50 protein-coding genes, 1 tRNA gene and 1 pseudogene (2 of these 52 cut by a window edge) are annotated in these 57671 nt (G+C 63.1%); 33 read left to right on the top strand and 19 right to left on the bottom strand.

Features of this window, described 5'->3' with window-relative positions:
- Nucleotides 1-449, bottom strand: partial view of an aminoglycoside phosphotransferase family protein gene (locus APH44_RS08350; protein WP_054892225.1) — the 5' portion only. Its footprint begins 571 nt before the window's first position; only the first 449 of its 1020 coding nucleotides appear in the window; the start codon lies at nt 447-449; its stop codon lies off the left edge, out of view.
- A 131-nt stretch (nt 450-580) separates the two neighbouring features.
- Here APH44_RS08350 and APH44_RS08345 point away from each other — a divergent pair, with 131 nt between their 5' ends.
- From APH44_RS08345 to APH44_RS08295, 11 genes are all read left to right on the top strand, one after another.
- Nucleotides 581-3418: an LPS-assembly protein LptD gene (locus APH44_RS08345; RefSeq protein ID WP_054892224.1), complete on the top strand. Its 2838-nt coding sequence runs from the start codon at nt 581-583 to the stop codon at nt 3416-3418.
- Entirely contained in the window at nt 3399-4718 is a 1320-nt protein-coding gene (surA, locus tag APH44_RS08340; protein WP_054892223.1) for a peptidylprolyl isomerase SurA, read from the top strand. Before APH44_RS08345 ends, surA begins: the two co-directional genes overlap by 20 nt.
- Complete coding sequence (gene pdxA, locus APH44_RS08335) at nt 4715-5704, top strand: 4-hydroxythreonine-4-phosphate dehydrogenase PdxA (protein WP_054892222.1); 990 nt, start codon at nt 4715-4717, stop codon at nt 5702-5704. Before surA ends, pdxA begins: the two co-directional genes overlap by 4 nt.
- Nucleotides 5701-6501 (top strand): 16S rRNA (adenine(1518)-N(6)/adenine(1519)-N(6))-dimethyltransferase RsmA, encoded by an 801-nt coding sequence (rsmA, locus tag APH44_RS08330; protein ID WP_054892221.1) that lies wholly within the window; start codon nt 5701-5703, stop codon nt 6499-6501. Before pdxA ends, rsmA begins: the two co-directional genes overlap by 4 nt.
- Nucleotides 6502-6667: 166 nt before the next feature.
- Nucleotides 6668-7048: a Co2+/Mg2+ efflux protein ApaG gene (gene apaG / locus APH44_RS08325; RefSeq protein ID WP_054892220.1), complete on the top strand. Its 381-nt coding sequence runs from the start codon at nt 6668-6670 to the stop codon at nt 7046-7048.
- Entirely contained in the window at nt 7048-7914 is an 867-nt protein-coding gene (locus APH44_RS08320; RefSeq protein ID WP_054892219.1) for a symmetrical bis(5'-nucleosyl)-tetraphosphatase, read from the top strand. Before apaG ends, APH44_RS08320 begins: the two co-directional genes overlap by 1 nt.
- 14 nt (nt 7915-7928) lie before the next feature.
- Entirely contained in the window at nt 7929-8258 is a 330-nt protein-coding gene (gene glpE / locus APH44_RS08315; RefSeq protein WP_054892218.1) for a thiosulfate sulfurtransferase GlpE, read from the top strand.
- A gap of 283 nt (nt 8259-8541) precedes the next feature.
- Entirely contained in the window at nt 8542-10464 is a 1923-nt protein-coding gene (locus tag APH44_RS08310; protein WP_054892217.1) for a PrkA family serine protein kinase, read from the top strand.
- A 129-nt stretch (nt 10465-10593) separates the two neighbouring features.
- Complete coding sequence (locus tag APH44_RS08305; RefSeq protein ID WP_054892216.1) at nt 10594-11865, top strand: YeaH/YhbH family protein; 1272 nt, start codon at nt 10594-10596, stop codon at nt 11863-11865.
- Nucleotides 11862-13430, top strand: a complete 1569-nt coding sequence (locus tag APH44_RS08300) for a SpoVR family protein (protein WP_054892215.1) — start codon at nt 11862-11864, stop codon at nt 13428-13430. Before APH44_RS08305 ends, APH44_RS08300 begins: the two co-directional genes overlap by 4 nt.
- Nucleotides 13431-13481: 51 nt before the next feature.
- Nucleotides 13482-14588, top strand: a complete 1107-nt coding sequence (locus APH44_RS08295; protein WP_054892214.1) for a multifunctional CCA addition/repair protein — start codon at nt 13482-13484, stop codon at nt 14586-14588.
- 159 nt (nt 14589-14747) lie between these two features.
- Here APH44_RS08295 and folK read toward each other — a convergent pair whose 3' ends face one another.
- Nucleotides 14748-15260: a 2-amino-4-hydroxy-6-hydroxymethyldihydropteridine diphosphokinase gene (gene folK / locus APH44_RS08290; RefSeq protein WP_054892213.1), complete on the bottom strand. Its 513-nt coding sequence runs from the start codon at nt 15258-15260 to the stop codon at nt 14748-14750.
- Entirely contained in the window at nt 15251-15607 is a 357-nt protein-coding gene (folB, locus tag APH44_RS08285; protein WP_054892212.1) for a dihydroneopterin aldolase, read from the bottom strand. Before folB ends, folK begins: the two co-directional genes overlap by 10 nt.
- A gap of 73 nt (nt 15608-15680) precedes the next feature.
- On the opposite strand from folB, the gene plsY reads away from it, so the two are divergent.
- Nucleotides 15681-16250, top strand: coding sequence for a glycerol-3-phosphate 1-O-acyltransferase PlsY (gene plsY / locus APH44_RS08280; RefSeq protein ID WP_054892211.1), 570 nt, complete (start codon nt 15681-15683; stop codon nt 16248-16250).
- Nucleotides 16251-16274: 24 nt separating this feature from the next.
- Here plsY and tsaD read toward each other — a convergent pair whose 3' ends face one another.
- Complete coding sequence (gene tsaD / locus APH44_RS08275; protein ID WP_054892210.1) at nt 16275-17300, bottom strand: tRNA (adenosine(37)-N6)-threonylcarbamoyltransferase complex transferase subunit TsaD; 1026 nt, start codon at nt 17298-17300, stop codon at nt 16275-16277.
- Between the two features lie 204 nt (nt 17301-17504).
- Between tsaD and rpsU the strand changes: the two genes are divergently transcribed.
- From rpsU to APH44_RS08250, 5 genes and pseudogenes are all read left to right on the top strand, one after another.
- Nucleotides 17505-17720 carry a 30S ribosomal protein S21 gene (gene rpsU / locus APH44_RS08270; protein ID WP_003255575.1) on the top strand — a complete coding sequence of 72 codons (216 nt, stop codon included), beginning with the start codon at nt 17505-17507 and terminating at the stop codon, nt 17718-17720.
- 230 nt (nt 17721-17950) lie between these two features.
- Nucleotides 17951-19933: a DNA primase gene (gene dnaG, locus APH44_RS08265; RefSeq protein WP_054892209.1), complete on the top strand. Its 1983-nt coding sequence runs from the start codon at nt 17951-17953 to the stop codon at nt 19931-19933.
- A gap of 67 nt (nt 19934-20000) precedes the next feature.
- Entirely contained in the window at nt 20001-21854 is a 1854-nt protein-coding gene (gene rpoD / locus APH44_RS08260; protein WP_054892208.1) for an RNA polymerase sigma factor RpoD, read from the top strand.
- Between the two features lie 131 nt (nt 21855-21985).
- Nucleotides 21986-25729, top strand: a pseudogene (locus tag APH44_RS08255) (EAL domain-containing protein).
- A gap of 15 nt (nt 25730-25744) precedes the next feature.
- Nucleotides 25745-25821: transfer RNA gene (locus tag APH44_RS08250), tRNA-Ile, on the top strand.
- 55 nt (nt 25822-25876) lie between these two features.
- Here the strand turns inward: APH44_RS08250 and APH44_RS08245 are convergent.
- Nucleotides 25877-26437 carry a TetR/AcrR family transcriptional regulator gene (locus tag APH44_RS08245; protein WP_054892207.1) on the bottom strand — a complete coding sequence of 187 codons (561 nt, stop codon included), beginning with the start codon at nt 26435-26437 and terminating at the stop codon, nt 25877-25879.
- An 87-nt stretch (nt 26438-26524) separates the two neighbouring features.
- Here APH44_RS08245 and APH44_RS08240 point away from each other — a divergent pair, with 87 nt between their 5' ends.
- A complete protein-coding gene (locus APH44_RS08240; RefSeq protein ID WP_256216347.1) occupies nt 26525-27745 on the top strand; it encodes an MFS transporter in 1221 nt (406 codons plus the stop codon).
- 15 nt (nt 27746-27760) lie between these two features.
- Here APH44_RS08240 and APH44_RS08235 read toward each other — a convergent pair whose 3' ends face one another.
- The gene (locus tag APH44_RS08235) at nt 27761-28309 is read right to left on the bottom strand and encodes a serine acetyltransferase (RefSeq protein ID WP_054892205.1); all 549 of its coding nucleotides are present in this window, start codon (nt 28307-28309) and stop codon (nt 27761-27763) included.
- A gap of 20 nt (nt 28310-28329) precedes the next feature.
- Nucleotides 28330-28980 (bottom strand): hypothetical protein, encoded by a 651-nt coding sequence (locus APH44_RS08230; RefSeq protein WP_256216346.1) that lies wholly within the window; start codon nt 28978-28980, stop codon nt 28330-28332.
- 210 nt (nt 28981-29190) lie between these two features.
- Here APH44_RS08230 and APH44_RS08225 point away from each other — a divergent pair, with 210 nt between their 5' ends.
- From APH44_RS08225 to APH44_RS08185, 10 genes are all read left to right on the top strand, one after another.
- Nucleotides 29191-29652: an Lrp/AsnC family transcriptional regulator gene (locus APH44_RS08225; protein ID WP_054892204.1), complete on the top strand. Its 462-nt coding sequence runs from the start codon at nt 29191-29193 to the stop codon at nt 29650-29652.
- Nucleotides 29653-29817: 165 nt separating this feature from the next.
- Nucleotides 29818-31500 (top strand): NAD(P)/FAD-dependent oxidoreductase, encoded by a 1683-nt coding sequence (locus APH44_RS08220; protein WP_054892203.1) that lies wholly within the window; start codon nt 29818-29820, stop codon nt 31498-31500.
- Nucleotides 31501-31515: 15 nt separating this feature from the next.
- Nucleotides 31516-32310: a carbon-nitrogen hydrolase family protein gene (locus APH44_RS08215; RefSeq protein ID WP_054892202.1), complete on the top strand. Its 795-nt coding sequence runs from the start codon at nt 31516-31518 to the stop codon at nt 32308-32310.
- 91 nt (nt 32311-32401) lie between these two features.
- Nucleotides 32402-34735, top strand: a complete 2334-nt coding sequence (pqqF, locus tag APH44_RS08210; protein ID WP_054892201.1) for a pyrroloquinoline quinone biosynthesis protein PqqF — start codon at nt 32402-32404, stop codon at nt 34733-34735.
- A 167-nt stretch (nt 34736-34902) separates the two neighbouring features.
- The gene (gene pqqA, locus APH44_RS29020; RefSeq protein WP_081255326.1) at nt 34903-34980 is read left to right on the top strand and encodes a pyrroloquinoline quinone precursor peptide PqqA; all 78 of its coding nucleotides are present in this window, start codon (nt 34903-34905) and stop codon (nt 34978-34980) included.
- Nucleotides 34981-35052: 72 nt separating this feature from the next.
- On the top strand, nt 35053-35964 hold the full coding sequence (gene pqqB / locus APH44_RS08205; RefSeq protein ID WP_054892200.1) for a pyrroloquinoline quinone biosynthesis protein PqqB: 912 nt from the start codon (nt 35053-35055) through the stop codon (nt 35962-35964).
- A gap of 9 nt (nt 35965-35973) precedes the next feature.
- Nucleotides 35974-36729 (top strand): pyrroloquinoline-quinone synthase PqqC, encoded by a 756-nt coding sequence (gene pqqC / locus APH44_RS08200; protein WP_054892199.1) that lies wholly within the window; start codon nt 35974-35976, stop codon nt 36727-36729.
- Nucleotides 36726-37001 (top strand): pyrroloquinoline quinone biosynthesis peptide chaperone PqqD, encoded by a 276-nt coding sequence (pqqD, locus tag APH44_RS08195; RefSeq protein ID WP_054892198.1) that lies wholly within the window; start codon nt 36726-36728, stop codon nt 36999-37001. The genes pqqC and pqqD overlap by 4 nt, the downstream gene beginning before the upstream one ends.
- The gene (gene pqqE, locus APH44_RS08190) at nt 36973-38121 is read left to right on the top strand and encodes a pyrroloquinoline quinone biosynthesis protein PqqE (protein WP_054892197.1); all 1149 of its coding nucleotides are present in this window, start codon (nt 36973-36975) and stop codon (nt 38119-38121) included. The genes pqqD and pqqE overlap by 29 nt, the downstream gene beginning before the upstream one ends.
- On the top strand, nt 38087-39910 hold the full coding sequence (locus tag APH44_RS08185; RefSeq protein WP_054892196.1) for a S9 family peptidase: 1824 nt from the start codon (nt 38087-38089) through the stop codon (nt 39908-39910). The genes pqqE and APH44_RS08185 overlap by 35 nt, the downstream gene beginning before the upstream one ends.
- Nucleotides 39911-39937: 27 nt before the next feature.
- Here the strand turns inward: APH44_RS08185 and APH44_RS29015 are convergent, their stop codons facing one another.
- Nucleotides 39938-40096 (bottom strand): YqaE/Pmp3 family membrane protein, encoded by a 159-nt coding sequence (locus tag APH44_RS29015; RefSeq protein WP_003177654.1) that lies wholly within the window; start codon nt 40094-40096, stop codon nt 39938-39940.
- Between the two features lie 155 nt (nt 40097-40251).
- Nucleotides 40252-41529 (bottom strand): aspartate aminotransferase family protein, encoded by a 1278-nt coding sequence (locus APH44_RS08180; protein WP_054892195.1) that lies wholly within the window; start codon nt 41527-41529, stop codon nt 40252-40254.
- Between the two features lie 209 nt (nt 41530-41738).
- Here APH44_RS08180 and APH44_RS08175 point away from each other — a divergent pair, with 209 nt between their 5' ends.
- Nucleotides 41739-42665, top strand: a complete 927-nt coding sequence (locus APH44_RS08175; protein ID WP_054892194.1) for a LysR family transcriptional regulator — start codon at nt 41739-41741, stop codon at nt 42663-42665.
- Nucleotides 42666-42930: 265 nt separating this feature from the next.
- Here the strand turns inward: APH44_RS08175 and APH44_RS08170 are convergent, their stop codons facing one another.
- From APH44_RS08170 to bioB, 9 genes are all read right to left on the bottom strand, one after another.
- Entirely contained in the window at nt 42931-44700 is a 1770-nt protein-coding gene (locus APH44_RS08170; protein ID WP_054892193.1) for an acyl-CoA dehydrogenase C-terminal domain-containing protein, read from the bottom strand.
- A gap of 123 nt (nt 44701-44823) precedes the next feature.
- A complete protein-coding gene (locus tag APH44_RS08165; protein WP_054892192.1) occupies nt 44824-46107 on the bottom strand; it encodes a diguanylate cyclase in 1284 nt (427 codons plus the stop codon).
- A 203-nt stretch (nt 46108-46310) separates the two neighbouring features.
- Nucleotides 46311-48116 (bottom strand): phenylacyl-CoA dehydrogenase, encoded by a 1806-nt coding sequence (locus tag APH44_RS08160; protein WP_054892191.1) that lies wholly within the window; start codon nt 48114-48116, stop codon nt 46311-46313.
- 292 nt (nt 48117-48408) lie between these two features.
- Complete coding sequence (locus APH44_RS08155; RefSeq protein ID WP_054892190.1) at nt 48409-48705, bottom strand: hypothetical protein; 297 nt, start codon at nt 48703-48705, stop codon at nt 48409-48411.
- 142 nt (nt 48706-48847) lie between these two features.
- On the bottom strand, nt 48848-49528 hold the full coding sequence (bioD, locus tag APH44_RS08150) for a dethiobiotin synthase (RefSeq protein WP_054892189.1): 681 nt from the start codon (nt 49526-49528) through the stop codon (nt 48848-48850).
- Between the two features lies 1 nt (nt 49529).
- Nucleotides 49530-50348: a malonyl-ACP O-methyltransferase BioC gene (gene bioC, locus APH44_RS08145; RefSeq protein WP_054892188.1), complete on the bottom strand. Its 819-nt coding sequence runs from the start codon at nt 50346-50348 to the stop codon at nt 49530-49532.
- A complete protein-coding gene (locus tag APH44_RS08140; RefSeq protein ID WP_054892187.1) occupies nt 50341-51072 on the bottom strand; it encodes an alpha/beta fold hydrolase in 732 nt (243 codons plus the stop codon). The genes bioC and APH44_RS08140 overlap by 8 nt, the downstream gene beginning before the upstream one ends.
- Entirely contained in the window at nt 51065-52237 is a 1173-nt protein-coding gene (bioF, locus tag APH44_RS08135; protein WP_054892186.1) for an 8-amino-7-oxononanoate synthase, read from the bottom strand. Before bioF ends, APH44_RS08140 begins: the two co-directional genes overlap by 8 nt.
- Before the next feature lie 2 nt (nt 52238-52239).
- The gene (bioB, locus tag APH44_RS08130; RefSeq protein WP_054892185.1) at nt 52240-53298 is read right to left on the bottom strand and encodes a biotin synthase BioB; all 1059 of its coding nucleotides are present in this window, start codon (nt 53296-53298) and stop codon (nt 52240-52242) included.
- A gap of 89 nt (nt 53299-53387) precedes the next feature.
- On the opposite strand from bioB, the gene APH44_RS08125 reads away from it, so the two are divergent.
- The 4 genes from APH44_RS08125 (at nt 53388) to rarD (ending at nt 57090) form a co-directional block, all read left to right on the top strand.
- Nucleotides 53388-54125 carry a ComF family protein gene (locus APH44_RS08125; protein WP_054892184.1) on the top strand — a complete coding sequence of 246 codons (738 nt, stop codon included), beginning with the start codon at nt 53388-53390 and terminating at the stop codon, nt 54123-54125.
- A 55-nt stretch (nt 54126-54180) separates the two neighbouring features.
- Nucleotides 54181-54945, top strand: a complete 765-nt coding sequence (locus APH44_RS08120) for a TOBE domain-containing protein (protein WP_054892183.1) — start codon at nt 54181-54183, stop codon at nt 54943-54945.
- 219 nt (nt 54946-55164) lie between these two features.
- Complete coding sequence (locus APH44_RS08115) at nt 55165-56139, top strand: serine/threonine protein kinase (protein WP_054892182.1); 975 nt, start codon at nt 55165-55167, stop codon at nt 56137-56139.
- 63 nt (nt 56140-56202) lie between these two features.
- Nucleotides 56203-57090 (top strand): EamA family transporter RarD, encoded by an 888-nt coding sequence (gene rarD / locus APH44_RS08110; RefSeq protein ID WP_054892181.1) that lies wholly within the window; start codon nt 56203-56205, stop codon nt 57088-57090.
- A 215-nt stretch (nt 57091-57305) separates the two neighbouring features.
- Here rarD and APH44_RS08105 read toward each other — a convergent pair whose 3' ends face one another.
- Nucleotides 57306-57671 carry the 3' portion of a glycine cleavage system protein R gene (locus APH44_RS08105; RefSeq protein WP_054892180.1) on the bottom strand. 153 nt of this gene lie beyond the right edge of the window, so 366 of the gene's 519 nt are visible here — the last part of the coding sequence; the start codon falls outside the window, past its right edge; its stop codon occupies nt 57306-57308.

The following is a 57671-nucleotide window of genomic DNA, read 5'->3' as shown; positions in this document are numbered from 1 at the left end:
AGCAAGGCGGTGTCGTAGCTCGGCAGCGGCGCTTGCATCGGCAGTTGTTGCTGGGCCAGCAGCGCGTCAATGGCATCGGCGAACAGGGCATCGGCATTGTCGTCGCCGATGATTTCCAGATATGTCTTGCGCCCCAGGTCGCTCAACAGCAGGAAGCCACGCTCCAGGTCCTGGGCATGGATCACCGGCACGTTGATACCAGCGCTGGCCAGCAAGTGGTCGATGGCGACGAAAGGTGCGCAATTTTCCTGCGGCGGTGGCGCATCCATGATCACGAAACTGTGTCCGCCGCCCTCCCAGCGGAAGTAGCGACGAAAGCTCGCGTCGCTGCTGGCGGCGGTCAGGCTGCCCGCAGGCACGTCGCCCCAGGCGTTTTCTTGGAAAAGATTCTGAAGCTGTTGTTCGAGCCACACAGTCAGCTGTTGCAGGCGTACATCATGATCAGGCATTACAAGGGTCTCCGACGGCCCCTAGCCGTCAAGCGGGTCATGCTTTATTATCCAGCATCTTTTTCAGACCATCGAGAGGCGTGCGGCCCCACACGCGGGCAGATGGCACGCAGGAAGCCCGGACTAATAAGATGGCATTGAAATCCCCCGCGTTTCGTAGAAAGTTTCCATTGCTGGTGACTGGCGGTCTGCTGGCCCTGCAACCTCTGGCCACATCGTACGTGGTGGCTGCCGAGCAGTTCGACTGCCAAGTGTCCGCCGCCGGTGGTTGGGACTGCAAGCCCAAGACCGCTGCCAGCACTCTGCCGCCGCGCCCTGTGCACGATGGCGCAGCGCTCAGTGGCGGCACCGAGGCCCAGACCGCCGAGGCGGCTGGCAGTGCCGAGCCCAAGCCGGTGCTGGTCACCGAGAGCAAGGGCCGTGCGCTGAAATCGCGCAGCGAAGACTACAGCCATCTGGACTGGGTACCCCGCGAGAAGCTCACCGCTGCGCAACTGGCCGAGACCGGCCCGTATTGCGGCGGCGCGTACATCGAGCCGACCCGTCCGGGCATGAACGACTCCACGCCCAAGGACGAGTCGCCGACCTACCTCAACGCCAAGGTATCCAAGTACCAGCAGGAGCAGCAGATCGCTACCCTGGCCGGTGACGTGGTCATGCGCCAGGGCAGCATGCAGGCCGAAGCCGACGAAGCCAACCTCTACCAGACCGAGAACCGCGGCGAGCTCAAGGGCAACGTCAAGATTCGCGACAACGGTACGCTGGTGGTGGGCGACCAGGCCGAAGTCCAGCTCGATACTGGCGAAGCCAAGGTCGACAACGCCGAATACGTGATGCACAAGTCGCACATCCGCGGCTCGGCCCTGTACGCCAAGCGTGCCGAAAACGCCATCATCCGCCTCAAGGACGGTACCTATACCACCTGTGAGCCGGGCAGCAACGCATGGCAGCTCAAGGGCAACAACATCACCCTGAACCCGGCCACCGGCTTCGGTACCGGCACCAACGTCACCCTTCGGGTCAAGGATATTCCGGTGTTCTACACACCGTACATCTACTTCCCGATCGACGACCGTCGCCAGTCCGGTTTCCTGCCGCCGTCGTTCAGCACCAGCAGCGACACCGGCTTCATGCTGGTCACGCCGTACTACTTCAACCTGGCGCCGAACTACGACGCCACCCTGTATCCGCGCTACATGGCCAAGCGCGGCTTGTTGATGGAAGGCGAATTCCGCTACCTGACCAAGTCGAGCGAAGGTCAGTTCGGCGGCGCGTACCTCAACGACGAGGACGACGACCGCAAGCTGCAGACGGACTACAAGAAAGAACGCTGGATGGTCAACTGGCAGCACAAGGGCGGCCTGGATGACCGGATCATGACCGAGGTGGACTACACCGACATCAGCGACCCGTTCTACTTCCAGGACCTCGAGACCGACCAGATCGGCGTGCAGAAGCGCGACTTCGTCAACCAGCGCGGCACGCTCACCTATCGCGGTGACTCCTACTCTGCAACGCTGAACGCCCATGCCTTCGAAATGGCGACGATCTCCCAGATCACGCCATACGACAAGCTTCCGCAGATCACGCTCAATGGCATGCTGCCCTATCATCCGGCGGGCTTGGACTTCGGTTACGAGACCGAGGCCGTTCGCTTTGATCGCAACCTGAAAAACGATCTGGTCTTCAACAAGGATGGTGAGGCGGATGGCTCGCTGGGGTATGTATTCGACCCGGCGGGCAATATTATTGGTGGTCGCCGTATAGACGAGAGCGTTTCAGGTATTGCCCGCGCCAACGGCAACCGGCTGAACATCGCACCATCCATCAGCTTGCCGATGGCCGCCAGCTACGGATATATCACTCCGAAGCTCAAGTACGTCTATACGAATTATGATCTGGACCTCGATGGCCAGGGCAAGACGCAGGCCCAAGCGCAGTCGTCCATCGACGGGTACGGCAGTTACCATAGCTCGATCAGTCGCAACGTTCCGATCTACAGCGTCGACAGCGGCCTGTACTTCGACCGCAATACCTCGCTGTTCGGCACCAATTATCGCCAGACGCTCGAACCACGCCTGTTCTATCTCTATGTTCCCAACCAGGACCAGAAAGACATCCCTCTGTTCGATTCTGGTGAAACGCTCTTCAGTTATGACTCGCTGTTCCGCGACAACCGCTTCAGCGGCCTGGACCGCATCGGCGACGAGAACAAGCTGTCGCTGGGCGTGACCACCCGCTGGATCGAGGAGAATGGGTTCGAGCGCCAACGTTTCAGCATTGGCCAGGCCTACTACTTCGAAGACCGCAAGGTACAGCTGCCCGGTATCGATTACCGTACTCGCGACGACGCCAAGTCGAACGTTTCGCCGTACGCCCTGGTCTATCAGTACGCCTTCAACCGCGACTGGCGCTTCAACTCGGACTTCAACTGGGATCCGGACAGCCGCAGCACCCGCTCGGGCAGTGCGATGTTCCACTACCAGCCGGAAGACAACCCGAACAAGGTGGTCAACCTCGGTTATCGCTACCGCAACGACACCATCACCTACGACTCCCTCAGCGGAGTATGGAAAGTGGGTGGCGGCGACTATGGCTCTCCGGGTGACCCCAACTACATCAAGGACTATTACAAGATCCAGCAGCACGACTTCTCGGTCATCTGGCCGATCGTGCCGCAATGGAGTGTGATCGCCCGTTGGCAGCACGACTACAACCGCAACCGCACCCTCGAAGCGATGGGTGGTTTCGAATACGACAGCTGCTGTTGGAAGGTGCGTCTGATCAATCGCTACTGGCTCGATGCAGACGACTTCAGCCAGGCGTTGCCGCAGAACGAGAAAGGCGACCACGGCGTATTCCTGCAGATCGTCCTCAAAGGCCTCGGCGGCGTCGTGGGCAACAAGGTCGAATCGTTCCTGGACCAAGGCATTCAAGGTTACCGTACACGTGAAGAGCAAGCTTATTGATCGTCTGCGCCCGCTGATGCTGGGCGCCGTAATGCTGAGCGGTGCGGTGCATGCCGCGCCGCAACCCCTGGACCGCGTGGTGGCCATCGTCGATAACGACGTGGTCATGCAGAGCCAGCTGGACCAGCGCGTACACGAAGTGCAGCAGACCATCGCCAAGCGCGGCGGTGGCGTGCCGCCTGCCGGCGCCCTGGAACAGCAGGTGCTGGAACGCCTGATCGTCGAGAACCTGCAACTGCAGATCGGCGAGCGCTCGGGCATTCGTATCACCGACGAAGAACTCAACCAGGCCATCGGCACCATCGCCCAGCGCAACGGCATGTCGCTGGATCAGTTCCGTGCTGCCCTCGCTCACGATGGTCTGTCGTTCGATGACGCCCGTGATCAGGTCAAGCGCGAGATGATCATCAGCCGCGTTCGCCAGCGTCGCGTGGCCGAGCGCATCCAGGTGTCCGAGCAGGAAGTGAAGAACTTCCTCAACTCCGACCTGGGCAAGATGCAGATGTCGGAAGAATACCGCCTGGCCAACATCCTGATTCCGACCCCGGAAAGCGCCAATTCGGACGCTATCCAGGCCGCGGCACGCCAGGCTGGCGAGGTCTACCAGCAACTGCGCCAGGGCGCCGACTTCGGCCAGTTGGCCATCGCCCGCTCGGCCAGCGAAAACGCCCTGGAAGGCGGCGAGATGGGCTGGCGCAAGGCCGGCCAACTGCCACCTGACTTCGCCAAGATGCTCAGCAGCATGTCCATCGGTGACATCACCCAGCCGATTCGCATCCCCAACGGCTTCATCATCCTCAAGCTCGAGGAGAAGCGCGGTGGCAGCGAAAGCGTACTGCGCGACGAAGTCCATGTACGTCATATCCTGATCAAGCCCAGCGAGATCCGCAGCGATGCGGCGACCGAGCAACTGGCTGAACGCCTGTACGATCGCATCAAGAATGGCGAAGACTTCGCCCAACTGGCGAAAAGCTTCTCGGAAGATCCAGGTTCCGCACTCAACGGCGGCGACCTGAACTGGGTCGACCCGAACAGCCTGGTTCCGGAATTCCGCGAGCAGATGGCCAACGCCGAGCAAGGCGTCGTGACCAAGCCGTTCCGCACCCAGTACGGCTGGCATGTTCTGGAAGTACTCGGTCGTCGCGCTACCGACAGCACCGAACAGGCCCGCGAACAGCAGGCCCTGAACGTACTGCGCAACCGTAAATACGACGAAGAGCTGCAGACCTGGCTGCGCCAGATCCGCGACGAAGCCTACGTTGAGATCAAGCTGCCTGGCGCCGACCAGGCGACCCAGTGAAGCCCCTGCGCTTCGCCGTCACCCCCGGCGAGCCGGCCGGCATAGGTCCAGACCTGTGCCTGCTGCTCGCCGCAGAGCCTCAGCCGCACCCCCTGATCGCCATCACCAGCCGTGACCTGCTCGCCGAGCGGGCCGCGCAGCTGGGGCTGGCGGTTGTGCTGCTGCCGGTCTCGCCGGATGCCTGGCCAGACCAACCGGCCCCCGCAGGCAGTCTCTATGTGTGGGACACGCCACCCGCAACGCCTGTGACTGCCGGCCAACTGGACTCACGCAACGCGGCTTTCGTCCTGCAGACCCTGACCCGCGCGGGCCAAGGCTGCCTGGAGGGTGACTTCGCGGGGATGATCACCGCCCCGGTGCACAAGGGCGTGATCAACGAGAGCGGTATCGCCTTCTCCGGGCATACCGAGTTCCTCGCCGACCTCACCCAGACGGCCCAGGTGGTGATGATGCTCGCCACCCACGGTCTGCGTGTGGCATTGGTAACCACGCACCTGCCGCTGCGCGACATCGCCGACGCCATCACCGCCGAACGCCTGGAACGCGTCACGCGTATCCTGCATGCCGACCTGCGCGACAAGTTCGGCATCACCCAACCACGCATCCTGGTCTGCGGCCTCAACCCGCATGCCGGCGAAGGCGGCCACCTTGGCCGTGAAGAAATCGACATCATCGAGCCCGCGCTCGAGCGCCTGCGCGCCGAGGGCATGGACCTGTGCGGTCCATTGCCGGCCGATACCCTGTTTACCCCCAAATATCTGGAGCACTGCGACGCAGTGCTGGCGATGTACCACGACCAAGGCCTGCCCGTACTCAAGTACAAGGGCTTCGGCGCCGCAGTCAACGTGACGCTGGGCCTGCCGATCATCCGTACCTCGGTCGATCATGGCACTGCCCTGGACCTGGCCGGTAGCGGCAAGGTCGACACCGGCAGCCTGCGCGTCGCCCTGGAAACCGCCTACCAGATGGCCGAGAACCGACCATGAACGAGCACTACCAACACCGGGCGCGCAAGCGCTTCGGCCAGAACTTCCTGCACGACGCCGGCATCATCGACCGCATCCTGCGGGCGATCAACGCCAAGGTGGGCGAGCACCTGCTGGAAATCGGCCCGGGCCAGGGCGCCCTGACCGAGGGACTGCTGGGCAGCGGCGCACAACTCGACGTGGTCGAGCTGGACAAGGACCTGGTGCCCATCCTCCAGCACAAGTTCGCCGACCGTGACAATTTCCGCCTGCACCAGGGCGATGCCCTCAAGTTCGATTTCAATACCCTGGGCGTGCCGCCGCGCAGCCTGAAAGTCGTCGGCAACCTGCCCTACAACATCTCCACGCCACTGATCTTCCACCTGCTGGCTCACGCCGGACTGATCCGCGACATGCATTTCATGCTGCAGAAAGAAGTGGTCGAGCGCATGGCCGCAGGTCCGGGCGGCGGGGACTGGGGACGCCTGTCGATCATGGTGCAGTACCACTGCCGCGTGGAACACCTGTTCAACGTCGGCCCTGGCGCGTTCAATCCGCCACCGAAAGTGGATTCGGCCATCGTCCGCCTGGTGCCGCACGAAGTGCTGCCGCACCCGGCCAAGGACCCGGCACTGCTCGAGCGCGTGGTGCGCGAAGCGTTCAACCAGCGCCGCAAGACACTGCGCAACACACTCAAGGGGCTGCTCGACAGCCAGGCCATCGAGGCGGCTGGCGTCGATGGCAGCCTGCGCCCTGAACAGCTGGACCTGGCGGCCTTCGTGCGCCTGGCTGATAAACTGGCACTGCAGCAAGGCTGACTCGGCCCTTGCTGCCCCTTCGCGGGCAACCCGCCCCTCTCCTGGGGGCGGGTTTACCCGCGAAGTACCCCACACCGATGACAGCGCCCACCGCTGGCCCTCCCCCCTCTCAATGGCCTAGACTGCGACAATCGCGTTAATGCTCCCGTTCGCCCAAGGCCTTTGCATGTCCGACCCCCGCTATCAGATCGACGTCAGCGTCGTGACCCGCTTCCTCAAAGAGCAATCCGACCCCGAGAACAACCGTTTCGCCTTCGCCTACACCATCACGGTGTCGAACAACGGCACGCTCAAGGCCAAGCTGAGGGCGCGCCACTGGCTGATCACCAACGGTGACGGTGCCGTCGAAGAAGTGCGCGGCGATGGCGTCATTGGCCAACAACCGACCATCGACCCTGGGCAGAGCTATACCTACAGCAGTGGCGCAGTCATCAGCACTCGCGTCGGTACCATGCAAGGCAGCTATCAGATGTTCGCCGAAGACGGTACCCGCTTCGACGCCGAGATCGCGCCGTTCCGCCTGGCTGTGCCTGGAGCTCTGCACTGATGGCCACCTACGCCGTCGGTGACCTGCAAGGCTGCCTGCAACCGCTCAAGTGCTTGCTCGAACGCGTCAACTTCGATCCCAAGGTCGATCGCCTGTGGCTGGTGGGCGACCTGGTCAACCGTGGCCCGGAATCGCTCGAAACCCTGCGCTACCTGTATGCGATGCGCGAGTCGCTGGTCTGCGTGCTCGGCAACCATGACCTGCACCTGCTCGCAGCCTGGCATAACATCGAGCGCCTGAAGAAAAGTGACACCCTGCGCGAGATCATCGAGGCACCAGACGCCGATCAGTTGCTCGACTGGCTGCGCCGCCAGAAGCTGCTGCACTATGACGAGGCCCGGGGTATCGCCATGGCTCACGCCGGCATCCCGCCCCAGTGGACGCTGGGCAAGGCCCTGGAGCTGGCAGCAGAGGTGGAGGAGGTGCTGCGCGACGACAACCGCCTCAAGCTCTACCTCGACGGCATGTATGGCAATGAACCGAACAAGTGGAGCAAGAACCTCAGCGGCGTCGAGCGCCTGCGGGTCATCACCAACTATTTCACCCGCATGCGTTTCTGCACCACCGACGGCAAGCTCGACCTCAAGAGCAAGGAAGGCCTGGACAGCGCCCCCAAGGGCTACAAGCCCTGGTACGCCCACAAGGACCGTCGCTCGCGCCACGTGAAGATCATTTTCGGCCATTGGGCCGCCCTCGAAGGCAACGTCGAAGAGCCGAGCGTCATCGCCCTGGACACCGGTTGCGTATGGGGCGGCGCCATGACCCTGTACAACCTGGACAGCGGCCAATACCACCGCTGCGACTGCACCGACGAAGGCACCGTACGTACGGCACCGGAACCCACTAGAATCAACGACCGAACCTGAAGGAAAACGTACCCATGAGCGAATTCAAGCGCATCCCTCCGGAACAGGCCCTGGCCTTGCGTGCACAAGGTGCGGTGGTGGTCGACATTCGCGATCCCCAGGCCTTCGCTGCCGGCCATATCACCGGCGCCCGCCATCTGGATAACCATTCGGTGGCCGACTTCATCCGCAACGCCGACCTCGACGCGCCGACGCTGGTGGTCTGCTATCACGGTAACTCCAGCCAGAGTGCCGCCGCCTACCTGGTGGGCCAGGGCTTCTCTGAGGTCTACAGCGTCGACGGCGGCTTCGAGCTGTGGCGCGCTACCTATCCGGCCGAAACCGCCCAGAGCGACGCCGAATAATTTTTTTCATTTCCCCTCAAGCCCGCGTCACCTGCGGGCTTGCGCCTTACCTGACGAACGGTCGGAAGCAACTTCTCGGCCCCTTGCCCTTGACCTTGCGTATTACCAACTATCCTTAAGCGCAGGCCATCCAAAAAGGGGAGAGCCGGTACACCGGCGTGCGGGTCATCGGTAGCGTTCCAAGGTGTTCTGGGGGGTAAACAGCAATCGGTGAAAGCCGCTTGCATGCCAGCATCAGCTGACTGATCCGGCGTCGTCTCCACGTATCGAGCGAGGTGACGTCATGAGCATTTTTAGCCACTTCCAACAACGTTTCGAGTCAACGCGCCAGGAAGAACTCTCGCTGCAGGAGTACCTCGAGCTGTGCAAAGAGGATCGCAGTGCCTACGCATCGGCCGCTGAACGGCTGTTGCTGGCCATCGGTGAGCCGGAACTGATCGACACCTCGAGCAACTCCAGACTGTCGCGGATCTTCTCCAACAAGGTGATCCGCCGGTATCCGGCCTTTGCCGACTTCCACGGCATGGAAGAATGCATCGACCAGATCGTTTCATACTTCCGCCACGCCGCCCAAGGTCTGGAAGAGAAGAAACAGATCCTCTATCTGCTGGGCCCGGTAGGCGGCGGCAAATCGTCCCTGGCCGAGAAACTCAAGCAGCTGATGGAGAAAGTGCCGTTCTACGCCATCAAGGATTCGCCCGTATTCGAGTCGCCACTGGGCCTGTTCAATGCCACCGAAGACGGCGCCATTCTCGAGGAGGAGTACGGCATCTCGCGGCGCTACCTGAACACCATCATGTCGCCCTGGGCGACCAAGCGGCTTCAGGAATATGGCGGCGATATCAGCAAGTTCCGCGTGGTCAAGCTGTACCCTTCGATCCTCAACCAGATCGCTATCGCCAAGACCGAACCCGGCGACGAGAACAACCAGGACATTTCCGCACTGGTCGGCAAGGTGGATATCCGCAAGCTCGAGGAATTCCCGCAGAACGACGCCGACGCCTACAGCTACTCGGGCGCCCTGTGCCGGGCCAACCAGGGCCTGATGGAGTTCGTGGAGATGTTCAAGGCACCGATCAAGGTCCTGCACCCCTTGCTCACCGCCACCCAGGAAGGCAACTACAACAGCACCGAGGGGCTGGGGGCGATTCCCTATTCGGGCATCCTGCTGGCCCACTCCAACGAGTCTGAGTGGCACACCTTCCGCAACAACAAGAACAACGAGGCGTTCATCGACCGGATCTATATCGTCAAGGTGCCCTACTGCCTGCGGGTCAGCGACGAAATCAAGATCTACGACAAGCTGTTGGTCAACAGCTCGCTGTCCAAGGCCCATTGCGCGCCCGACACCCTCAAGATGCTCGCCCAGTTCACCGTGCTCTCACGCCTGAAAGAGCCGGAAAACTCGAACATCTACTCGAAAATGCGGGTATATGACGGCGAAAACCTCAAGGATACCGATCCAAAGGCCAAGTCGATCCAGGAGTATCGTGATGCCGCTGGCGTCGACGAAGGCATGAACGGCCTGTCGACCCGCTTCGCCTTCAAGATCCTCTCCAAAGTGTTCAACTTCGACCCGCACGAAGTCGCGGCCAACCCGGTGCACCTGCTTTACGTGCTCGAGCAGCAGATCGAACAGGAGCAATTCCCGGCCGAGGTGCGCGAACGCTACCTGCGCTACCTCAAGGAATACCTGGCACCGCGCTACATCGAGTTCATCGGCAAGGAAATCCAGACCGCCTACCTGGAGTCCTACAGCGAATACGGCCAGAACATCTTCGACCGTTATGTGCTGTACGCAGACTTCTGGATTCAGGACCAGGAATACCGCGACCCGGAAACCGGCGAAATCCTCAACCGGATCGCCCTCAACGAAGAACTGGAGAAAATCGAGAAACCGGCCGGCATCAGCAATCCGAAGGACTTCCGCAACGAAATCGTCAACTTCGTGCTGCGTGCCCGCGCCAACAACAACGGCAAGAACCCAAGCTGGCTGAGCTACGAGAAGCTGCGGGTGGTGATCGAGAAGAAAATGTTCTCCAACACCGAAGACCTGCTGCCAGTCATCAGTTTCAACGCCAAGGCAAGCAAGGAAGACCAACAGAAACACAACGACTTCGTCACGCGGATGGTGGAACGTGGCTACACCGACAAACAGGTGCGCCTGCTGTCGGAATGGTACCTGCGGGTCAGGAAATCGCAATAAAGCGACAAGCTGTCAGCCACAGGCTGCAAGCTGTACGGCGCGACCGTCAGGTCTGCGCCTCGGCTTGCAGTGCTGGTGGCTGCTGTGTCTCGCAGCTTGACGCTTGCAGCTGCTCTTAGCGGAGGCCCCATGAGCTACGTAATCGACCGACGCCTGAACGGCAAGAACAAGAGCACGGTCAACCGCCAGCGCTTTCTGCGCCGGTACCGTGAGCACATCAAGAAGGCCGTCGAAGAGGCGGTCAGCCGCCGCTCCATCATGGACATGGAGCATGGTGAGCAGATCAGCATCCCCGGGCGCGATATCGACGAACCGGTGCTGCATCACGGCCGTGGCGGCAAGCAGACCATCGTTCATCCGGGCAACAAGGAATTCACCGCAGGCGAACATATCGCCCGTCCGCAAGGCGGTGGTGGCGGTGGCGGACGCGGCAAGGCCGGTAATTCCGGCGAGGGCATGGACGAATTCGTCTTCCAGATCACTCAGGAAGAATTCCTCGAGTTCATGTTCGAGGACCTGGAGCTGCCCAACCTGGTCAAGCGTCACCTGACCGGTGCCGACACCTTCAAGACCGTACGCGCTGGTATCGCCAACGAGGGCAATCCGTCGCGCATCAACATCGTGCGTACACTGCGCTCGGCCCATGCCCGGCGCATCGCCCTGACCGGCAGCAGCCGCGGCCTGCTGCGCGCAGCGCAAAAGGAACTGGAGCGGCTGAAAGTCGAGGAACCCGATAACTTCACCGACATCCAGGAGGTAGAAGCCGAAATCGTACGCCTCAAGGCACGCATCAACCGCCTGCCCTTCCTCGACACCTTCGACCTGAAGTACAACCTGCTGGTCAAGCAGCCCAACCCCAGTTCCAAGGCGGTGATGTTCTGCCTGATGGACGTCTCCGGCTCCATGACCCAGGCCACCAAGGATATCGCCAAGCGCTTCTTCATCCTGCTGTACCTGTTCCTCAAGCGGAACTACGAACGCATCGAGGTGGTATTCATCCGCCATCACACCAGCGCCCGCGAAGTGGATGAAGAAGAGTTCTTCTACTCGCGCGAGACCGGCGGCACCATCGTCTCCAGCGCCCTGAAAATGATGCAGGAGATCATGGCCGAGCGTTATCCGGCCAGCGACTGGAACATCTATGCGGCCCAGGCGTCGGATGGCGACAACTGGAACGACGACTCCCCTATCTGCCGCGATATCCTGACCAAGCAGATCATGCCGCACGTGCAGTACTACACTTACGTCGAGATCACCCCCCGCGAGCATCAAGCACTGTGGTACGAGTACGAACGTATCGGCGAGGCGTTTCCCGACACCTTCGCCCAGCAACAGTTGGTCTCGGCCGGTGACATCTACCCGGTCTTCCGTGAACTCTTCCAGCGCAGGTTAGCCACATGACCGCCAGAGCACAGAGACGCCAACCCATTTCCACCGGCTCGGAATGGACCTTCGAGCTGATCCAGACCTACGACCGGGAAATCAGCCGCCTGGCAGCGCGCTATGCGCTGGATACCTACCCCAACCAGATCGAGGTGATCACTGCCGAGCAGATGATGGATGCCTACGCCTCCGTGGGCATGCCGCTGGGCTATCACCACTGGTCCTACGGCAAACAATTCCTCAGCACCGAGAAGTCCTACAGCCGCGGGCAGATGGGCCTGGCCTACGAGATCGTCATCAACTCCGACCCCTGCATCGCCTACCTGATGGAAGAAAACACCATCTGCATGCAGGCGCTGGTGATCGCCCACGCCTGCTACGGGCACAACAGCTTCTTCAAGGGCAACTACCTGTTCCGAACCTGGACCGACGCCAGCTCGATCATCGATTACCTGGTGTTCGCCAAGCAGTACATCGCCCAGTGCGAGGAACGCCATGGCATCGATGCGGTGGAAGACCTCATCGACTCCTGCCATGCCCTGATGAACTACGGCGTCGACCGCTACAAGCGGCCCTACCCCATCTCCGCCGAGGAAGAGCGCCGGCGCCAGAAGGAGCGCGAGGAACACCTGCAGCGGCAGATCAACGACCTGTGGCGCACCATCCCGAAGGGCGCCGACAAGGGCAGCGACAAGGACGACGCGCGCTTCCCTGCCGAACCCCAGGAAAACATCCTGTACTTCATCGAAAAACACGCGCCGCTGCTCGAACCCTGGCAGCGTGAGGTGGTAAGGATAGTGCGCAAGATCGCGCAGTACTTCTATCCGCAACGCCAGACCCAGGTGATGAACGAAGGCTGGGCAACCTTCTGGCACTACACCCTGATGAACGACCTGTACGACGAAGGCCTGGTCACCGACGGCTTCATGATGGAGTTCCTGCAATCGCACACCAGCGTGGTGTTCCAGCCCGGCTTCGACAGCCCCTACTACAGTGGCATCAACCCCTATGCCCTGGGCTTTGCCATGTACACGGATATCCGCCGGATGTGCGAGCACCCAACGGAAGAGGATCGCCGCTGGTTCCCGGAAATCGCCGGCAGCGACTGGCTGTCGACCATCAAGTTCGCCATGAGCAGCTTCAAGGACGAGAGCTTCATCCTTCAGTACCTTTCCCCCAAGGTGATCCGCGACCTCAAACTGTTCAGCATCCTCGACGACGACCAACGCGACGACCTGCTGGTACCGGCCATCCACGACGAGGCGGGTTATCGCGTCATCCGCGAACAACTGGCGGCGCAGTACAACCTGGGCAACCGCGAGCCCAACGTGCAGATCTGGAGCATCGACCGCCGCGGCGACCGTTCGCTCACCCTGCGCCACCAGCAGCACAACCGCAAACCCCTGGGCGACTCCACCGAGGAAGTGCTCAAGCATCTGCACCGCCTGTGGGGCTTCGACATACACCTGGAGACCGTACAGGGTGACCAGGTGATGAAAACCCACCATATGCCGCCCCGTGGCGAGCATGGGGAACCAGGCGACTACGGCCGCATGGACCTCGCCGTCATCCACCACCTCTGAGACCTCGTGACTGCCGACAAGGTATGCTGTCGGCAGTCACGGAGGTTGTACATGCACATCTATAAAGTTGGCGGCGCGGTTCGCGACCGCCTGCTCGGGCGCCCGGTCAGCGATATCGACTGGTTGGTAGTCGGCGCCACGGTCGAAGAAATGCAGGCCCAGGGCTTTCGCCCGGTAGGCGCGGATTTCCCCGTCTTCATCCACCCGAAAACCGGCGAGGAATACGCCCTGGCGCGCACCGAGCGCAAGAGCGGTCGCGGCTATGGCGGATTCACCTTTCACGCCAGCCCCGAAGTCACACTCGAGGAAGATCTGATACGCCGCGATCTGACCATCAATGCGATGGCCGAGGATGACCAAGGCAATCTGCACGACCCCTACCGTGGCAAAGTTGATCTGGATAAACGCATTCTTCGCCATGTTTCCCCGGCATTCGCCGAAGATCCTTTGCGAGTGCTGCGAGTTGCCCGCTTTGCCGCGCGCTATGCGCCGCTGGGCTTTCACGTCGCCGATGAAACCCTTGAACTCATGCGCCAGATCAGCACCAGCGGCGAACTGCAGGCACTGACTGCCGAACGGAGCTGGAAAGAGATCGAACGTGCGCTGATGGAAGCGCAGCCACAGGTGTTCATCGAAGTGCTGCGCGACTGCGGCGCGCTGCAACAACTGATGCCGGAGCTCGACCCCAGCCCGCAGGCACTCGCCCCGCTGCAACAGGCGGCAGAGCATCGGCAGCCACTGCACGTGCGCTGGGCCTGCCTGCTGCAAGGCGTTCGGGACACCTCACAACTGAAAGCCGTAAACCAGCGCTTCAAGGCGCCACGTGAATGCCAGGAACTGGCACTGCTGGTGGGTGAGTGCCTGCCTCTGGCGCATCGCGCAATGGAGCTGGAAGCAGCGGCATTGCTGGAGCTTCTGCAGAAGTTCGACGTGTATCGCAGGCCGCAGCGTTTCGAAGACTTCATCGCCGCGTGCGAGATGGGGGCACTTGCGCGGCAAGCAGAGCGTTATCCACAGGCCGCCTACCTGCGGGGCGCGGCGTCGGCGGCACGAGACGTCGATGTGAAACCCTTGGTTGCACAGGGTTTGACCGGACAGGCATTGGGAGAGGCACTGAAGGCAGAGCGCTTGCAGGCGTTGACACGCTACAAAGGCTGACCTTGCGCAGCGAGCCCGATCCTTGTGGAGGAGCTGCGGTGGATGGCACCGGCTTTGCCGGCGATCGCGGCGCAAGTCGCAGCGGAAAACCGCCACCGCCAGGTGAGAAAAGGCCGCGACATTGAAACGGCCTTCAGATTCTGGACAACGCAGTCGTGGCTAAAATGGCTGCGTCAGTTGCAACCCACGCCACTCGAACGGCACTGGCGTCAGCTCCTGCTGGATATTCGCCTGCTGCCACAACTCGGCCATGGATTGACCTGCTCCAGGATGCACCAGCTCGGGCGCGAGCAATGACAACGGCCAGAGCACGAACGCGTTTTTCAGGATTTCGGCGCGCGGCAGTACAAGCCCGTCGAAAGTACCGTGCAGCTCATCGAACATCAGCACATCGATATCCAGCGGCAAACCCTTGCGATCCGGGGCATAGCGGCCGTTTTCCGCCTCGATGAACTTGAGCCGGCGATCCAGTTCCAGTAGCGGCAGCGCGGTCTGCCCGCTCACCACCAGGTTGAAGAAAGGCCCGCTCTTGATCCCTACCGCCTGGCTCTCGAACACCGCCGAACAGCGCATGTCCTGGAGGATGCCGGCCAGCGCATCAAGCCCGGCGCACAGGTGGCGCTCGCGGTCGATATTGCTGCCCAGTCCCAGGTAAACCGTGCTCAGAGACATCCGCGCTCGATCTCCACGCCCACGCCACCCCGGGCCGCAGGAACGGCACCGGGCTTGGTCAGCTTCAACCGCATCCACACGATGCCGAACTCTTCCATCAAGGTCGCCGCGAGACGCTCGGCGAAGGTTTCCACCAGCTCGAAGCGCGACTGCTCGGCAAAGGCCTGGATACGGGCCGAGACACTGGCGTAGTCCAACGCCAGGTTTAGGTCGTCACCGGCCGCCGCCGGGCGGTTGTCCCAGGCGAAACTCAGGTCCAGGCGCAGGCACTGGCGAATATCCCGCTCCCAGTCATAGGCACCGATGACGGTATCGACTTCCAGTCCCTCGATGAACACTCTGTCCAAGCACTTCTCTCCACAGACGACAAGGGCGACCGGCGCCGTTAGAATCAGGGCGTCCCCGCCCGGAATAGTTAGCATGTTTTGGTTATTGGCGCTGCTCGCCTACCTGCTCGGCTCGCTGTCCTTCGCCATTGTCCTGAGCCGCCTCAGTGGCAACCCCGACCCTCGCTCCAGTGGTTCGGGCAACGCCGGCGCGACCAACATGCTGCGCCTGGCAGGCCGCAAGCTGGCCATCCTCACCCTGCTCGGCGACCTGTGCAAGGGTTTGCTGCCAGTGCTGCTGGCCGGACTTGCAGGCCTGAGCCTGCAGGCCCAAGCCTGGATAGGCCTGTGCGCGGTGATCGGCCACCTGTTTCCGCTGTACTTCCGTTTCCAGGGCGGCAAGGGCGTAGCCACTGCGGCGGGCATGCTCATGGGGCTGTACTTTCCCGCCGCGCTGCTGGCGATCGGCGCCTGGTTGCTCACCTTCTACCTCACCCGTACCAGCTCGCTGGCGGCCTTGATCGCCACGCCTCTGACCCTGCCGCTGCTGGCCTGGCGCGAGCCGGCCGCGCTACTGCCAATGACGGTGCTGACAGTACTTATAGTCTGGCGACACCGCAGCAATCTGCGCGACCTGTTTGCCGGCCGCGAACGACATTTCTGAATCACTCGCGGGGAAAACGCCGCCTCACAGCGGCGGCAATTGCTCCATCGGCCAACGCGCCTGCACGCTGATCGCCAGATCCTGCTGCTGTCCGGCCAACAGGCGCTGGCAGCCGGCGTAGGCGATCATCGCGCCGTTGTCGGTGCAGAACTTCGGACGTGCGTAGTACACATTGCCCTTGATGCTCGCGAGCATGTCCTCGAGCGATGCCCGCAGCGCCTTGTTGGCGCTCACGCCTCCGGCGATGACCAGGCGCTTGAGACCGGTCTGCTTGAGGGCACGCTTGCACTTGATGGTCAGAGTCTCCACCACCGCCTGCTGGAATGCCAGCGACAGGTCGCAACGGGTTTGCTCGCTGTCGTCACCCGCATTGCGGCACTGCTGCCAGGTATTCAGGGCGAAGGTCTTGAGACCGCTGAAGCTGAACTCGAGCCCCGGACGGTCGGTCATCGGCCGCGGGAACACGAAGCGCCCAGGCGTACCCTGTTCGGCCAGACGCGCGATCTCGGGACCGCCGGGATAATTCAGACCAATCAGCTTGGCGGTCTTGTCGAAGGCCTCGCCCGCCGCGTCATCCAGGCTCTCGCCCAGAAGCGCGTATTGGCCGATGCCATCGACCTGCACCAATTGAGTGTGACCACCGGATACCAGCAAGGCGACGAACGGGAACTGCGGCGGCTGCTCCTCGAGCATCGGCGCCAGCAGGTGGCCCTCCATGTGGTGAACGCCGATCGCCGGAATATCCCAGGCGAACGCCAGCGCCTGTGCACAGGAAGCGCCAACCAGCAGCGCACCGACCAGGCCGGGGCCGGCGGTGTAGGCGATGGCATCGATGTCGGCAGCGACGCAGCCGGCTTCATCCAGCACTTCGCGGATCAACGGCAGCATGCGCTTGACGTGATCGCGCGAGGCGAGCTCGGGCACGACGCCGCCGTAGACGCGGTGCAGGTCGATCTGGCTGAACAGCGCATCGGCCAGCAGGCCGCGCTCACTGTCGTATAATGCGACGCCGGTTTCGTCGCAGGATGTTTCCAATCCCAGTACTAGCATGGGTCCGTGCCTTGTGGAGGCTGAATTCGAAGCCGCGCATTCTAGTCCCCGTACAGAGTGCCGACCAGCGGTTTTCGATCAGAGGCTTTGCATTCCTCCCCGCTAAGGGTTAACATCCGCAACCCTTGAAAACCGACGTTCTCCAGCACACCTTTGTTTTGCCAGGAGCACGTCTACCCCGGTAATGAATTAAGGTAGCCCTGGATGCCAGCCGTCAAAGTTAAAGAGAACGAACCCTTCGACGTAGCTCTGCGTCGTTTCAAGCGCTCCTGCGAAAAAGCCGGTGTACTGGCTGAAGTTCGTAGCCGCGAGTTTTACGAGAAGCCGACCGCTGAGCGTAAGCGCAAAGCTGCTGCCGCTGTTAAGCGTCACGCCAAGAAAGTTCAGCGCGAACAGCGCCGCGCCGTTCGTCTGTACTAATACAGACGTTCTACGCAAAGCTTCTGCCCAGCCCGGCCTCGTGCCGGGCTAATGGCAGTTGTCGCTTCACACCCTCGGCCATGTGCCTTGGGCGCCCCGGCACTCGCCCATGGGCAGAATTCATACGCCTCACCAGAATGCCCGATGCGGCAGGTGATAGGCCGACACGCATCTCCCTTGTTGCTCTCTCCAGCGATTAGACTTGCCAGTAGCCAGATAACGAGACTGCCATGGCCGGGCTGATTCCCCAGAGTTTCATCGACGACCTCCTCAACCGCACCGACATTGTCGACGTGGTGAGTTCGCGCATCCAGCTGAAGAAGACCGGCAAAAACCATTCGGCCTGCTGCCCGTTCCACAAGGAAAAGACGCCGTCCTTCACTGTCAGCCCCGACAAGCAGTTCTACTACTGCTTCGGCTGTGGGGCCGGGGGCAACGCCCTGGGCTTCATCATGGACCACGACAACCTGGATTTCCCCCAGGCAGTCGAGGAACTGGCCCGCGCCGCAGGCATGGAAGTGCCGCGCGAAGAGGGACGACGCGGACAAAAGCCGCGCCAGCCCACCGACTCTCCGCTGTACCCGCTGCTCGAAGCAGCTGCCGAGTTCTATCGCCAGGCGCTGCGCAACCATCCGACACGCAAGGCAGCGGTCGAATACCTCAAGGGCCGCGGCCTGTCCGGCGAAATCGCCCGTGATTTCGGCCTGGGTTTCGCCCCGCCGGGCTGGGACAACCTGTTCAAGCACCTTGGCGCCGACACCCTGCAACAGAAGGTGATGATCGACGCCGGCCTGCTGATCGAGAACGCCGAGACCGGCAAGCGCTACGATCGCTTCCGCGACCGGGTCATGTTCCCGATCCGCGACAGCCGTGGCCGGGTGATCGCCTTCGGCGGACGCGTGCTGGGCGATGACAAGCCCAAATACCTGAACTCCCCGGAAACCCCGGTATTCCACAAGGGCCAGGAGCTGTACGGGCTGTTCGAGGCACGCAAGCACCACCGCAACCTCGACGAAATCATCGTGGTCGAGGGCTACATGGACGTGATCGCCCTCGCCCAGCAAGGCCTGCGCAACGCCGTAGCCACACTTGGCACCGCGACCAGCGAAGAGCACCTCAAGCGCCTGTTCCGCGTGGTGCCCCACGTACTGTTCTGCTTCGACGGCGACCAGGCCGGGCGCAAGGCGGCCTGGCGTGCACTGGAGGCCACGCTGCCGAACCTGCAGGATGGCAGACGTGCGCGCTTCCTGTTCCTGCCCGAGGGGGAAGATCCGGATACGTTGGTCCGCGCCGAAGGCACCGACGCCTTCCAGGCCCGCATCCATCAGCACGCCCAACCGCTCGCCGACTATTTCTTCGAGCAACTGGGCAGCGAAGCCGACCCACGCTCGTTGGAAGGCAAGGCCCACATGGCGACCTTGGCTGCACCGTTGATCGAAAAGATTCCGGGCGCCAATCTGCGTCAGTTAATGCGCAATCGCTTGAAGGAAATTACTGGTCTTGATGTCCAGCAAATGGAGCAGTTGGCACAGAAAACGCCCGCGCCCAGCGTACCGGACTACGATCCAGGCTATGACTACGATGCCATGGCCAGCTACACGCCGGACTTCAGCGAACAGCACCACGACTACGTCCCCGCCCAGCAGGAGCAACGCCCCTGGACGCCCAACAAAGGGGGTGGCAAGAAGCCCTGGGATGGCAATGGCAAGCCCTGGGACAAGAACCGCAAGGGCGCCAAGGGCTGGCAGCGCGACGAAGCGCCTCCACGCACGCCGGCACCCGTCGAACCCCCGGCGCTCGCGGCCTTGCGCACATTGCTGCACCATCCGCTGCTGGCCGGAAAGGTAGAGGACGCGAGCCATTTCGCCGACGAAGAACATCTTTACAGCCAGTTGCTGGTGGCCCTGATCGAAGCCGTGCAGAAGAATCCTGGGCTAAGCTCCATGCAGCTGATCGCACGCTGGCACGGCACCGAACAGGGGCGTCTGCTGCGGGCGCTGGCGGAGAAGGAATGGCTGATCGATGCCGATAACCTTGAACAACAGTTTTTCGACACTATAACTAGCTTGTCAGCCCGCCAGCGCGAGCGAAGCTTGGAACATCTGCTCAGGAAAGCACGTCAAAGTGAGTTGAGCACCGAGGAAAAATCCCAGTTGCTCGCCCTGCTCAGCAGGAATGTTCCCGCACAAACCCCGACCTCATCTGGCGCGTGAGGTCCATGCTCGGGTATAATCCTCGGCTTGTTTTTTGCCCGCCAAGACCTTCAGTGGATAGGGTGTTATGTCCGGAAAAGCGCAACAGCAATCTCGTATCAAAGAGTTGATCACCCGCGGTCGTGAGCAGGGCTACCTGACTTACGCGGAGGTCAACGACCACCTGCCTGAGGATATTTCAGATCCGGAACAGGTGGAAGACATCATCCGCATGATCAACGACATGGGGATCAACGTATTCGAGAGTGCTCCGGATGCGGATGCCCTGTTGTTGGCGGAAGCCGACACCGACGAAGCCGCAGCCGAAGAAGCCGCCGCAGCGTTGGCGGCCGTTGAAACCGATATCGGCCGCACGACCGACCCGGTACGCATGTACATGCGTGAAATGGGTACCGTCGAGCTTCTGACCCGCGAAGGCGAGATCGAAATCGCCAAGCGTATCGAGGAAGGTATCCGCGAAGTCATGGGCGCCATCGCTCACTTCCCGGGCACCGTCGATCACATTCTCGGCGAGTACGACCGTGTGACGACCGAAGGCGGCCGCCTGTCGGATGTCCTCAGCGGTTACATCGACCCTGACGACAACATCGCCGCGCCTACCGAAGAAGTACCGATCCCAGGCGCCAAGACTGCAGCGGCGAAGGAAGAGTCGGAAGACGAAGAAGAAGGTGACGAAAACAGCGACGACAGCGAGGAAGAGGGCGAAAGCGGCCCCGATCCGGAAGTTGCGCGTCAGCGTTTCGGTGCTGTCTCCGACCAGCTCCAGGCCACCAACAAGGTCCTGAAGAAACATGGTCGCAGTGGCAAGGAAAGCGTTGCGGCGCTCCAGGCCCTGGCCGATCTGTTCATGCCGATCAAGCTGGTGCCCAAGCAGTTCGACGTACTCGTCGAGCGTGTGCGCGGTGCCCTTGACCGCCTGCGTCAGCAGGAGCGTGCGATCATGCAACTGTGCGTACGTGACGCCCGCATGCCGCGTGCCGACTTCCTGCGCCTGTTCCCGAGCAACGAGACCGACCAGACCTGGAGCGGTGACCTCGCCAAGCGCAGCACCAAGTGGGCCGCTGCCCTGGGTGAGAAGGACGCCGCGATCGTCGCCTGCCAGCAGAAGCTGATCGACCTCGAGACCGAGACCGGCCTGACCGTCGCAGAAATCAAAGAGATCAACCGTCGCATGTCGATCGGCGAGGCGAAAGCCCGTCGCGCCAAGAAGGAAATGGTCGAGGCAAACTTGCGTCTGGTGATCTCCATCGCCAAGAAGTACACCAACCGCGGCCTGCAGTTCCTCGACCTGATCCAGGAAGGCAACATCGGCCTGATGAAGGCGGTGGACAAGTTCGAATACCGTCGTGGCTACAAGTTCTCGACCTACGCCACCTGGTGGATTCGCCAGGCGATCACCCGTTCGATCGCCGACCAGGCGCGCACCATCCGGATTCCGGTGCACATGATCGAGACGATCAACAAGCTCAACCGTATTTCCCGGCAGATGCTGCAGGAAATGGGTCGTGAACCGACCCCGGAAGAGCTGGGTGAGCGCATGGAAATGCCTGAGGACAAGATCCGCAAGGTATTGAAGATCGCCAAGGAGCCGATCTCCATGGAAACCCCGATCGGTGACGACGAAGATTCGCATCTGGGCGACTTCATCGAGGACTCCACCATGCAGTCCCCGATCGACGTGGCCACGGTCGAAAGCCTCAAGGAAGCCACCCGTGACGTGCTCTCGGGCCTGACCGCACGCGAAGCCAAGGTGCTGCGCATGCGTTTCGGGATCGACATGAACACCGACCACACACTTGAAGAAGTCGGCAAGCAGTTCGACGTGACCCGCGAGCGGATCCGTCAGATCGAAGCCAAGGCGTTGCGCAAGCTGCGCCACCCGACGCGAAGCGAGCATCTGCGCTCCTTCCTCGACGAGTGATGACGAACCCCGGCCCAGGCCGGGGTTTTTCATGGGCGACAAAAAGCTGCAGGCAATCTGCCGCATTCACCGGCACTCTTCACCCGCGTCCGTCTACACTCGAATCAGCCCCCTGATAGAGAGAGGTCGCCATGCCCTTGATGCCGGCACTTCTGCTGCTGCTCTTGATGATCTGGAACACAGCGGCCGGCGCCCTGACCCTGACGGACGAAGAACAAGCCTGGCTCAACGCCCATCCGCAGCTGCGCCTGGGCGTGGATGCGTCTTGGCCGCCATTCGAATTTCGCGACCAGGAAGGTCGCTACCAGGGATTGGCCGCCGACTACATTGCCCTGATCCAGCAACGCCTGGGCGTTTCGCTGCAGCCGATCGAGCCGAGCAATTGGTCGCAGGTACTCGAGCAGGCACGACAGAACCGCATCGACCTGCTCCCGGGTATCATGTCGACACCCGAACGCCAGTCCTACCTGGCCTTCACCCGCCCCTACCTCGACTTCCCCATCGTCATCCTCGCCCACGAGGGGGGCCCTCAGCCACGCACCCTCAAAGACCTGTACGGCCTGAAAATCGCGGTCGTGGAAAACTACGCTCCCCATGAGTTACTGCGCACCCACCACCCGGATCTCAATCTGGTGGCCCTGCCCAATGTGAGTTCAGCCCTGCAGGCGTTGGCTACCGACGAAGTGGATGCCGTGGTTGGCGACCTTGCATCGAGCATCTGGAGCCTGCGCCAGCTCAAGCTCGATGGCCTGTACGTCAGTGGCGAGACGCCCTACCGTTATCAGCTGGCCATGGCCGCGCCACGGGAACAGAAAATCCTCATCGGAATTCTCGACAAAGTCATGGCTGACCTGAGCAGCGCCGAAATCAGCGACATTCAGCAGCGCTGGGTCGGCAACGTCGTCGATCAACGGAGCCTATGGCGCGATCTGCTGGTCTATGGCCTGCCGACACTGGCCGTGGTGTTGCTGATCCTCGCCGCCATGCTGCGCATCAACCGGCGTCTCAGCTCGGAGATTTCGCGGCGGATCGCCCTGGAGCAAGAGCTGCGCAGCAGCGAATACCACTACCGCAGCCTGATCGAAAGCCTTTCGGCCATCGCCTGGGAAGCCGACGCCAACGATTTCACCTACAGCTATGTCTCCCCGCACGCCGAGGGCCTGCTCGGCTACCCGCTGAGGGAATGGCTCAGACCTGGTTTCTGGCGCGGTATCCTGCACCCCGAGGACGCCCTCTGGGCCCAGGCCTACTGCGACGCCGAAACCGCTGCCGGGCGCGACCACAGCCTCGACTATCGCGTGATACGTGCCGACGGGCACATCCTCTGGGTGCGCAATATCGTCAGCATGATCGAGCACGGCCACAAGCCGCTGATGCGCGGCCTGATGATCGACATCAGCGAAACCAAACGCACCGAGGATGCCCTGCGCCTTTCCGAACAGAAGTTCGCCTCAGTGTTCCAACAATGCCCCGACATCCTGCTCATCGCCCGCCACAGCGATGGCTGCCTGCTGGAGGTCAACGAAGCGTTCGAGGAACAGATCGGCCTGAGCCCGGCCCAGGTCATCGGCCGCACCGCCACCGAACTGGGCCTGTGGGGTGTCGCGGGCACCGGCCCGACGATCCTCGAACGCGTGCAGCGTGGCGGCATCCGCAACCTGGAAATGAGCTTCCGGCGCAGCAACGGCGAGTTGTTCACAGGCCTCACCTCCGCTGAAAGCTTCGACCTGGATGGCACACCGGCGCTGGTGGTTGCCGTGCGCGACATCAGCCAGCTCAAGGAAACCCAGCAACAGTTGCAGACTTCCGAAGAGAAGTTCGCCAAGGCCTTCCACGCATCGCCCGACGGCTTGCTGCTGTAGCGCCAGAGCGATGGCCTGCTGCTGGAAGCCAACGAAGGTTTCTGCCGCCTGACCGGCTACGACATCAACCCAAACCTTGGCCACAACAGCCTTGATCTGGGCATCTGGGTCGACCTCAACGAACGTGATCGGCTGATCGAACTGCTCAAGCGCGATGGTTTCGCGCGCGATTTCAGTTGCCATATCCGCCGTAGCGACGGCCAGATTCGCCTGTGCGAAATGTCCGCTCGGCCGCTGCCAATCGGCGGCATCGACTGCATGCTGACCATCACCCGCGACATCACCGAGCGCCACATGATGCAGGAAAAACTGCAACTGGCCGCCACGGTCTTCGAGAACACCGCCGAGGGCGTGCTGATCACCGACACCGAGCAGCGCATCAGTGCGGTCAATCGCGCCTTCAGCGAGATCACCGGCTACAGCGAACTCGAAGCCCTCGGCCAGACCCCGCGTCTGCTCGCCTCCGGCCAACACGACAGCGCCTTCTACGTCGCCATGTGGCATCAGCTCACCGCCGAAGGCCATTGGCAGGGCGAGATCTGCAACCGACGCAAGAACGGAGAGTTCTACCCCAGTTGGCTGACCATCAGCGCCGTGCGCAACAGCGAACACGAGACCACCCATTTCGTCGCCGTGTTCGCCGACATCTCCAGCCTCAAGCACGCCCAGGCCAAGCTCGACTACCAGGCCCACCACGACCCGCTCACCGGCCTGCCCAACCGCACCCTGTTCGAGAGCCGCCTGCAGGCTGCCCTCACCTGCGCCCAGGCCTCCAGCCGCCAAGGCGCCGTGCTGTTCCTCGACCTCGACCGCTTCAAGCACATCAACGACAGCCTCGGCCACCCGGTCGGCGACCTCTTGCTTAAAGGCATCGCCCAACGCCTGAAAGAGCAGGTGCGCGATGTCGACACCGTCGCCCGCCTGGGCGGCGACGAATTCATCATCCTCTTGCCCGGCCTGCATCGCCCAAGCGACGCCAGCGCCATCGCCAACAAGCTGCTGGCGTGTTTCCACGCCCCGGTTCAGGCCGGCGAGCACGAGTTCTTCACCAGTGCCAGCATCGGTATCAGCCTGTACCCGCAAGACGGCACCGACGTCGCCACATTGATCCGCAACGCCGACGCCGCCATGTACCGCTCCAAGGCCAAGGGTCGCAACCGCGTCGAAAGCTACACCCTCGACCTCACTGCCCAGGCCAGCGAACGTATTTTCCTCGAGCATGAGCTGCGTCGCGCCATCGAACGCAACGAACTGAGCCTGTACTACCAACCCAAGTTCAGCCTCAAGACCCAGGGGTTGGTCGGTGCCGAGGCGCTGATCCGCTGGAACCACCCGACCTTCGGGGAAGTACCACCGGAGCAGTTCATTCACCTGGCCGAAGAGAACGGCAGCATCCTCCAGCTCGGCGACTGGGTGCTGGAGCAGGCCTGCCGGCAGATGCACACCTGGAAGCGCACCTATCAAGCATTCGGCCCACTGTCGATCAACCTCGCGGGCGCTCAATTACGCCAGCCCAGCCTGACCCGACGTATCGAACACCTGCTCAAGACCTTCCACCTCAAGGCCGGCGACCTGCAGCTGGAAATCACCGAGAACTTCATCATGAGCCAGGCCGAAGAAGCCCTGGCCATCCTGCATCAGCTCAAGCACCTGGGTGTGCAATTGGCAATCGACGACTTCGGCACCGGCTACTCCTCGCTGAGCTACCTGAAGCGCCTGCCGCTGGACATCCTCAAGATCGACCAGTCGTTCATCCGCGGCCTGCCCGACGATCCCCACGACGCCGCCATCGCCCGCGCCATCATTGCCCTGGGCCGCAGCATGCAGTTGACCATCATCGCCGAAGGCGTGGAGAACCAGGCCCAACAACGCTTCCTGGCCGCCGAAGGGTGCGAACAGATCCAGGGCTACATCGTCAGCCTGCCCCTACCCGCCGACGAGTTCGCCGCCACCTTTCTTCGTATAGCACTATCGGATCTTTCAGATGGCACCCTTAGCAAACCCTCGTTATAATCCGGCCGACCTCTGGGGCCTATAGCTCAGTTGGTTAGAGCAGAGGACTCATAATCCTTTGGTCCACGGTTCGAGTCCGTGTGGGCCCACCAGATACGACAAAGCCGCGCATCAGCGCGGCTTTTTTGCATCTGGCGGCAAACACCCTCAGCCGCCAATCCCCTCCAGCGTCACCTCTACCAACGCCTCCACATACGCCACCTCCAGCGGCTCACCGGAAAACAGAATCCGGTACACCAGCGGGGCCATCAGTCTATCGACCACGCGATCATTGCTCGGAACCGGCTCACCGCGTGCCACTGCGCGTTCGAGAATCGCGCCAAACTGTGCCGTGGCAATCTCCAGGCAGCGTCCGGAGCAGCCGCCACCAGCCGCCAGCAAGTCGAGCACCGCGGCGCGGCCGGGTACCGATGACGTCTCTTCCATGTACTGGATGCCCCAGGCGAGCAAATCTCCAGCCAGGCTGCCGGTGTCGGTCGGGCCGCTGTCCGGGCGGATGCGCTGCAGCGCAACGTCACCCAGCAGTTCGTTGAGGTCGCCCCAGCGTCGATAGATGGTCGAAGGTGTCACACCGGCGCGGGCAGCGATCAGCGGCACGGTCAGTTCGCCACGCTCGCGCTCCTCCAGCAGCTGATTGACCGCATTGTGGACCGAGGCCTGGACCCTCGCACTACGCCCGCCTGGACGCACGCCCTGATTGATCGCCATATGCTCCTTAACGCAAAGAGTTTGCTTTTATCTCGAAACAGGTTCATCGTCTGCAAAAGCTAACTCTTAGCCTTTGCGAGAGCAACCATGAGCGATACCTTACCCAAAAGCATGCGCGAACGCCGCAACGGTCTGTCTCGCGCTGCCTCCCTGTGGTTATTGGGGGCGATACTGATCGCCTTTTCGGCTGCGGCCAGCGCGCCGACACCCCTCTACGCCCTCTACCGCGAAACCTGGGGCTTCTCGCCGGCCTTGCTGAGTGTGGTGTTCAGCATCTACGCGGGCGGTTTGCTGCTGACGTTGCTGGTGTGCGGCTCGCTGTCCGATCACATCGGCCGGCGCCCGGTGATAGCAGCTGCCTTGGCGCTGGAGGTGTTGGCCATGGCGGTATTCCTGCGTGCTGAATCGGTCGAGGCGCTGATAGTCGCGCGCCTGCTGCAGGGCTGCGCCACAGGGCTTGCCACCAGTGTGCTCGGCGCGGCGTTGCTGGACTTCGACCGCGAGCGCGGGCCGCTGCTCAACAGCGTGACACCGATGCTGGGCCTGGCCCTTGGTGCCTTGGGCAGTAGTGCGTTGATGCAGTTTTCCGGCGAACCGCTGCACCGGGTGTTCCTGGTTCTGTTGGGGATCTTTGCGTTGTTCGCGTTGGTGCTGGCGCGCCTGCCGGAAAGCATCAGCCGTCAGCCCGGTGCATGGGCCTCGCTGCGACCACGGGTGCGGATTCCGCCGCAGGCCCGGCGGGCCTTCTGGCGGATCGCACCGCTGAATGCGAGTCTCTGGGCATTGGGAGGCTTCTACCTGTCGCTGGGGCCGACGCTCGCGCGCCAGGTCACGGGGCTGCAGGCACCGCTGGTCGGCGGCACCCTGGTCTTCCTGCTCACCAGTTGCGGCGCGCTGGGCATCTTCGCCCTGCGCAACAGCGAGGCCCAGGTGATCCTGCGCCGCGGCAGCCTGGCGCTGGTCAGCGGCCTGCTGCTGACCCTGATCGGCGTGGACTGCGGCCTGGCCTGGCTGTTCTTCCTCGGCACCGCAGTCGCCGGCCTGGGCTTCGGTGGCGGATTTCTCGGCGCCTTGCGCTCGGTCGTGCCGCTGGCCCACGCTCACGAACGCGGCGGGCTGATGGCCGGGTTCTATGTGCTGAGTTACCTGGCCTTCAGCCTGCCGGCAGTTGCCGCAGGCATCGCCACCCAGCATGTCGGGCTGGTCGTTACCACCAATGCCTATGCCTGTGTGTTGCTGCTGGCGGCAGTCATGGTGCTTTTGTCTGGCAGTCGCAGCAATCGTTCGCCTGCAGCGTCGGTCGGCTGAACCTCACGGCAACCGTCAGCGCTGCAGCAGCGTCGCCTGCCGCGAGTTGTAGAACGTCGTGTCGGCGGGAATGTCGCGGGTGACCAGTGACATCGCACCGATCACCACGTTGTCACCGATGCGCAGGCGGTCGGCGATGATGCAACTGTTGGCACCCAGGCTGACGTTGTCGCCGATCTCCAGCGCGTAGTGCTCCAGCCCCAAGGTCTTGATACCGATCGTGCAGTTCTGGCGAATGAAGAAATTGCGCCCGATCCGTACATGCCGAGTGATGACAACGCCCGGCAGATGGGCGATGCGCAACCCAGGCGCAATCTGCGCGCCGATGTCGATGTCCAGCGCATACTTCAGATTGAGTCGCTGCTGCATGCCGCGGGCATACCGGCGGGCCAGCCCCCCTTTGCCGTCCAGGTACTGAGCCAGACGGTAGGAAAACAGGAAGCGCAGCTTGTTATCCCTGCGTGACCGACGCAGGACGTTACTCAGCAAACTGACCAATCGCCCCGGCTTCTTTTTGTTGGAGACTTCCAGTCGCCAGCACTCCAGCAGATGTTCGAAGGTCAATGCCGGTTTCCCCTGCGCTATCAAAAGCCCCAGCGTAACAAGGTTTTCCAGAAATACTTCAGCGGCGAGCGCAGGTGGCGCCCCCAGTTCTGCTGCCACTGCGCATCCTCATGCCGGGCGACACGCGCATCCTGGGAGGCGGCAGTGCTGATGCGGCGGAACAGCATCGGGTAGGCGCAGTGCTGCTTGATCCGTCGCTTGAACAGGCTGTCCAGCGTTCTGCCGTCGTAGGGCGCGGCAACCAGCACTCGACAGCCTTCCTGGGAAAGGATGTAGGCATGCGGTGCACTGACCCGCCCACGGGCGATGAATGGAAACCAGGTCAGCCAGGTGCGGCCCATGGTATAGCCCAGGTGCAGGCTCTCGAACGGCCGGGTGGCGATGAAGCGGTTGATCCAGTTGATCGACGTGGTACGCCAGTCGTAGGGCTTGGCATCGTCCTCGAAAATCAGGATGCGCTGCCAGCCGTGCTCCAGGGCCATCAGCGCCAAGGCGCGATGGGACTCGTAGTGGCCCCGAATCGGGTTGATGTCCTTTTCCCTGAGGTGGAAGACCAGTGGATTGCCAATCCTGCTGCCCACTTCCCGCATGAAGCGCTCGCGGCTGTCCTGCCGATCGCGCAAGGAAACACAGAACGCCGCATCGACGTCGAACTTGAACAGGCTGGACACGTGGCACCTACAGCTAGGCAGAGGGGATTTCTGGCGTCAATTCTTTAGCGAGAATGATTATCAAATACCAAGTGCCGCATCATAATACGCACCCGCTCAAGGACAGAAGTGAAATCGATTTAATCATTTTGCCATCATCGTGCGAACGGCTCATCTTGCCGCCCGAGCCCAGGTCTGGCTAGGCTAGCGCACCCATTGCAGAGATTTGTCATGCCGGACTCCCGCGCCATCGCCCTCGACGAAATCGATCGTCAGCTCATTGCCCTGCTGCAGATCAACGCCCGCGAAAGCGTCGCTACCCTCGCACGCCAGCTGGGCATCGCCCGCACCACCGTCACGTCGCGTCTGGCGCGCCTGGAGAAGCATAAGGTGATCACCGGCTACGGCGTGCGCCTGGGCCAGCGCCTGGTCGGGGGTGGTCTGCAGGCCTATGTCGGCATCACGGTGCAACCACGATCAGGGCGCGAAGTGGTGCGCCGCCTGTCGGCGATGGGGCAGGTACAGCAGCTGTGCGCGGTGAGTGGCGAGTTCGACTACGTTGCCTGGCTGCTCAGTGACTCACCGGAACAGCTGGACCAGTTGCTTGACCAGATTGGCAGCCTGGAAGGGGTGGAAAAGACCACCACCTCAATCATCCTCAGCAGCAAGGTGGATCGCGGGCAGCCTGGATAGGCGTTTGTCATAATGCGAATCCTGATCGTCATATCGACATATCAGCCTGCATATCGACGCCACTATTGCTCTTAATTACGAACGCCACGCTTCATAAAATGACCGCCACGCATTTCCTATACTCAGGCTCCGCTCTCAGCGCAGCCGCTCTGGCAAGGTCATCAGATGAACAAGAAAAACCGCCACCCCGTCGACGGCAAGCCGCCGGTCACCATCTTCGGTCCTGATTTTCCTTTCGCCTTCGATGACTGGCTCGAGCATCCCGCAGGCCTTGGCAGCATTCCCGCGCAAAGGCATGGCGAAGAAGTGGCGATCGTCGGTGCCGGCATCGCTGGGCTGGTGGCGGCCTACGAGCTGATGAAGCTGGGCCTCAAGCCGGTCGTCTACGAAGCCTCGAAGCTCGGCGGGCGCCTGCGCTCGCAAGCCTTCAACGGCACCGACGGTATCGTCGCCGAACTGGGCGGCATGCGCTTCCCGGTATCGTCCACCGCGTTCTACCACTATGTCGACAAGCTCGGCCTGGAAACGAAACCCTTCCCCAACCCGCTGACCCCGGCGTCGGGCAGCACGGTGATCGACCTCGAAGGCCAGACCTACTACGCCGAGAAAGCCGCCGACCTGCCGGCCCTGTTCCACGAGGTGGCCGAAGCCTGGGCCGATGCACTGGAGGACGGCGCACGCTTCGGCGAGATTCAGCAGGCCATCCGCGAGCGCGACGTACCGCGCCTGAAGGCCCTGTGGGATACCCTGGTGCCGCTGTGGGACGACCGCACCTTCTACGATTTCGTCGCCACCTCCAAAGCCTTCGCCAAGCTGAGCTTCCAACACCGGGAAGTGTTCGGCCAGGTCGGTTTCGGCACCGGCGGCTGGGATTCGGACTTCCCCAACTCGATGCTGGAAATCTTCCGCGTGGTCATGACCAACTGCGACGATCACCAGCACCTGGTGGTCGGAGGTGTGGAGCAAGTGCCGCAGGGCATCTGGCGGCATGTGCCGGACAGCACTGCGCACTGGCCGGCCGGCACCAGTCTTCGCTCGCTGCACGGCGGCGCGCCGCGGGCCGGGGTCAAGCGCATCGCCCGCGCCAGCGATGGCCGCCTGGCGGTTACCGACAACTATGGCGACACCCGCCACTACGCCGCCGTGCTCACCACCTGCCAGAGCTGGCTGCTGACCACCCAGATCGACTGCGAAGAGTCGCTGTTCTCGCAGAAGATGTGGATGGCCCTGGACCGCACCCGCTACATGCAGTCGTCGAAGACCTTCGTCATGGTCGATCGCCCGTTCTGGAAGGACAAGGACCCGCAGACCGGCCGCGACCTGCTGAGCATGACGCTCACTGATCGCCTGACCCGCGGCACCTACCTGTTCGACAACGGCGACGACAAGCCGGGAGTGATCTGCCTGTCGTACGCATGGATGAGCGATGCGCTGAAGATGCTGCCGCATCCGACCGAGAAACGCGTGCAGCTTGCCCTGGATGCGCTGAAGAAGATCTACCCGAAAACCGACATCGCCGGGCACATCATCGGCGACCCGATCACCATCTCCTGGGAGGCCGACCCCTACTTCCTCGGCGCCTTCAAAGGTGCGCTGCCAGGTCACTACCGCTACAACCAGCGCATGTACGCGCACTTCATGCAACAGGACCTGCCCCCCGAGCAGCGCGGCATCTTCATCGCTGGCGACGACGTGTCCTGGACCCCGGCCTGGGTCGAAGGCGCGGTGCAGACGTCGCTGAATGCGGTGTGGGGTATCATGAACCACTTCGGCGGCAAGACCCATGCGGACAATCCCGGGCCGGGCGACGTGTTCCACGAGATCGGCCCTATCGCCCTGCCTGACTGAGACGAGGAGGCGCTCATGCGCATCGCCCTGTTCCAGGGAGCGCCCAGGCCACTGGACGTGCCCGGCAATCTAGAACGCCTGCAGCACCAGGCACAACTGGCGGCAGCGCGGGGCGCGCAACTGCTGGTGTGCCCGGAGATGTACCTCAGCGGCTACAACATCGGCGCTGAAGCGGTGCAGCGCCTGGCCGAACCTGAAGACGGACCGTCGGCCATGGCGGTGGTGGAGATTGCCCAGGCGCAGCGCATCGCCATCGTCTATGGCTACCCGGAGCGGGCCGAGGACGGCTCGATTCACAACAGCGTGCAACTGATAGACGCCCACGGCCGCAGCCTGTGCAACTACCGCAAGACCCATCTGTACGGCGAGCTGGACCGCTCGATGTTCAGCCCGGGCGCCAACCATTTTCCGGTGGTCGAGCTCGATGGCTGGAAGCTGGGTCTGCTGATCTGCTACGACATCGAATTCCCCGAGAACGCCCGGCGCCTGGCGCTTGAGGGCGCCGAGCTGATCCTGGTGCCGACCGCGAACATGACGCCCTACGACTTCGTCTGCCAGGTGACCGTGCGCTCGCGGGCGCAGGAGAACCAGTGCTATCTGGTATACGCCAACTACTGCGGGGCTGAGGGTGAGATCCAGTATTGCGGGCAGAGCAGCATCATCGGCCCGGACGGCAGCCTGCTGGCCATGGCCGGACGCGAGGAATGCCAATTGCTGGCCGACCTTGAGCACGAACGGGTGGTGAAGGGGCGTGAGGCGTTTCCGTATCTTGCGGACCTGCGGCGGGATCTTCATCGCGGTCAGGATTAAAGCCGACGGGAAAGGAGCGGGTTCACCGGTGAAATCGGCACCTTGGCAGATGGCACCGGCCCGGCCGCCGTAAATGCGCTAGCATCGCTCCATGACCGACGCTATCAACACACTCACCCTGCCCAACGGCCTGCGCCTGACCCTGCGCCACGCCCCGCGCCTCAAGCGCGCCGCCGCCGCCTTGAGGGTCCATGCCGGCAGTCATGACGCTCCGGCGAGATGGCCGGGCCTAGCGCACTTTCTCGAGCACCTGCTGTTCCTCGGCACCGCGCGCTTCCCGCTGGAAGACGGCCTGATGCGGCATGTCCAGGCGTTCGGCGGCCAGGTCAATGCCAGTACCCGCGAACGCACCACCGATTTCTTCTTCGAAGTGCCCGTCTCGGCCCTGGGTTCAGCACTGGAGCGCCTGTGCCAGATGCTCGCCGAACCGGACCTGAGCCTGGCGCGCCAGCACCGCGAGCGTGAAGTGATCCATGCGGAGTTCATCGCCTGGTCGCGCAATGCCGAGGCGCAACGCCAGTTCAGGCTGTTGCAATGCGTATCGCCACATCATCCCTTGAGCGGGTTCCACGCAGGCAACCGGTACAGCCTGGCGTTGCAGGACCCGGCTTTCCAGCGCGCGCTGGGCGACTTCCATGCTCGCTTCTATCGCGGTGGGCAGATCCATCTGAGCCTGTGCGGGCCGCAATCGCTGATGCAGCTCGAAGCACTGGGCCGGCAGTTCGGCAGCCTGTTCAGTGCGGGCGAAATGCAAGCGCAAACGCCTCCCGCATCCTTGCTCGATACTCCCTTGATCGAGCTCGAAGCCTCCAGAGGCGGCCTTGATTTGCTGTTCGCCCACGAGCATCTTCCGCCAGGTGCCGAGCAGGCCCTGGACCTGCTGCAGGCCTGCCTGAGCGACAGCCGCCCAGGCGGCTGGCTCGATGCCCTGCGCCAACGCGGCTGGCTCCAGGAGGTTCACAGCGATTCGCTGTATGCCTTTGCCGGCCAGTTGCTCTGGCACATCCGCCTGCAACTGCAGCCGGACGCCCCGCCAGCCGAGGTTCGCGCACTGCTGCACGGCTGGTTCGGCGCGCTGCGGCGCCTGGACGCCGCAGCGCTCAACAACGAGTTCGAGCGCCTTCAACACAGTCGCAAGCAAGCAGCCAGCGCACTTGAACTCGCCCGTCGGGACAGTGCCCAGCGGCCGTTCGAAGCGCTGGATGCCCAGGCACTGAAAGCCTTCAAGGCATTGCTCGATGATCTGCCGAGCGGTGAGCAGGGCCAATGGCAGCAACCGCACGATGAGCCCCTGCTGATCGCAGACCTCCCGGTTGGATACGCAGCGCTGCCGGATGACCTGACCGTCAGCGACATCCTGCCGGTCGAGCGAGGCTTCGCGACGCTGTATCTACGCTGGCGTATCGCCTCGCCCCTGCGCGAGCGCTTTCACGCAGTGCTGTTACAAGCGCTGCAACCACTGCTCGAACGCGCCCGCCGCGCCTCGCTGCAGCTGGACTTCTCTCTCATTGGCGAACACTGGCAACTGCGCTGTGCGGGCACGTCTGGCGCGGTAATCCGCACCCTCGACCTGGCCTTGGAACACCTGCGCCACCCTGCCCCCCACTTGCTGAACACACCTGCGCCCGCCGAGCCAGCGCACATCCCGATCAGGGCACTGCTCAAGGCACTGCCAGATCACCTGCGCGAGGCAACCATACAGCCACAGCCAGCCTGCCTGCTGGACCTGACAATGCTTGGGCAGATCTGGGCCAGCGCGCCTCGACACGGCCTCGCCATCGGCTTCGATGGCGCAGCGCAAGCGGCCCTCGGCGCGGTATTGGCACATGCACCGGGGTTGCCGGGGGCGCCACCGCCGGCCTCCCGGCCATTGCCGGCCCGACGCTGGCTGCATCACCCCACGGGCGGCAGCGAACATGCGCTGCTGCTGTTCTGCCCGGTTCCCGCACACGATGAAGGCGCAGGTCGGGTACTGGCGCAAGCGCTGCAAGGGCCGGTTTACCAGCGCCTGCGGGTCGAACTGCAACTGGGCTATGCCGTGTTCAGCGCCTTTCGTCAGATAGAAGGCCAAGGTGGCCTGCTGTTCGGTGTGCAATCGCCACAAGCCACGCCCGGCCAGATTCTCGAGCACCTGCTCAGCCTGTTGGCCGCCGGCGTCACGTTCGACCCCGCCGCCGGACGGGCCCTGGCCGCGCAGTTCGAGGAGCCGACAATGGCCAATGCCGAGGTCGCCGAGTGGGCTTGGCAGACATATCTGGCTACAGAGCCGACAGACCTTTCCCGTCTGCGCAGGTCTATTCTCAAGACCGACCAGCCAATACTGGACCATCTGCTTAAACGCCTTCTGGATGCCGAGCACGGCTGGCTATGCCTGGCCACCAGCGAAGCACCTGATGCGCGCTTTGAGCAAATTCCCTCTGTCTGAGGCGAGGATTGTTACCTGTACTGCAAGGGCGCTTTTCGAAGAATTAACCTTTCGGTACAAATTTTTCTTGTAAGATAGCGCAATCTCAGCCAATGGAACCTCCTGACTCAGGCGGCACCAAAGTAGATAGCTGACATCCACCCACACCATCCGGAAGGAGTTCGACCATGACCACCTGGACCAAACCCGCTTACACCGACCTGCGCATCGGCTTCGAAGTCACCATGTACTTCGCCAGCCGCTAAGCAGCGCTGCAGTGCAACGCCTCGGCCCGCCGGGGCGTTTTCGTTTCATGGACCAGGGGCAAGACAGTAGCCATGTACATCCAGATTCTCGGTTCCGCCGCCGGTGGCGGTTTCCCCCAGTGGAACTGCAACTGCGTCAACTGCAAGGGCTTTCGCGATGGCAGCCTGCGCGCAACGGCACGCACCCAGTCGTCCATTGCCCTGTCCGACGACGGTGAGCACTGGATCCTGTGCAACGCCTCGCCCGACATCCGCGCCCAGCTCCAGGCCTTTGCGCCGATGCAGCCCGCACGTGCCCTGCGCGACACCGGTATCGACGCGATCGTCCTGCTCGACAGCCAGATCGACCACACCACCGGCCTGCTCAGCCTGCGCGAAGGCTGCCCGCACCAGGTCTGGTGCACCGACATGGTCCACCAGGACCTGAGCACCGGCTTCCCGCTGTTCACCATACTCAGCCACTGGAACGGTGGCCTGCAGTGGAATCGCATCGAGCTGCAAGGCAGCTTCGTCATCCCCGCCTGCCCTAATCTGCAATTCACGCCCTTCCCATTGCGCAGCGCGGCGCCACCCTACTCGCCGCACCGTTTCGACCCGCACCCAGGTGACAACCTTGGCCTGCTGGTCGAGGACCTGCGCACTGGCGGCAAGCTGTTCTACGCGCCGGGGCTGGGTCAGGTCGACGACAAGCTGCTGCAGATGATGCACGGCGCCGATTGCCTGCTGGTCGACGGCACCCTGTGGGAAGACGATGAAATGCAGCGCCGCGGCGTCGGCACCCGCACCGGCCGCGAAATGGGCCACCTGGCCCAGAACGGCCCCGGTGGCATGCTGGAGGTGCTCGATGCCTTCGGGCGCCAGCGCAAGGTGCTTATTCACATCAACAACACCAACCCGATTCTCGACGAGGACTCCCCGGAGCGCGCCGAAGTCCAGCGCCGTGGCGTGGAAGTCGCCTACGATGGCATGAGCATCGAGTTGTAAGGAGGCCTGATGAGCGACGCACTGCCGATGTCCCCTGCCGAGTTCGAGCAGGCCCTGCGCGCCAAGGGCGCCTACTACCACATCCATCACCCCTACCACGTGGCGATGTACCAGGGTCGCGCCACGCGCGAGCAGATCCAGGGCTGGGTGGCCAACCGCTTCTACTACCAGGTGAACATCCCTATGAAGGATGCCGCGATCCTGGCCAATTGCCCGGACCGCGAAGTACGCCGCGAGTGGATCCAGCGCCTGCTCGACCACGACGGCGCCCCCGGCGAGGACGGCGGCATCGAAGCCTGGCTGCGCCTCGGCCAGGCGGTGGGCCTGGACCCGGAGCAACTGCGTTCGCAGGAACTGGTGCTGCCCGGCGTGCGCTTCGCCGTCGATGCCTATGTCAACTTCGCCCGCCGTGCATCCTGGCAAGAAGCGGCCAGCAGCTCGCTGACCGAGCTGTTCGCCCCGCAGATCCACCAGTCGCGCCTGGACAGCTGGCCGCAGCACTACCCCTGGATCGACCCGGCCGGCTATGAGTACTTCCGCACCCGCCTGGGCCAGGCCCGACGCGATGTAGAGCACGGCCTGGCGATCACCCTGCAGCACTACACCACGCGCGAAGGGCAGGAGCGTATGCTGGAAATCCTGCAGTTCAAGCTGGATATCCTCTGGAGCATGCTCGATGCCATGAGCATGGCCTATGAACTGAACCGCCCGCCCTATCACAGCGTCACAAGCGAACGGGTCTGGCACAAGGGGATCGCACTATGAGTCTCGACCGCACACTGGTGCCGAACTGGCGCACCGGCTACCGCTTCCAGTACGAACCCGCGCAAAAGGGCCACGTGCTGCTGTACCCCGAAGGCATGATCAAGCTCAACGACAGTGCCGGTCTGATCGGTGGGCTGGTCGATGGCCAACGCGATGTCGCGGCGATCATCGCTGAGCTCGAACAGCAATTCCCCGGTATCCCGGAAGTGGCCGAGGACATCGAGCAGTTCATGGAGGTGGCCCGTGCCGAACACTGGATCACCCTCGCCTGAGGTGCCGGTCGGCCTGCCGTTGTGGCTGCTGGCCGAGCTGACCTACCGCTGCCCGCTGCAGTGCCCTTACTGCTCCAACCCGTTGGACTTCGCCGCCCAGGGCAAGGAGCTGAGCACCGAACAGTGGTTCGAGGTGATGGCTCAGGCCCGTGAAATGGGCGCGGCGCAGATCGGTTTTTCCGGCGGCGAGCCGCTGGTGCGCCAGGACCTCGCCGAGCTGATCGGCGAGGCCCGGCGCCTGGGCTACTACACCAACCTGATCACCTCCGGCATCGGCCTCACCGAGCAGAAGATCGCCGCGTTCAAGCAGGCCGGTCTGGACCATATCCAGATCAGCTTCCAGGCCAGCGACGAACAGGTGAACAACCTGCTGGCCGGTTCGAAGAAGGCCTTTGCGCAGAAGCTGGAAATGGCGCGCGCCGTGAAGGCCCACGGTTATCCGATGGTGCTGAACTTCGTCACCCACCGGCACAACATCGACCGGATCGACCGCATCATCGAGCTGTGCATCGCCCTCGAAGCCGACTTCGTCGAACTTGCCACCTGTCAGTTCTACGGCTGGGCGCACCTCAATCGCCTGGGCTTGCTGCCGACCAAAGAGCAGCTCGAACGCGCCGAGCGCATCACCAACCAGTACCGTGAACGGCTGAAAGCCGACGGCAACCCGTGCAAACTGATCTTCGTCACCCCCGACTACTATGAAGAACGCCCCAAGGCCTGCATGAACGGCTGGGGCAGCCTGTTCCTGACCATCACCCCCGACGGCACCGCCCTGCCCTGTCATGGCGCGCGCCAGTTGCCGGTGCAGTTTCCCAACGTGCGCGACCACGACCTGCGGCATATCTGGTACGACTCGTTCGGCTTCAACCGCTTTCGCGGCTATGACTGGATGCCCGAACCCTGCCGTTCGTGCGACGAAAAGGAAAAGGACTTTGGCGGTTGCCGCTGCCAGGCCTTCATGCTCACTGGCGACGCCAGCAAGGCCGATCCGGTGTGCGCTAAGTCGCCGGATCACGGCATCATTCTCAAGGCCCGCGAGGAGGCGCAGACCGCTCAGATGAACATCGAACAGATGACCTTCCGCAATGAGCGCAACTCCCGTGTCATCGCCCGCGGCTGAGTTCAGCGCCACCCAGGCGGTGGCCGCCGGCACCGACTTCGCCGAACTCAAGGTCGGCGAGCAGGGGCTGTTCTGGAACGAATTCCGCCCCGCCGATGGCGCCTGCCGCATCTGGCACTGGCGCCAGCAGCAGGCCCACTGCCTGACACCGGACGGTTTCAGCGCGCGCAGCCGAGTGTATGAATACGGCGGCGGCAGTTTCTGCCTGGCCCCGCAGGCGGTGGTCTTCGTCAACGAGAAGGACCAGCAGGTCTACAGCCAGGCGCTGGACGGCTCGCAACCCCAAGCACTGACTGCAGCCTCAGAATGCCGCTATGGCGACCTGCAATGGCATGACGGCCAGGTGCTGGCGGTCGAGGAGCGGCATGGCGAACGCGTCGAGCACCGCTTGGTGACGCTGGCCGCAGGCATGCGCCAGGTACTGGCCGAAGGTGCCGACTTCTACGCCTCCCCTGTTCTGAGCCCCGACGGTCAGCGCCTGGCGTGGATCGAATGGGATCGCCCGGCGCAGCCCTGGACCCTCACGCGCCTGATGAGTCGCGCGCGGCAAGCCGACGGGCAGTGGGGGCCAACGCACTGCGTGGCCGGCCAGGACGAATCCCTGCAACAGCCGCGCTTCGACACTGACGGCAGGCTGTATTGCCTGTCCGACCGCAACGGCTTCTGGCAGCCCTGGGGCGAGTTCGACGGCGGCTGGCAGGCTATCCCTGCCGAAGCTGCCGACCACGCTGCTGCGCCGTGGCAACTGGGCGCCTGCACCTGGCTGCCCCTGGGCTCGCAAGGCTATCTCGCGACCTGGTTCGACAACGGCTTCGGCAAGCTGGCGATTCGCAGCGAAGACCAAGACCTGCAAGTGTTCGCCGAGGACTACACGCGGTTTCGCAGCCTGGCGATGGACGCACAGCACCTCTATGCCATCGCCGCCTCACCCACGCGCCCACCGGCAATCCTCGCCATCGCACGCGACGGCCAGCGCAGTCGGATCCTGGCAGGTGGCGGCGAGGTACTGCCAGCCGAGCGCATCAGTTATCCACAGCCCATCAGCTACCCGAGTGGCGACGCCCTGGCCCATGGATTCTTCTACCCAGCCATGGACAGCCAGCACACACCCTCGCTGGTGGTGTTCATCCACGGAGGCCCGACCTCGGCCTGCTACCCGGTACTCGACGCACGCATCCAGTACTGGACCCAGCGTGGTTTCGCCGTCGCCGACCTCAACTATCGTGGCAGCAGCGGCTATGGCCGCGCCTATCGCCAGGCATTGCACCTGCGCTGGGGCGAAATCGACGTGCAGGACGCCTGCGCCGCCGTTGCCTTCCTCGCCGGGCAAGGCCTGATAGACCCGGACAAGGCGTTCATTCGCGGCGGCAGTGCCGGCGGCTACACCACCCTGTGCGCCCTGGCCTTCCACGACGTATTCCGCGCGGGCGCCAGCCTCTATGGCGTCAGTGATCCCATCGCGTTGGGCAAGGCGACTCACAAGTTCGAAGGCGATTACCTGGACTGGCTGATCGGCGACCCGCAGCAAGATGCCGAGCGCTACCGGCAACGCACGCCGCTACTGCACGCTGAGCGGATCAAGGCGCCGGTGATCTTCTTCCAGGGTGAGCTGGATGCAGTGGTAGTGCCGGAACAGACCCGCAGCATGCTTGAAGCGCTGAAAGCCAATGGCATCGAAGCCGTGGGGCACTTCTATGCGGGAGAGCGCCATGGTTTTCGCCAGGCGCAAAACCTGGCCCACGCCATGGAGGAAGAATGGAAGTTTTACTGCGGGGTGCTGGAGCGCTGAGGGGGCCGCGCACGGCCCCACCATGGCCTAGCGCTTGGCGATGATGTACACCGCATGCACGATCCCTGGAATGTAGCCCAGCAGGGTCAGCAGGATGTTGAGCCAGAACGCGCCGCCGAAGCCAACCTGCAGGAACACGCCCAAAGGCGGCAGAAGAATAGCGATGATGATACGAATGAAGTCCATGTGAAGCTCTCCTGGGATGGTTCTCAACACAGACTAGTGCGCTTCGCTGGAGGTTCCACACTGATATCACGCCTGAAAAAAAAACGCCCCGGGCCAAATACAGCTGGCCAAGGGCGATGCGCAGGAACGCGAGACGGTTCGTTGAAATTCGGTGGTCAGGCCGTCGCTTCGCGGCGAACCTGTTGGTGGGAATGCACGCGGGCGAAGGCCCGGGATAACCGCTGCAGCATTTCGTCGATATTGCCCCGGCTAACGGTCAGCGCCGGCGAGAAGCGCACCACATCTGCTTGCGGGGCATTGAGCAGCAGACCTTCGTGCAGTGCTGCCTCGACCAGTTCCTGGGCCAGCGCTTCACGCAACTGCAACGCCCATAACAACCCCTGGCCCCGCACCTCGCCCTGCCCGTAGCGCCCCGCCAGACGGCTAAGACCCTCGCGCAGGTGCCGGCCGCTGTCCTGCACCTTCTCGAGAAAACCCGGCGCCAGCACGGTATCCAGCACCGCCAGGCCCGCCGCGCTCATCAGGGCGTTGCCGTGGTGGCTGCCCTCCAGCTCGCCCGGCGCGGCGCAGCAGGCCCTACCGCGGGCCAGCAGGGCCGCCAGCGGCACCCCACCACCCAGGCCCTTGCCCAAGGTGAGGATGTCGGCACGCACGCCGTAGGTCTGTTCGGCCAGCAGCGCGCCACAACGGCCAATACCGGTCTGCACTTCGTCGAGAATCAACAGAATGCCCAGCTCGCGGCAGAGCTTTTCGACCCCCTGCAGGTATTCACGTGTCGCCGGAATCACGCCGGCTTCGCCCTGGATCGGCTCGAGCATGATCGCCACGGTGCGCGAGTCGACCTCGGCATGCAGCGCAGCCAGGTCGTTGAACGGCACCTTGCTGAAGCCTGGCAATCCCGGTTCGCAGCGGTTGCACGGCAGCGGGTCGGATGCCGACAGCGCGCCAAGGCTGCGGCCATGGCAGGCCTGGCTGGCCGTGATGATGTGATAGGCGCCGCCGCGATGCAGCTGGCCCCATTTGCGCGCGAGCTTGATTGCGCCCTCGCAAGCCTCGGCGCCACTGTTGAGCAGGTACGCCTGGTCGCTGCCGGTGCTTTGGCACAAGCGCTCGGCCAACGCCAGCAGCACCGAGCTGTGAAAGCCCGCGCCCGGATTGATCAGGGCCTGGGCCTGGCTGCCGAGGGCCCTGGCCAGCACTTCAGGGCTGTGCCCGAGGCTGTTCACCGCGCAGCCCTGGGTGAAGTCCAGGTACGCATGCCCCTGGTCATCCCACAACCACGAACCCTGACCCCGCACGAACACCTGAGGTGCGCGCTCGCGGCCAGGCATCAGCCACTCGCGGGACAACGGCGAGGGCCGCGCCTCATGCGTCGGGCTCTGCACGGGCCCGGCAACGGCCGCAGCCGAACGACGCAGCTTGAACAGGTTCATGATGACTCCAAGGCAATCACGGGGACGGCAAGGCGCCCCGGTCTTCGCCTGAGGTCGGATATTTTGCCTTGCCTATCAAAAGTGTTTCTCATCCGGGGCAACAATGAACCGGGCGGATCGCTTCAGCCCTCCGGAATACGGCGATAGACTAGGCGTACCGGCGCTTCGCGGCCATTTCGATTTTTCAGCTTTTTCGATAAGTATTTCTTATGGATTTTCGCCAACTGCGTTATTTCGTCGCGGTCTATGAAGAAGGTCATGTGGGGCGGGCTGCAGAGCGTCTGTCACTGTCGCAACCGGCACTGTCGCAACAGATCCGCCAGCTTGAGCACAGCCTTGACCTGAACCTGTTCGAGCGCAGCAACAAACGCCTGCTGCCGACACTCGCCGCGCACACCCTCTACAACCATGCATTGCCCCTGCTCGACGGGCTGCAGCGCGCCCAGGAAGCCATGCAGGGGTTCAAGGGCCAGTCCTTGCGCACCTTGGCCATCGGTGTGCTGCAGACCGTACGCCCGAGCCTGGTGCCGCGGCTGCTGGAGAAACTGCGCAAGGCCCAGCCACACCTGGTCGTACAGATCTACGAACTGTCGGGGCTGGAAATCGAGCGGCGGCTACTCAACGGCAGCCTGGATATCGGCATCAGCTACCTGCCGCCACGTCAGCCTGGGCTGCACGGGCTGTTGTTGTACGAAGATGAACTGCAGCTTGTCATCCCCAATACGCATCCACTGAAAGACTTCAAGAAGGTCTCGATCAGACAAGCCGCCGAACTGCCGCTGCTGATGCTGGGGGAGGAATTTCAGATCCGACAGATCTGGAAGGCCCAGCTGGCCAACCTCGGGCGCAGGCCGCAGGTGCAGGCAGAGATGAACAACATGGGGGGGATTCTCGACAGCCTGGCCAATACCGCCCTGGCGACCATCCTTCCGGGGCGGGCCAAGGAAGCGGCCGAAGACGATCAGGCACTGCTGTGGAAACCCCTGAGCGAGCCGCGGGTGCCGCTCAAGGTGGGCCTGGTGTTTCGCGATGCCCAGCGCCAGCAGGCGTCGGTGGAATTGCTGCGCACCCTGCTTGAGGAGGAGAGCGATGCCCGCCAGGCTGGCGTGCAGACACTGGATGGGCGCGGCGCATAAAAACGCCAGACAAAGAAAACCCCGCCGAGGCGGGGTTCTCTAGACTGTTTCCCTGACATCCTTATCGTCCCACCATCCTGGCGGGAAATCCTACGTGTCCCTGTTCTGTCCTTTGCGCTTCCTGCGCTCCGTCCATGTAAGAAAGATTAACCGTGGATCCAATCTTAGGAAAGAGGAGAAAAGTCACCACGTAATGTAGGAAAAAGCTTACAAGGCCGAGGTTTTCAGAACGTCTTGTTTGCACTCGAAAACCCCGGCCCCTCGATCAGAATTGCGCGGCGTCCAGCAGGTACAACGACTCGCTGCCCGCCTTCACCGAAGCCACCAACGAATCCAGCCTTGGCAGCAAGCGGGCGAAGTAGAAGCGCGCCGTCCCAAGCTTCGCACCATAGAAGGCCTCGTCGCCCTCGCCTACCTGCGCAGCACGGGCCATCAGTGCCCACATGTAGCCATAGGCCACGTAGCCGAACGCATGCAGGTACTCGACCGAGGCGGCACCAATTTCGTTGGGGTTGCCTTTCGCCTGCTCCAGCACCCACTCGGTCAAGCCGTCGAGCTGATCCAGCGCAGCCCCCAGCGGTCGCGTGAACTCGTCGTCGGCAGCGCCGAGGAACTGACGGATCTCGTCAGCGAACAGACGGTAGTACGCGCCGCCGCTGGCCACCACCTTGCGCCCCATCAGGTCCAGGGCCTGGATGCCGTTGGTGCCCTCGTAGATCTGCGTGATGCGCACATCGCGCACCAACTGCTCCTGGCCCCATTCACGAATGTAACCGTGTCCACCGAACACCTGCTGGCCATGTACGGTGCACTCCAGGCCGAGGTCGGTGAGGAAGGCCTTGGCCACCGGCGTCAGCAAGGCCACCAGTTCCTCGCTGCGTTTGCGGGTAGCGGCGTCTTCGCTGAACTTGGCGCTGTCCAGTTGCATGGCGACATAGGTGGAAAACGCCCGACCGCCTTCGATCAGCGCTTTCATGGTAAGCAGCATGCGGCGCACGTCGGGGTGGACGATGATCGGGTCGGCGACCTTGTCCTTGGCTTGCGGGCCCGTCGGTGCGCGGCTCTGCAAGCGGTCGCGGGCGTATTCGACGGCATTCTGGTAGGAGCGCTCGGCCGACGCCAGGCCCTGGATACCGACACCCAGGCGCTCGTAGTTCATCATGGTGAACATCGCCGCCAGGCCTTTGTTCGGCTCCCCGACGATATAGCCGATTGCCTCGTCGAAGTTCATCACGCAGGTGGCCGAAGCCTGGATGCCCATCTTGTGTTCGATCGAGCCACAGGTGGCCGGGTTGCGCGCACCCAGGCTGCCATCGTCGTTGACCAGGAACTTGGGCACCAGGAACAGCGAGATGCCTTTCGGACCAGCCGGCGCGTCCGGCAGCTTGGCCAGCACGAGGTGGATGATGTTTTCGGTCAGGTCGTGCTCGCCACCGGTGATGAAGATCTTGGTGCCGCTGACCTTGTAGCTGCCGTCGGCCTGCGGCTCGGCCTTGGTGCGGATGATGCCCAGGTCGGTGCCGGCATGGGGTTCGGTCAGGCACATGGAGCCGGCCCAGACGCCGGCGTACATGCTCGGCAGATACTTTTCCTTCAACGCTTCGCTGGCGTGGGCGTTGATCGACAGGCAGGCACCTGCGGTGAGCATGGGATACAGCCCGAACGACAGGCTAGAGGCGTTGACCATTTCCTCGACCTGGGCCGAGATAGCCTTGGGCATGCCCATGCCACCAAACAGCGGATCCCCGCCGACACCGACCCAGCCGCCTTCGGCGTAGGTCTGGTAAGCCTCGATGAACCCGGCCGGGGTGCGGACCGCGCCATTGTCCCAGTGGCAGCCTTCTTCATCAGCGGCGCGGCTCAGGGGCGCAATGCTCTTGCTGGTGACCTTGCCTGCCTCTTCCAGCACGGCCAGGGCCGTTTCGGCGTCGACAACCTCAGCCAGCCCCGGCAACTGGGACCAGAGATCGGCAACCTTGAAGACTTCATTGAGTACGAAGCGCATATCGCGCAGGGGCGCTTTATAGTCGGCCATGACAACCTCTCGCTAGCAGAGTCGGGGGCGGCCGCCATGGGCCGCACACTGGGTTGGAAGCAGTGTAACCGAACAACTTTTACGAGACATAGGGTCATCACGCGACCATATAGTCAACTATAGTCACGCCATGCGAACTGCCCCGCGCCGTGCAGTTTGCCCCTGCTGCATGACGCAGTTACGACCCGCAGCCTTGGCGCTGTAGAGCGCCTGGTCAGCGGATTTGAGCACTTCTTCCGGGTTGCGGTGCTCCGGTAGGCGCTCGGCGACGCCGATACTGATGGTCACCGACACCGTGTTGCCCGCCGAACCTGCACGGCGCTGACGCCCGGTGGAATCATCCTGTGGGCGGCTGTTCTGGTCGCGTAGCTGGATGGCGTAGTTGGCGATCATCTCGCGCACCGCTTCCAGGTGCGGCAGGCATTCCTCGGCGGTCTGCCCGGCGAATACCAGGGCGAACTCCTCACCGCCATAGCGATAGGCGCGCCCGCCCCCGGTCACCTTCGACAGGCGGCTGGCGACCAGGCGCAACACTTGGTCGCCGACATCGTGGCCATGGGTATCGTTGAATTTCTTGAAGTGATCCACGTCGGTCATGGCGATTACATAATTGCGGCCCAGGCGCTGCATGCGTTCGTTCAGTGCGCGGCGACCAGGGAGGCCGGTCAGTTCGTCGCGAAACGCCATCTGGTAGGCCTCGTGGGAGACCGCTGCGGCGATCATCAGCATCACCTGACTGCACATGATGTTCAGGGTGAAGGGCAGGATGAACGTCTGCGGCAGCATCCAGAAGATCCCCACCAGGCCGGTGACCTGCGCGGCGTGCAACGGCCGGGGCTCGCGCAGGTATTGCACCACCAGCAGGATGAATACGCCCAGGAACAACGGGTAGGCCAACTGGATCAGGCTCATCCACTGCCCATGCAGCGACGGCCAGCGGATCTCTGCCAGCCACGTCAGCAACGTCTGTGGATAACTCTGCTCCAGTGCCAGGGTCACGCTGCCAACCGCGAACAGCACGGCGAAGCGGGCAAGCATGTCCTGGGCCAGGTGGGTGCGTTCCTGCCAGGCGCCGAACAGGCCGAACAGTGCTGGCAGCAGCAGGCACACGAGGTGGAACACCACTGCAGCGTCTTCGCGGACCTTGCCATGATCGCGGTAGTAATCGGTCTGGGTATCGAGCAGGAAGTAGGCGATGTACACCGTGACCATCAGGAACAGTTCACGCTGGCGGCGGTACACCGCACAGTAGGCACCGCCGAGCAGCAGCACCAGGGTAGGTAATACGTTGAACAGGGACGTGAAGAACACGCTCAGGTCCCTGACATACGCCGCCGCAAGCCCCGACACCAGCAGCAGGATCGAAGGCAGAAAGTGGCTGGCGCGAACAGCGGATAGACGAAACAAGGGTAATCTCCGACCCGGCAGATCAATAATAGCATTGTGCCCTTACTTCATCGGCAGCGCACATGAATAGATGAATACAACGAAGGGTTTAACGGCATGCGGGGGGCGAGTCTTGAGGTTTTCTCGTTACCGGATGCAACGAGAGCAGGCAAAAAAAAACGCCTGCCGATAATGGCAGGCGTTTTTCCGTACAGCGTCGGGCGTCAGATCGACAGACCGAAGTCTTCTTCTTTCATCGCCATCAGGTTGTTGGCACCCGACAGGATGGCCGCCACGTGCGTGCGAGTACGCGGCAGGATGCGCTGGAAGTAGAAGCGCGCGGTCTGCAGCTTGGCAGTGTAGAACGCCTCTTCAGCGGTGCCGGCCGCCAGCTTCTCGGCAGCCAGGCGGGCGATGTCGGCCCAGAAGTAGGCCAGGCACGCGTAGCCGGAGTACATCAGGTAGTCCACGGACGCGGCACCGACTTCCTCACGGTCTTTCATGGCGGCCATGCCGATCTTCATGGTCAGCTCGCCCCACTCCTTGTTCAGCGCAGCCAGCGGCTCGACGAATTCCTTGGTGGCTTCGTTGCCTTCCTGACCTTGGCAGAACTTGTGGACGATCTTGGTGAAGCCCTTAAGCGCCTCGCCCTGGGTCATCAGCACCTTGCGGCCCAACAGGTCGAGAGCCTGGATGCCGGTGGTGCCTTCGTACAGCATCGAGATGCGGCTGTCGCGCACGTTCTGCTCCATGCCCCACTCGGCAATGAAACCGTGGCCACCGTAGATCTGCACGCCATGGTTGGCGGCCTCGAAACCGACTTCGGTCATGAATGCCTTGGCGATCGGGGTCAGGAAGGCCAGCAGTGCATCGGCCTTCTTGCGCTCTTCCTCGTCCTGGCTGTACTTGACGATGTCCACCTGCTTGGCAGTGAAGTAGACCATTGCGCGATTGCCTTCGGCGAAGGCTTTCATGGTCAGCAGCATGCGGCGAACGTCCGGGTGGACGATGATCGGGTCGGCGGCCTTGTCCGGTGCTTTCGGGCCGGTCAGGGAGCGCATCTGCAGACGATCGCGGGCATATTTCAGACCACCCTGGAAAGCCACTTCGGCGTGAGCCAGGCCTTGCAGTGCTGTCCCCAGGCGCGCGGTGTTCATGAAGGTGAACATGCAGTTCAGGCCCTTGTTGGCCGGGCCGATCAGGTAGCCGGTGGCCGCGTCGAAGTTCATCACGCAGGTGGCGTTACCGTGGATGCCCATCTTGTGCTCGAGGGAACCGCAGCTCACGCCGTTGCGCTCGCCTACACCGCCTTCGGCGTTCGGCAGGAACTTGGGCACGATGAACAGCGAGATGCCCTTGGTGCCGGCCGGGGCATCGGGCAGGCGCGCCAGCACGATGTGGACGATGTTATCGGCCATGTCGTGCTCACCGGCCGAGATGAAGATCTTGGTGCCGGATACCTTGTAGCTGCCATCGGCCTGCGGCTCGGCCTTGGTGCGCAGCATGCCCAGGTCGGTGCCGCAGTGCGGCTCGGTCAGGCACATGGTGCCGGTCCATTCGCCGGACACCAGCTTGGTCAGGTAGGTTTCCTGTTGCTCGGGGGTCCCGTGCTCGGAGATGGTGTTCATCGCGCCGTGGGACAGGCCTGGGTACATGCCCCAGGACCAGTTCGACTCGCCGACCATCTCGCTCAGGGTCAGGCCCAGCGACTCTGGCAGGCCTTGGCCGCCGTGCTCGACATCATGGGCCAGGCTCGGCCAGCCGCCTTCGACGAACTGCTTGTAGGCTTCCTTGAAGCCGGTCGGGGTCTTCACGCCCGACTCGCTCCAGGTGCAGCCTTCCAGGTCGCCGACACGGTTCAGCGGGGCCAGCACCTGCTCACAGAACTTGGCACCTTCCTCGAGGATCGCATCGACCATGTCCGGTGTAGCATCCTGGCAACCCGGCAGGCTCTGATAGTGCGCTTCATAGCCGAGCAGCTCGTCACGGACGAAGCGAATATCACGCAAGGGGGCTTTGTATTCAGGCATGGCGATGAACCTCTGGGCTGAGTTCGTTGGGAAGACCGCGGGTACCGACCAGCTCTTGGCGGCTTTCGGTCAAACAGTTGTTTGAAACTTACGTTTAGCTCAGGGCAATGTCAAGAAGGGACGATAGTGCCAATTCGGTCGCGAACAATGGCGTTTCTGCCAGCGCTTGATTCATCGGCCCAAAGCGCCTGTGGGAGCGGGTTTACCCGCGAATCAACCAGGCCACGCAATTGTGTCTGGTTTGTTCGCGGGTAAACCCGCTCCCACAGGTGCTTGGCCGACGGTTATGCAGTCAGGCGTAGGTATCGATGAACCGACCGAGCATTTCGTCGGAGGCCTTGGCGACTTTCACGCCCAGTTCGACTTCATGCTTGCCCAGGGCGAGCTGCACGGTCCTGGTGGCCAAGTCTTGCTGTTGGCTGCGGTCTACACCCCGCAGGCGCTCGGCCTGATAGCTGGTGGACTGGCTGGCGCCTGCGCGCTCGACGCCATTGCTGGCGATCTGGCTGGCGGCCTGGTCGACGCGGCTCTGCCCGTTCTGGATGGCGCCGAGGCCTGCGTAGAAAGCAGAGCTGCCGGTGATTTCCATATCAGGACTCCACAAGACTGGGTGAGGGAAGAGGGCTCAATTAAAACAGCCCGCAAGGAAAATTACCCGTTTAAATCCTTAATAGCCCAGTGCCAGCTAATAGAATCAGGGCATTTTTCATAACCGGATGTTCACCAAGCGGTCAGTCAAGCAAGTCCAGGTCCAGATAGCCGGCAACCGCCTCGGCTCCGGCAGACTTCAGCCACGGCACCCGCCCAAGGCATGGCGCCGGCAGGCGCTCGGCGAGGCTTGCCAGGTTTTCTTCAAGCCGCGCAGTGCGTGGATCGACGATATTGGCGACCCAGCCCGCCAGTTGCAGCCCATCGCGGGCGATGGCCTCGGCACTGAGCAGCGCATGGTTGATGCAACCCAGGCGCACCCCCACCACCAGGATCACCGGAAGCTTCAAGGCAACCGCCAGGTCGGACAGGTTGGCATGGTCGGACAACGGCACCCGCCAGCCACCCGCCCCCTCGATCAGGGTGAAGTCGGCGCCGTGCGCCAGTATCTGCTGCATGGCGTCGCGCAGTGTCGGCACGCTCAATGCCACGCCGGCTTCGCGCGCGGCCACATGCGGGGCGATGGCCGGTTCGAAGGCGAAGGGATTGACCTGCTCATAGGGCAGCTTGATCGAGCTTTCGTCAATCAGCGCCAGCGCATCACTGTTGCGCAGCCCCTTGGGGCTGACCGTGCATCCGGACGCCACAGGCTTGGCAGCCAGCGTGCTGCGCCCAAGGTTATGTGCTGCACGCAACAGCCCGGTGGCGATGGTGGTCTTGCCGACATCGGTGTCGGTACCGGCGATGAAATAGGCCTGGCTCATGTCACTCCTCTTCGCCTCTACGCAACACCCCATAGACCACCTGATAGGTGGCAGGCAGACCTTGGTCGTCACGGAACTGCTCATAGGCCTGCAGCAGCCCCTGCATGCGTGCACGCCCGGTCAGGCCCGACGGGCGCCCGGGATTCAGGTTGTGCGCACCCAGCGCCTTGAGTTCGTGGGTCAGGCTGCGCACATCCGGGTAGTGCAGTACGTGGGGCAGGCGCTCCAGCCCGAGCAGGGTCAGGCCACTGTCGGCGCAGAGGCGCTGGTAATCCTCGAAACGCCGGAAACGATTGACATGCACCAGCCCATCCACTGCCTGCCAGCTGGCACGCAACTCCTCCAGCGTGCCGACACACAGGCTGCTGAACGCCAGCACTCCGCCCGGTCGCAACACGCGCCGGGCTTCGGCCAGCACGCTGGAGAACTGGTCGCACCATTGCACTGCCAGGCTGGAGAACACCAGGTCGAAGGCACCATCGCGCAGCGGCAGGCGCTCGGCATCACCGGCCACATGATGATGCGCCCCACCCTGCTCGCGGGCATGGCTCAACATGCCTTCGGCGATGTCCACCGCCACGCCATGGGCAGCCTCGAAGCGCGCAGCCAGGGCGCGACTGAAATGGCCAGTGCCGCTGCCCAGGTCGAGCCAGCGGGTCGGCGCCATCGACGCCGGCAAGCGCGCGAGCAAAGCGTCACCCACCGCGCGCTGCAGGGCAGCGACGCTGTCATAGCTGGCCGCCGCGCGGGAGAACGAGGCCGCCACCTGGCGCTTGTCCGGCAGGGCGCCGGGCAGGATCGGGCGGGAAAGATCAGTCATCACCACTCTCATGCAAGAAACTCTTGATACCCGCCGCAAGCTCCTGTGGGTACTCCAGCAGGAACGCGTGGGAACTGTCTTCGACCAGGCCGACTTCAACATCCGGCAGCAGCTCGCTGAGCGCCTTGGCCGCATCCGCCGGCACCAGTGCATCGCTACCTGCGAACAGGTGCAACTGTGGGCCGCCGTACTGCTCGAGCGCCTGGCGGGTATCCAGCTTGGCCAACACTTGCAGGCCGGTGGCCAGGTACAAGGGATCGGTGTCCGGCACACCCACGCCGAGCTGGCGCAGCAAGGTGCGGGGTTGCTGCGCCCCCTCGCTGCACAGCGTGCGAAATCGCTTGAGGGTGACCTGCGTGTGGCTGCGACAACCATCGAGGAAGGTGCCGAAAGTGTCTTCGGCCATGCCGTGGGGCCAGTCGTGGCGGGCCACGAAACTCGGATTGCTGGCCAGCGTCAGCAGGCCACAGCAATGGTCGCCACGCTTGTGCGCCAAGGCGCTGGCAAGCATGCCGCCCAACGACCAACCACCCAGCCACACATCCGTCGGCAGCTTGCGGTCGAGGTGATCGACCCAGGCCTGGATGTCAGCATCAGGCAGCTCCGGCAACGCTGCCAGGTCGACCTGCAGGCGTGGATCCTGCGCCCGCAGGCTGGCAGCCAGGGGTTCCAGTGAAGCGGTGCCCAGCCCCCAGCCGGGCAAGAGGATCAGTCGGTTACGCATCGGCGGACTCCAGCTGTGCATGACACTCGGCCAATGCATTCAACAATAGCTGGACCTGCGCCTCGCTGTGCGCGGCGCTCAAGGTTACGCGCAGGCGCGCACTGCCGACAGGTACCGTTGGCGGGCGGATCGCGGTAACCAGCAGACCCCGCGCGCGCAGCATCTTCGACAACGTCAATGCCCGCGCCGCATCGCCGACCAGGATCGGCTGGATCGCGGTCGGGCTGTCCATCAACGCCAGGCCGATCTGTTGCGCGCCCTGGCGGAACTGGCGGATCAACGCGCCAAGGTGCTCGCGCCGCCAGCGTTCGTCACGCAGCAGTTGCAGGCTTTTCAGCGTTGCGCAGGCCAGTGCCGGCGGCTGACTGGTGGTGTAGATATAAGGACGGGCGAACTGCACCAGCGCCTCGATCAGGTCATCGCTGCCCGCGACGAACGCGCCGGCAGTACCGCAGGCCTTGCCGAGCGTGCCGATCAGCACCGGCACCTGATCGATGCCCAACCCGAAGTGCTCGACGATACCGCCACCATTGGCGCCCAGCGTGCCGAAACCATGGGCATCGTCGACCATCAGCCAGGCGCCGTGTGGACGCGCCACCGTCGCCAGGGCGGGCAGGTCGGCAAGATCGCCGTCCATGCTGAATACGCCGTCGGTGACCACCAACGTGTCGCCGGTCGCTTTATCCAGGCGGTTCGCCAGGCTTGCCGGATCGTTGTGCAGGTAGCGGCTGAAACGGGCGCCGCTGAGCAGCCCGCCGTCGAGCAGCGAGGCATGGTTGAGACGATCCTGCAGCACCGTATCGCCCTGCCCCACCAGCGCGGTGATGGCGCCGACGTTGGCCATGTAGCCGGTGGTGAACAGCAGCGCACGCGGGCGTCCGGTCAACTCGGCGATGGCCTCTTCGACCTCGTGGTGCGCAGTACTGTGGCCGACGACCAGGTGCGAGGCACCGCCACCGACACCCCAGCGCTCGGCACCAGCACGCCAGGCGGCGATCACTTCCGGGTGATTGGCCAGCCCGAGATAGTCGTTGCTGCAGAACGCCAGCAGACGCTGTCCGTCGACCACCACCTCCGGGCCTTGCGGGCTCTGCAACAGGGGGCGGCGCCGATACAGGTCCGCAGCGCGTCGTTCGGCCAGGCGCGCCGCCAGATCGAAGGCCATGATCAGGCCGAGGCGGCGTCGTAGAACATCTCGCTGCTGCGCTGCTCGACCAGCGCTTGCTCGATGGCCGCCTGGTGCACTTCGTCGGCGTGCTCCTCACGCTCTTCGGGCTTGATGCCCAGACGCGCGAACAGCTGCATGTCCTTGTCTGCCTGCGGGTTGGCGGTGGTCAGCAGTTTTTCGCCGTAGAAGATCGAGTTGGCGCCCGCCATGAAGGCCAGGGCCTGCATCTGTTCGTTCATCTGTTCACGACCAGCTGACAGGCGCACGTGCGACTTGGGCATGAGGATCCGCGCGACCGCGAGCATGCGGATGAAATCGAACGGATCGACGTCTTCTGCGTTGGCCAGCGGCGTACCGGCAACCTTCACCAGCATGTTGATCGGCACCGACTCCGGGTGCTCGGGCAGGTTGGCGAGCTGGATCAGCAGGCCTGCGCGGTCGTCCAGCGACTCGCCCATGCCGAGAATGCCGCCGGAGCAGATCTTCATCCCGGCATCGCGTACGTAGGCAAGGGTCTGCAGGCGCTCGCTGTAGGTGCGGGTGGTGATGATGCTGGTGTAGAAGTCCGGCGAGGTATCGAGGTTGTGGTTGTAGTAGTCCAGACCCGCCTGGGCGAGTGCCTGGGTCTGGTCCTGATCGAGCTTGCCGAGGGTCATGCAGGTTTCCAGGCCCATGGCCTTGACCCCTTTGACCATCTCCAGCACGTAGGGCATGTCCTTGGCGGAGGGGTGCTTCCAGGCGGCGCCCATGCAGAAGCGAGTCGAGCCGATGGCCTTGGCCCGGGCAGCCTCTTCCAGCACCTTCTGCACTTCCATCAACTTCTGTTTTTCCAGCCCGGTGTTGTAGTGGCCGGACTGCGGACAATATTTGCAATCTTCGGGGCAGGCACCGGTCTTGATCGACAGCAGCGTCGAGACCTGCACGCGGTTCGGGTCGAAGTGCGCGCGATGAACGGTCTGCGCCTGGAACAACAGGTCGTTGAACGGCTGCTCGAACAGCGCCCTGACCTCGGCCAGGGACCAGTCGTGACGTGTTGTTGCATTTGTGCTGGCGCTCATCGGCGTTTCCTTATCTAGGCTCTGACAGGCGCCGGGACAGGAAAGCCCGCCAGCGCTTCACGGATAGCTCGCATAGTCAGGGAAGGTCCATGCACTGTCAACCAAACATAAAAACACTGGTTTACAACTGGCTAAATATTAAACAGAGCTGTTTGCTCTGCGATGAGCCTGCGCAACAGGCATACCCCTTGTGCCCGGCCTGCGAGCATGAGTTGCCGTGGCTCGACGAACAGTGCACGCGCTGTGCGCTGCCCTTGCCGATGCGGGCATTGACCTGTGGCCAGTGCAGCCGCAGGCCACCGCCGTTCGAACGGGTCATTGCGCCGTGGCATTACGGGTATCCGCTGGACGCTGCGATCAGCCGCTTCAAGCACCGCAGCCAGTGGCCGTTGGGGCGGTTGCTGGCAGATCTGTTGGCGCAGGCCCTGCAGCATCGCTATGACGAGGGCCTGACAAAACCCGACCAACTGTTGCCCGTTCCACTGGCTGCACGTCGACTGCGCCAACGCGGCTTCAACCAGGCCGCCATGCTTGCACGCTGGCTGTCGAGCCAGTTGCACATCCCCTGCGACGAGCGCGTGCTGCTGCGCCCACGGGACACCGCGGCGCAGCAGACTCTCGACGCCAAAGCGCGCTGGCGCAACTTGCGCCAGGCCTTCACCGTCGCACCGCACGCCACGCTCGACGGGCGCCATGTGGCCCTGGTCGACGACGTGCTGACCACCGGTGCCACTGCCCGAGCGCTGGCGAGCCTGCTGCGCAAGGCCGGGGCGCGCCGGGTCGATGTGTATTGCCTGGCACGCACGCCCAGGCCTGGGCAGGGTTGACTAGACTCGGTCTCGAAGGCACTTTCGCCGCATCACACCGCCGGTTACCTGCCCAATGTCCCTGCCCGCCCTGCTTGCCCAGCACATCTTCCGTCGCCCGCAGCGCATCGCCCTGCTGCAGCACATCGCTGAACAAGGCTCGATCACCCGCGCCGCCAAGGCGGCCGGGATCAGTTACAAGAGCGCCTGGGATGCCATCGACGAGCTCAACAACCTCGCCGCTCAGCCGTTGGTCGAGCGCAGTGCCGGCGGACGTGGTGGTGGCGGTGCCAAGCTGTCGACGGAGGGCGCGCGGGTCTTGCGCCTGTATCAGCGCATCCAGGCGTTGCAGAGCGAAATCCTCGAATCCACCGAAGAACACAGCGACCTCGACCTGCTCGGCCGCCTGATGCTGCGCACCAGCGCTCGCAATCAGTTGCGCGGGCAGATCAGCGGGCTGCGCCGGGAGGGGCGTTACGACCGGGTCAGCCTGGCACTGGGCAGCGGGCTGGAAATCGATGCGCTGATCACACCGGACAGTACCGAACGGCTGGAGCTGGCCCTGGGAAGCACGGTGGTGGCCCTGCTCAAGGCCGGATGGGTGAAAGTGCTGGCTGCCGCTGATCAGCCGGACGCCGAGAGCAATTGCCTGCACGCCCAGGTAGAAGAAGTACTGGCCAATGAAGGCGGCAGCAGTGAAATGCGGCTGGCGCTGGAGAACGGGCAGACGCTGTGCGCCTTTGCCGAACCGCAATGGCTGCAGCAGCAGGCAGTCGCGGCAGGCAGCAAGGTGCGAGCGCAGTTTCATCCTTCGTTCGTGCTGCTGGGGGTGCCGGTGTAGCGCGCAATGCGTTGGAGCGGGCTCGCACCGCGATCACCCGAAGCGGCTACCTGGCAGGCGACGTGATGGGCCTGGAGCATTGTAGTGGCTGGTTTACGGCCGCTTCGCGCCCGATCGCGGGACGAGCCCGCTCCCACAGGAATGCAGGGAGCTTTGGCACCTGAAGCTGCCATGGAATGCGTTACCATGCCGCGCATGCATTCCCCTGCCGGAGCTCCCATGTCCCATCCCTTCGATACCCTCACCCCCGACCTGGTCCTGGACGCCGTCGAAAGCCTGGGCTTTCTCAGCGATGCCCGGGTGCTGGCGCTCAACAGTTATGAGAACCGCGTCTATCAGGTGGACATCGAAGGTGAACAACCGCTGATCGCCAAGTTCTACCGCCCCGGGCGCTGGAGCGATGCAGCCATCCTCGAGGAGCACAGCTTCAGCTTCGAACTGGCCGAGCACGAGGTGCCGGTTGTCGCCCCGCTTCAGCATGAAGGTCGCAGCCTGTTCGAGCACCAGGGCTTTCGCTTCACCTTGTTCCCGCGCCGCGGCGGCCATGCGCCCGAACCTGGCAACCTCGATCAGTTGTATCGCCTGGGGCAATTGCTCGGACGCCTGCATGCCGTCGGCGCCACGCGCCCCTTCGAGCATCGCGAAACACTGGCTGTGGACAACTTTGGCCATGCCTCGCTCAAGACCCTGCTCGACGGCGATTTCGTCCCGCGCGAGTTGCTGCCGGCGTTCGAATCCGTGGCCCGCGACCTGCTCAAGCGGGTCGAGGATATCTACCAACGCACGCCCTTCGAGGCGATCCGCCTGCATGGCGACTGTCACGCTGGCAACCTGATGCACCGCGACGACGTCTACCACGTCGTCGATCTCGACGACTGCCGCATGGGGCCGGCAGTGCAGGACCTGTGGATGATGCTGGCCGGCAGCCGCGAAGAGCGCCTGACGCAGTTGGCCGAACTGATCGACGGATACAACGAGTTCCACGATTTCGACCCGCGCCAACTGGCGCTGATCGAGCCGCTGCGCGCCCTGCGCCAGCTGCATCACAGCGCCTGGCTGGCACGGCGCTGGGACGACCCCGCGTTCCCGCGCAGCTTCCCCTGGTTCGGCCAGCCGCGCTACTGGGGCGACCAGATCCTGGCCCTGCGCGAGCAGATGGCGGCGCTGGATGAAGCGCCACTCAAATTGTTCTAGTTGCAAGGCGCCAGCTGTCTACAATAGGCGCCGCGATATCAGCTGCCAAAGCAAGGAATCTGCATGCACGCCGCAAACCCGCAGCGCGGGTACATCCTGGGCCTCAGCGCCTACATCATCTGGGGGCTGTTCCCCCTCTACTTCAAAGCCATCCAGAGCGTCCCGGCGGTGGAGATCATCGTCCACCGGGTACTGTGGTCGGCACTGTTCGGTTCGCTCCTGCTGCTGGTATGGAAACACCCAGGCTGGTGGCGCGAGCTGCGCGACAACCCGCGGCGCCTGGCGATCCTGGCCCTGAGCGGCGCACTGATCGCAGGCAACTGGCTGACCTACGTGTGGGCCGTGAACAACGGGCGCATGCTCGAGGCAAGCCTGGGCTACTACATCAACCCACTGGTCAACGTGCTGCTGGGCATGCTCCTGCTGGGCGAACGCCTGCGCCGCCTGCAATGGCTGGCGGTCGGGTTGGCCGCAGCGGGGGTGGCGCAACAGGTGTGGCAGGTCGGTGGTCTGCCCTGGGTGTCGCTGGGGCTGGCGCTGTCGTTCGGTTTCTATGGCCTGATCCGCAAGCAGGCGCCGGTGGCGGCGCTACCGGGGTTGGTGGTGGAGACCTGGATGCTGGTGCCGTTGGCACTGGGCTGGCTGCTACTGCACCCGCAAGCCAACAGCGCCAACCTCGCGTTCTTCAGCAGCAGCGAAGCGTTGTGGTTGATGGCTGCGGGGCCGGTCACGCTGGTGCCGCTGGTGTGCTTCAACGCCGCCGCGCGCCACCTGCCCTACACCACCCTGGGCTTCCTGCAATACCTGGCGCCGACCCTGGTGCTGTTGCAGGCGGTGCTGCTGTTCGACGAGCACCTGTCCTCGAGTACCCTGATCGCCTTCATGTTCATCTGGGCTGGCCTGGCGATCTACAGCGTCGACGCCTGGTTGAGCCTGCGCAAACGCGCCTGATCAAAAAACGATCAAACCCATGCAGGCCACGGATCACGTGGCCTGCAGCAAGGTCTCCAGAGGTTATCCACACCCTGATCCCCGCGCTTTGTGCACAAGCCCCTGAAATATGAACGTTTTTTGCACAATCCGCTGCAGCCCGCGATCTATCGGGGCTGGCCTGGAGTACCCTCAGGTTATCCACAGGGGCTTCCCCGTTAAATCGGGATAACCCGCTATTCCTCCGGCCTGAGCTTCAACTCCACCATCAGGTCATCGGCGAGGCTTTCGAGCTTCTGCTGCAGGTCATTCAGCGACAAGGTCAGCGGCAATGCCAGCAAGGCATCGGCGTGGAACAGTGGCTCGCTGCTCATCGGTGCCGGGCGCACTTCGGTGCTCAAGCGCTCGAGGTTGACCCCCTGCTCCGCCAGCAACCGGGTGATATCGCGAACGATCCCGGGGCGGTCATTGCCCACCAGCTCCATCGCGATCGGTTTCCAGGTGCAGGACGGTTCGATGCCGCTCTCGGCAATCAGCACGCGGATCCCATGGTCGCCCAGCTTCTGCAGTGACTCGACCAGCTCGTCGTAGTTTTCCGCCGG

It is taken from the genome of Pseudomonas sp. NBRC 111143 (genome assembly GCF_001320965.1).
Lineage (GTDB): Bacteria > Pseudomonadota > Gammaproteobacteria > Pseudomonadales > Pseudomonadaceae > Aquipseudomonas > Aquipseudomonas machongensis.
The sequence above is the reverse complement of the archived record's forward strand: the minus strand, read 5'-3'. Positions and strand labels throughout refer to the sequence as shown.

Coding starts and splice junctions, on each gene's coding strand:
- APH44_RS08125 (WP_054892184.1), top strand. CDS start 53,388: ATGCACTGTCAACCAAACATAAAAACACTGGTTTACAACTGGCTAAAT.
- APH44_RS08175 (WP_054892194.1), top strand. CDS start 41,739: ATGGATTTTCGCCAACTGCGTTATTTCGTCGCGGTCTATGAAGAAGGT.
- APH44_RS08305 (WP_054892216.1), top strand. CDS start 10,594: ATGAGCTACGTAATCGACCGACGCCTGAACGGCAAGAACAAGAGCACG.
- tsaD (WP_054892210.1), bottom strand. CDS start 17,300: ATGCTAGTACTGGGATTGGAAACATCCTGCGACGAAACCGGCGTCGCA.
- APH44_RS08180 (WP_054892195.1), bottom strand. CDS start 41,529: ATGAACCTGTTCAAGCTGCGTCGTTCGGCTGCGGCCGTTGCCGGGCCC.
- rarD (WP_054892181.1), top strand. CDS start 56,203: ATGCACGCCGCAAACCCGCAGCGCGGGTACATCCTGGGCCTCAGCGCC.
- APH44_RS08215 (WP_054892202.1), top strand. CDS start 31,516: ATGCGCATCGCCCTGTTCCAGGGAGCGCCCAGGCCACTGGACGTGCCC.
- plsY (WP_054892211.1), top strand. CDS start 15,681: ATGTTTTGGTTATTGGCGCTGCTCGCCTACCTGCTCGGCTCGCTGTCC.
- APH44_RS08220 (WP_054892203.1), top strand. CDS start 29,818: ATGAACAAGAAAAACCGCCACCCCGTCGACGGCAAGCCGCCGGTCACC.
- pqqD (WP_054892198.1), top strand. CDS start 36,726: ATGAGTCTCGACCGCACACTGGTGCCGAACTGGCGCACCGGCTACCGC.
- APH44_RS08320 (WP_054892219.1), top strand. CDS start 7,048: ATGGCCACCTACGCCGTCGGTGACCTGCAAGGCTGCCTGCAACCGCTC.
- APH44_RS08115 (WP_054892182.1), top strand. CDS start 55,165: ATGTCCCATCCCTTCGATACCCTCACCCCCGACCTGGTCCTGGACGCC.
- apaG (WP_054892220.1), top strand. CDS start 6,668: ATGTCCGACCCCCGCTATCAGATCGACGTCAGCGTCGTGACCCGCTTC.
- APH44_RS08240 (WP_256216347.1), top strand. CDS start 26,525: ATGAGCGATACCTTACCCAAAAGCATGCGCGAACGCCGCAACGGTCTG.
- glpE (WP_054892218.1), top strand. CDS start 7,929: ATGAGCGAATTCAAGCGCATCCCTCCGGAACAGGCCCTGGCCTTGCGT.
- APH44_RS08310 (WP_054892217.1), top strand. CDS start 8,542: ATGAGCATTTTTAGCCACTTCCAACAACGTTTCGAGTCAACGCGCCAG.
- pqqC (WP_054892199.1), top strand. CDS start 35,974: ATGAGCGACGCACTGCCGATGTCCCCTGCCGAGTTCGAGCAGGCCCTG.
- APH44_RS08295 (WP_054892214.1), top strand. CDS start 13,482: ATGCACATCTATAAAGTTGGCGGCGCGGTTCGCGACCGCCTGCTCGGG.
- APH44_RS29015 (WP_003177654.1), bottom strand. CDS start 40,096: ATGGACTTCATTCGTATCATCATCGCTATTCTTCTGCCGCCTTTGGGC.
- rpsU (WP_003255575.1), top strand. CDS start 17,505: ATGCCAGCCGTCAAAGTTAAAGAGAACGAACCCTTCGACGTAGCTCTG.
- APH44_RS08300 (WP_054892215.1), top strand. CDS start 11,862: ATGACCGCCAGAGCACAGAGACGCCAACCCATTTCCACCGGCTCGGAA.
- APH44_RS08155 (WP_054892190.1), bottom strand. CDS start 48,705: ATGGAAATCACCGGCAGCTCTGCTTTCTACGCAGGCCTCGGCGCCATC.
- APH44_RS08170 (WP_054892193.1), bottom strand. CDS start 44,700: ATGGCCGACTATAAAGCGCCCCTGCGCGATATGCGCTTCGTACTCAAT.
- APH44_RS08120 (WP_054892183.1), top strand. CDS start 54,181: ATGTCCCTGCCCGCCCTGCTTGCCCAGCACATCTTCCGTCGCCCGCAG.
- bioF (WP_054892186.1), bottom strand. CDS start 52,237: ATGGCCTTCGATCTGGCGGCGCGCCTGGCCGAACGACGCGCTGCGGAC.
- APH44_RS08345 (WP_054892224.1), top strand. CDS start 581: ATGGCATTGAAATCCCCCGCGTTTCGTAGAAAGTTTCCATTGCTGGTG.
- dnaG (WP_054892209.1), top strand. CDS start 17,951: ATGGCCGGGCTGATTCCCCAGAGTTTCATCGACGACCTCCTCAACCGC.
- pqqB (WP_054892200.1), top strand. CDS start 35,053: ATGTACATCCAGATTCTCGGTTCCGCCGCCGGTGGCGGTTTCCCCCAG.
- APH44_RS08225 (WP_054892204.1), top strand. CDS start 29,191: ATGCCGGACTCCCGCGCCATCGCCCTCGACGAAATCGATCGTCAGCTC.
- rpoD (WP_054892208.1), top strand. CDS start 20,001: ATGTCCGGAAAAGCGCAACAGCAATCTCGTATCAAAGAGTTGATCACC.
- pqqA (WP_081255326.1), top strand. CDS start 34,903: ATGACCACCTGGACCAAACCCGCTTACACCGACCTGCGCATCGGCTTC.
- APH44_RS08140 (WP_054892187.1), bottom strand. CDS start 51,072: ATGCGTAACCGACTGATCCTCTTGCCCGGCTGGGGGCTGGGCACCGCT.
- folK (WP_054892213.1), bottom strand. CDS start 15,260: ATGTCTCTGAGCACGGTTTACCTGGGACTGGGCAGCAATATCGACCGC.
- bioC (WP_054892188.1), bottom strand. CDS start 50,348: ATGACTGATCTTTCCCGCCCGATCCTGCCCGGCGCCCTGCCGGACAAG.
- APH44_RS08185 (WP_054892196.1), top strand. CDS start 38,087: ATGAGCGCAACTCCCGTGTCATCGCCCGCGGCTGAGTTCAGCGCCACC.
- pqqF (WP_054892201.1), top strand. CDS start 32,402: ATGACCGACGCTATCAACACACTCACCCTGCCCAACGGCCTGCGCCTG.
- bioB (WP_054892185.1), bottom strand. CDS start 53,298: ATGAGCGCCAGCACAAATGCAACAACACGTCACGACTGGTCCCTGGCC.
- bioD (WP_054892189.1), bottom strand. CDS start 49,528: ATGAGCCAGGCCTATTTCATCGCCGGTACCGACACCGATGTCGGCAAG.
- rsmA (WP_054892221.1), top strand. CDS start 5,701: ATGAACGAGCACTACCAACACCGGGCGCGCAAGCGCTTCGGCCAGAAC.
- APH44_RS08160 (WP_054892191.1), bottom strand. CDS start 48,116: ATGCCTGAATACAAAGCCCCCTTGCGTGATATTCGCTTCGTCCGTGAC.
- APH44_RS08245 (WP_054892207.1), bottom strand. CDS start 26,437: ATGGCGATCAATCAGGGCGTGCGTCCAGGCGGGCGTAGTGCGAGGGTC.